General features: G+C 67.3%; 54 protein-coding genes, 1 tRNA gene and 1 pseudogene (2 of these 56 only partly in view). 29 read left to right on the top strand and 27 right to left on the bottom strand.

The window, feature by feature from the left end:
- The 5 genes and pseudogenes from ACWJI3_RS03975 to ACWJI3_RS03955 all read right to left on the bottom strand — a co-directional run.
- Window positions 1-51: the 5' portion of a PHP domain-containing protein gene (locus ACWJI3_RS03975; protein WP_369803023.1), read on the bottom strand. Its footprint begins 603 nt before the window's first position; only the first 51 of its 654 coding nucleotides appear in the window; the start codon lies at window positions 49-51; its stop codon lies off the left edge, out of view.
- Complete coding sequence (gene hemJ / locus ACWJI3_RS03970; protein ID WP_094512843.1) at window positions 41-631, bottom strand: protoporphyrinogen oxidase HemJ; 591 nt, start codon at window positions 629-631, stop codon at window positions 41-43. The genes ACWJI3_RS03975 and hemJ overlap by 11 nt, the downstream gene beginning before the upstream one ends.
- Before the next feature lie 27 nt (window positions 632-658).
- Window positions 659-2,242, bottom strand: coding sequence for a cryptochrome/photolyase family protein (locus ACWJI3_RS03965; RefSeq protein ID WP_480202933.1), 1,584 nt, complete (start codon window positions 2,240-2,242; stop codon window positions 659-661).
- A 155-nt stretch (window positions 2,243-2,397) separates the two neighbouring features.
- Window positions 2,398-4,395: pseudogene (gene uvrC, locus ACWJI3_RS03960) on the bottom strand (excinuclease ABC subunit UvrC); the annotation flags it as partial.
- The gene (locus ACWJI3_RS03955) at window positions 4,346-4,864 is read right to left on the bottom strand and encodes a flavin reductase family protein (RefSeq protein WP_480202932.1); all 519 of its coding nucleotides are present in this window, start codon (window positions 4,862-4,864) and stop codon (window positions 4,346-4,348) included. The pseudogene uvrC and the gene ACWJI3_RS03955, both read right to left, overlap by 50 nt.
- A gap of 130 nt (window positions 4,865-4,994) precedes the next feature.
- Between ACWJI3_RS03955 and coaD the strand changes: the two genes are divergently transcribed.
- Entirely contained in the window at window positions 4,995-5,486 is a 492-nt protein-coding gene (coaD, locus tag ACWJI3_RS03950; protein ID WP_480202931.1) for a pantetheine-phosphate adenylyltransferase, read from the top strand.
- Between the two features lies 1 nt (window position 5,487).
- A complete protein-coding gene (locus ACWJI3_RS03945; RefSeq protein WP_255100890.1) occupies window positions 5,488-6,441 on the top strand; it encodes a coiled-coil domain-containing protein in 954 nt (317 codons plus the stop codon).
- On the opposite strand, the gene ACWJI3_RS03940 is transcribed toward ACWJI3_RS03945, so the two are convergent.
- From ACWJI3_RS03940 to dapF, 4 genes are all read right to left on the bottom strand, one after another.
- Window positions 6,416-7,687, bottom strand: coding sequence for a D-alanyl-D-alanine carboxypeptidase/D-alanyl-D-alanine-endopeptidase (locus tag ACWJI3_RS03940; protein ID WP_094512837.1), 1,272 nt, complete (start codon window positions 7,685-7,687; stop codon window positions 6,416-6,418). The genes ACWJI3_RS03945 and ACWJI3_RS03940 overlap by 26 nt on opposite strands.
- Before the next feature lies 1 nt (window position 7,688).
- A complete protein-coding gene (locus tag ACWJI3_RS03935; protein WP_094512836.1) occupies window positions 7,689-8,216 on the bottom strand; it encodes a DUF4330 domain-containing protein in 528 nt (175 codons plus the stop codon).
- A gap of 96 nt (window positions 8,217-8,312) precedes the next feature.
- Window positions 8,313-9,131: a DUF1995 family protein gene (locus tag ACWJI3_RS03930; RefSeq protein WP_480202930.1), complete on the bottom strand. Its 819-nt coding sequence runs from the start codon at window positions 9,129-9,131 to the stop codon at window positions 8,313-8,315.
- A 40-nt stretch (window positions 9,132-9,171) separates the two neighbouring features.
- A complete protein-coding gene (gene dapF / locus ACWJI3_RS03925; protein ID WP_480202929.1) occupies window positions 9,172-10,374 on the bottom strand; it encodes a diaminopimelate epimerase in 1,203 nt (400 codons plus the stop codon).
- 32 nt (window positions 10,375-10,406) lie between these two features.
- Here dapF and ACWJI3_RS03920 point away from each other — a divergent pair, with 32 nt between their 5' ends.
- A complete protein-coding gene (locus ACWJI3_RS03920) occupies window positions 10,407-10,628 on the top strand; it encodes an Hfq-related RNA-binding protein (protein ID WP_094512834.1) in 222 nt (73 codons plus the stop codon).
- Window positions 10,629-10,805: 177 nt separating this feature from the next.
- A complete protein-coding gene (leuS, locus tag ACWJI3_RS03915) occupies window positions 10,806-13,436 on the top strand; it encodes a leucine--tRNA ligase (RefSeq protein ID WP_480202997.1) in 2,631 nt (876 codons plus the stop codon).
- 35 nt (window positions 13,437-13,471) lie between these two features.
- Here the strand turns inward: leuS and fghA are convergent, their stop codons facing one another.
- The 3 genes from fghA to ACWJI3_RS03900 form a co-directional block, all read right to left on the bottom strand.
- A complete protein-coding gene (fghA, locus tag ACWJI3_RS03910; RefSeq protein WP_480202928.1) occupies window positions 13,472-14,326 on the bottom strand; it encodes an S-formylglutathione hydrolase in 855 nt (284 codons plus the stop codon).
- Window positions 14,327-14,450: 124 nt separating this feature from the next.
- Window positions 14,451-15,566 carry an S-(hydroxymethyl)glutathione dehydrogenase/class III alcohol dehydrogenase gene (locus ACWJI3_RS03905; RefSeq protein ID WP_198948292.1) on the bottom strand — a complete coding sequence of 372 codons (1,116 nt, stop codon included), beginning with the start codon at window positions 15,564-15,566 and terminating at the stop codon, window positions 14,451-14,453.
- Window positions 15,567-15,616: 50 nt separating this feature from the next.
- Window positions 15,617-17,218 (bottom strand): glucose-6-phosphate isomerase, encoded by a 1,602-nt coding sequence (locus ACWJI3_RS03900; protein WP_255139719.1) that lies wholly within the window; start codon window positions 17,216-17,218, stop codon window positions 15,617-15,619.
- A 210-nt stretch (window positions 17,219-17,428) separates the two neighbouring features.
- Between ACWJI3_RS03900 and ACWJI3_RS03895 the strand changes: the two genes are divergently transcribed.
- Complete coding sequence (locus tag ACWJI3_RS03895; protein ID WP_233132965.1) at window positions 17,429-18,286, top strand: helicase DnaB; 858 nt, start codon at window positions 17,429-17,431, stop codon at window positions 18,284-18,286.
- Window positions 18,287-18,346: 60 nt separating this feature from the next.
- Here the strand turns inward: ACWJI3_RS03895 and ACWJI3_RS03890 are convergent, their stop codons facing one another.
- From ACWJI3_RS03890 to ACWJI3_RS03880, 3 genes are read right to left on the bottom strand one after another with little or no spacing between them, the layout of a single operon-like run.
- Window positions 18,347-19,282, bottom strand: coding sequence for an N-acetylmuramoyl-L-alanine amidase (locus tag ACWJI3_RS03890; RefSeq protein WP_255139718.1), 936 nt, complete (start codon window positions 19,280-19,282; stop codon window positions 18,347-18,349).
- Window positions 19,276-21,003, bottom strand: a complete 1,728-nt coding sequence (locus ACWJI3_RS03885) for a M61 family metallopeptidase (RefSeq protein WP_480202927.1) — start codon at window positions 21,001-21,003, stop codon at window positions 19,276-19,278. The genes ACWJI3_RS03890 and ACWJI3_RS03885 overlap by 7 nt, the downstream gene beginning before the upstream one ends.
- A 14-nt stretch (window positions 21,004-21,017) precedes the next feature.
- Entirely contained in the window at window positions 21,018-21,359 is a 342-nt protein-coding gene (locus ACWJI3_RS03880) for a DUF1257 domain-containing protein (protein ID WP_255100896.1), read from the bottom strand.
- Between the two features lie 7 nt (window positions 21,360-21,366).
- Between ACWJI3_RS03880 and purN the strand changes: the two genes are divergently transcribed.
- Entirely contained in the window at window positions 21,367-22,032 is a 666-nt protein-coding gene (gene purN / locus ACWJI3_RS03875; RefSeq protein WP_094513006.1) for a phosphoribosylglycinamide formyltransferase, read from the top strand.
- Here purN and argC read toward each other — a convergent pair.
- Complete coding sequence (gene argC / locus ACWJI3_RS03870) at window positions 22,023-23,099, bottom strand: N-acetyl-gamma-glutamyl-phosphate reductase (protein WP_094512828.1); 1,077 nt, start codon at window positions 23,097-23,099, stop codon at window positions 22,023-22,025. The genes purN and argC overlap by 10 nt on opposite strands.
- Before the next feature lie 247 nt (window positions 23,100-23,346).
- Between argC and ribBA the strand changes: the two genes are divergently transcribed.
- Complete coding sequence (gene ribBA, locus ACWJI3_RS03865; RefSeq protein WP_399220932.1) at window positions 23,347-24,939, top strand: bifunctional 3,4-dihydroxy-2-butanone-4-phosphate synthase/GTP cyclohydrolase II; 1,593 nt, start codon at window positions 23,347-23,349, stop codon at window positions 24,937-24,939.
- A 144-nt stretch (window positions 24,940-25,083) separates the two neighbouring features.
- Here the strand turns inward: ribBA and ACWJI3_RS03860 are convergent, their stop codons facing one another.
- The gene (locus tag ACWJI3_RS03860; RefSeq protein WP_255139715.1) at window positions 25,084-25,524 is read right to left on the bottom strand and encodes a peptidylprolyl isomerase; all 441 of its coding nucleotides are present in this window, start codon (window positions 25,522-25,524) and stop codon (window positions 25,084-25,086) included.
- An 89-nt stretch (window positions 25,525-25,613) separates the two neighbouring features.
- Here ACWJI3_RS03860 and ACWJI3_RS03855 point away from each other — a divergent pair, with 89 nt between their 5' ends.
- Complete coding sequence (locus tag ACWJI3_RS03855) at window positions 25,614-26,558, top strand: S-methyl-5'-thioadenosine phosphorylase (protein ID WP_094510478.1); 945 nt, start codon at window positions 25,614-25,616, stop codon at window positions 26,556-26,558.
- 33 nt (window positions 26,559-26,591) lie between these two features.
- Here ACWJI3_RS03855 and murQ read toward each other — a convergent pair whose 3' ends face one another.
- The 4 genes from murQ to dnaK form a co-directional block, all read right to left on the bottom strand.
- On the bottom strand, window positions 26,592-27,539 hold the full coding sequence (gene murQ / locus ACWJI3_RS03850) for an N-acetylmuramic acid 6-phosphate etherase (RefSeq protein WP_480202926.1): 948 nt from the start codon (window positions 27,537-27,539) through the stop codon (window positions 26,592-26,594).
- Window positions 27,536-28,000 carry a DUF3110 domain-containing protein gene (locus tag ACWJI3_RS03845; RefSeq protein ID WP_094510480.1) on the bottom strand — a complete coding sequence of 155 codons (465 nt, stop codon included), beginning with the start codon at window positions 27,998-28,000 and terminating at the stop codon, window positions 27,536-27,538. The genes murQ and ACWJI3_RS03845 overlap by 4 nt, the downstream gene beginning before the upstream one ends.
- A 63-nt stretch (window positions 28,001-28,063) precedes the next feature.
- Window positions 28,064-29,071: a DnaJ domain-containing protein gene (locus tag ACWJI3_RS03840; protein ID WP_480202925.1), complete on the bottom strand. Its 1,008-nt coding sequence runs from the start codon at window positions 29,069-29,071 to the stop codon at window positions 28,064-28,066.
- Between the two features lie 5 nt (window positions 29,072-29,076).
- Window positions 29,077-31,362 carry a molecular chaperone DnaK gene (gene dnaK, locus ACWJI3_RS03835; RefSeq protein ID WP_480202924.1) on the bottom strand — a complete coding sequence of 762 codons (2,286 nt, stop codon included), beginning with the start codon at window positions 31,360-31,362 and terminating at the stop codon, window positions 29,077-29,079.
- A gap of 257 nt (window positions 31,363-31,619) precedes the next feature.
- On the opposite strand from dnaK, the gene pstC reads away from it, so the two are divergent.
- The 3 genes from pstC to pstB are packed head-to-tail and all read left to right on the top strand — an operon-like array spanning window position 31,620 to window position 34,339.
- Entirely contained in the window at window positions 31,620-32,573 is a 954-nt protein-coding gene (gene pstC, locus ACWJI3_RS03830; protein ID WP_255139710.1) for a phosphate ABC transporter permease subunit PstC, read from the top strand.
- A gap of 5 nt (window positions 32,574-32,578) precedes the next feature.
- Window positions 32,579-33,469, top strand: coding sequence for a phosphate ABC transporter permease PstA (pstA, locus tag ACWJI3_RS03825; RefSeq protein WP_094510484.1), 891 nt, complete (start codon window positions 32,579-32,581; stop codon window positions 33,467-33,469).
- A 60-nt stretch (window positions 33,470-33,529) separates the two neighbouring features.
- Entirely contained in the window at window positions 33,530-34,339 is an 810-nt protein-coding gene (gene pstB / locus ACWJI3_RS03820) for a phosphate ABC transporter ATP-binding protein PstB (RefSeq protein WP_480202923.1), read from the top strand.
- Between the two features lie 211 nt (window positions 34,340-34,550).
- Here the strand turns inward: pstB and ACWJI3_RS03815 are convergent.
- Window positions 34,551-34,637 (bottom strand) — tRNA-Ser (locus tag ACWJI3_RS03815).
- 61 nt (window positions 34,638-34,698) lie between these two features.
- On the opposite strand from ACWJI3_RS03815, the gene ACWJI3_RS03810 reads away from it, so the two are divergent.
- The 10 genes from ACWJI3_RS03810 (at window position 34,699) to ACWJI3_RS03765 (ending at window position 43,395) form a co-directional block, all read left to right on the top strand.
- Complete coding sequence (locus ACWJI3_RS03810; RefSeq protein ID WP_094510486.1) at window positions 34,699-35,067, top strand: 2Fe-2S iron-sulfur cluster-binding protein; 369 nt, start codon at window positions 34,699-34,701, stop codon at window positions 35,065-35,067.
- A gap of 52 nt (window positions 35,068-35,119) precedes the next feature.
- The gene (locus ACWJI3_RS03805; RefSeq protein WP_480202922.1) at window positions 35,120-36,022 is read left to right on the top strand and encodes an inositol monophosphatase family protein; all 903 of its coding nucleotides are present in this window, start codon (window positions 35,120-35,122) and stop codon (window positions 36,020-36,022) included.
- Between the two features lie 60 nt (window positions 36,023-36,082).
- Complete coding sequence (locus ACWJI3_RS03800) at window positions 36,083-37,270, top strand: ATP phosphoribosyltransferase regulatory subunit (RefSeq protein WP_094510488.1); 1,188 nt, start codon at window positions 36,083-36,085, stop codon at window positions 37,268-37,270.
- A 57-nt stretch (window positions 37,271-37,327) separates the two neighbouring features.
- Window positions 37,328-37,552 (top strand): indolepyruvate ferredoxin oxidoreductase subunit alpha, encoded by a 225-nt coding sequence (locus ACWJI3_RS03795; protein WP_094510489.1) that lies wholly within the window; start codon window positions 37,328-37,330, stop codon window positions 37,550-37,552.
- A gap of 1 nt (window position 37,553) precedes the next feature.
- Window positions 37,554-38,150, top strand: coding sequence for a cytochrome b/b6 domain-containing protein (locus ACWJI3_RS03790; protein WP_480202921.1), 597 nt, complete (start codon window positions 37,554-37,556; stop codon window positions 38,148-38,150).
- A gap of 128 nt (window positions 38,151-38,278) precedes the next feature.
- Window positions 38,279-38,860, top strand: coding sequence for a molybdopterin-dependent oxidoreductase (locus ACWJI3_RS03785; RefSeq protein WP_480202920.1), 582 nt, complete (start codon window positions 38,279-38,281; stop codon window positions 38,858-38,860).
- 734 nt (window positions 38,861-39,594) lie between these two features.
- Window positions 39,595-41,484 carry a molecular chaperone HtpG gene (htpG, locus tag ACWJI3_RS03780; protein WP_480202919.1) on the top strand — a complete coding sequence of 630 codons (1,890 nt, stop codon included), beginning with the start codon at window positions 39,595-39,597 and terminating at the stop codon, window positions 41,482-41,484.
- 72 nt (window positions 41,485-41,556) lie between these two features.
- A complete protein-coding gene (gene rpmB / locus ACWJI3_RS03775) occupies window positions 41,557-41,793 on the top strand; it encodes a 50S ribosomal protein L28 (RefSeq protein WP_094510493.1) in 237 nt (78 codons plus the stop codon).
- 19 nt (window positions 41,794-41,812) lie between these two features.
- Window positions 41,813-42,385, top strand: coding sequence for a peroxiredoxin (locus tag ACWJI3_RS03770; protein ID WP_480202918.1), 573 nt, complete (start codon window positions 41,813-41,815; stop codon window positions 42,383-42,385).
- Between the two features lie 200 nt (window positions 42,386-42,585).
- Window positions 42,586-43,395 carry a mechanosensitive ion channel family protein gene (locus ACWJI3_RS03765; protein ID WP_094510495.1) on the top strand — a complete coding sequence of 270 codons (810 nt, stop codon included), beginning with the start codon at window positions 42,586-42,588 and terminating at the stop codon, window positions 43,393-43,395.
- Between the two features lie 331 nt (window positions 43,396-43,726).
- Here the strand turns inward: ACWJI3_RS03765 and csaB are convergent, their stop codons facing one another.
- Window positions 43,727-44,779, bottom strand: a complete 1,053-nt coding sequence (gene csaB / locus ACWJI3_RS03760) for a polysaccharide pyruvyl transferase CsaB (protein ID WP_480202917.1) — start codon at window positions 44,777-44,779, stop codon at window positions 43,727-43,729.
- Between the two features lie 137 nt (window positions 44,780-44,916).
- On the opposite strand from csaB, the gene ACWJI3_RS03755 reads away from it, so the two are divergent.
- The 3 genes from ACWJI3_RS03755 (at window position 44,917) to psaK (ending at window position 46,045) form a co-directional block, all read left to right on the top strand.
- Window positions 44,917-45,216: a DUF2499 domain-containing protein gene (locus ACWJI3_RS03755; protein WP_255100908.1), complete on the top strand. Its 300-nt coding sequence runs from the start codon at window positions 44,917-44,919 to the stop codon at window positions 45,214-45,216.
- A 104-nt stretch (window positions 45,217-45,320) separates the two neighbouring features.
- On the top strand, window positions 45,321-45,791 hold the full coding sequence (locus ACWJI3_RS03750; protein ID WP_094510752.1) for a DUF3593 domain-containing protein: 471 nt from the start codon (window positions 45,321-45,323) through the stop codon (window positions 45,789-45,791).
- On the top strand, window positions 45,788-46,045 hold the full coding sequence (gene psaK / locus ACWJI3_RS03745) for a photosystem I reaction center subunit PsaK (protein WP_094510498.1): 258 nt from the start codon (window positions 45,788-45,790) through the stop codon (window positions 46,043-46,045). Before ACWJI3_RS03750 ends, psaK begins: the two co-directional genes overlap by 4 nt.
- Window positions 46,046-46,070: 25 nt before the next feature.
- On the opposite strand, the gene ACWJI3_RS03740 is transcribed toward psaK, so the two are convergent.
- Together ACWJI3_RS03740 and dxs are read right to left on the bottom strand one after the other, a co-directional pair.
- Window positions 46,071-47,279, bottom strand: a complete 1,209-nt coding sequence (locus ACWJI3_RS03740; protein ID WP_480202916.1) for an NAD(P)/FAD-dependent oxidoreductase — start codon at window positions 47,277-47,279, stop codon at window positions 46,071-46,073.
- Window positions 47,280-47,287: 8 nt separating this feature from the next.
- Window positions 47,288-49,198: a 1-deoxy-D-xylulose-5-phosphate synthase gene (gene dxs, locus ACWJI3_RS03735; protein ID WP_094510499.1), complete on the bottom strand. Its 1,911-nt coding sequence runs from the start codon at window positions 49,196-49,198 to the stop codon at window positions 47,288-47,290.
- Between the two features lie 178 nt (window positions 49,199-49,376).
- On the opposite strand from dxs, the gene ilvA reads away from it, so the two are divergent.
- From ilvA to ACWJI3_RS03720, 3 genes are read left to right on the top strand one after another with little or no spacing between them, the layout of a single operon-like run.
- On the top strand, window positions 49,377-50,939 hold the full coding sequence (gene ilvA, locus ACWJI3_RS03730; RefSeq protein ID WP_094510500.1) for a threonine ammonia-lyase, biosynthetic: 1,563 nt from the start codon (window positions 49,377-49,379) through the stop codon (window positions 50,937-50,939).
- A 48-nt stretch (window positions 50,940-50,987) separates the two neighbouring features.
- A complete protein-coding gene (scpB, locus tag ACWJI3_RS03725; RefSeq protein WP_094510501.1) occupies window positions 50,988-51,575 on the top strand; it encodes an SMC-Scp complex subunit ScpB in 588 nt (195 codons plus the stop codon).
- 26 nt (window positions 51,576-51,601) lie between these two features.
- A complete protein-coding gene (locus tag ACWJI3_RS03720) occupies window positions 51,602-51,907 on the top strand; it encodes a YggT family protein (protein WP_255100911.1) in 306 nt (101 codons plus the stop codon).
- A 37-nt stretch (window positions 51,908-51,944) separates the two neighbouring features.
- Here the strand turns inward: ACWJI3_RS03720 and ACWJI3_RS03715 are convergent, their stop codons facing one another.
- Together ACWJI3_RS03715 and ACWJI3_RS03710 are read right to left on the bottom strand one after the other, a co-directional pair.
- Window positions 51,945-52,409, bottom strand: coding sequence for a hypothetical protein (locus ACWJI3_RS03715; RefSeq protein WP_261346484.1), 465 nt, complete (start codon window positions 52,407-52,409; stop codon window positions 51,945-51,947).
- Window positions 52,410-52,746: 337 nt separating this feature from the next.
- Window positions 52,747-53,076 (bottom strand): nucleoside triphosphate pyrophosphohydrolase family protein, encoded by a 330-nt coding sequence (locus ACWJI3_RS03710; protein WP_094510502.1) that lies wholly within the window; start codon window positions 53,074-53,076, stop codon window positions 52,747-52,749.
- Between the two features lie 66 nt (window positions 53,077-53,142).
- Here ACWJI3_RS03710 and pyk point away from each other — a divergent pair, with 66 nt between their 5' ends.
- The gene (gene pyk / locus ACWJI3_RS03705; protein WP_094510503.1) at window positions 53,143-54,930 is read left to right on the top strand and encodes a pyruvate kinase; all 1,788 of its coding nucleotides are present in this window, start codon (window positions 53,143-53,145) and stop codon (window positions 54,928-54,930) included.
- Window positions 54,931-54,984: 54 nt separating this feature from the next.
- Window positions 54,985-55,655, top strand: the 5' portion of a protein-coding gene (locus ACWJI3_RS03700; RefSeq protein ID WP_094510504.1) for an ABC transporter permease. It continues 559 nt past the right edge of the window; only the first 671 of its 1,230 coding nucleotides appear in the window; the start codon lies at window positions 54,985-54,987; its stop codon lies off the right edge, out of view.

Genomic DNA, 55,655 nt, shown 5'->3' with positions numbered 1-55,655 from the left:
CTGCGCGTCCACCGCCGCCAGCACCTCCACGAGTGGGTGGTCAGCCGGCACCTGCGATCGCCTCCCGTTCGGAACGCAGCCGCCGCCAGCGGGCATAGAACTGGATCGAGGCCGCCATCGCCACCACCAGGGCCACCAGGAACCAGGTGGCAGCTCCCGTGGGGAACTGGGCCTTGAACACCACCAGCATCACCACCAGCACCAGCATCAGGGTGGGCAGCTCATTGAGCGCCCGCAGCTGCCTGCCACTCCAGCGACAGGTGCCCGCCTTGAGCTGCCCCATCAGGCGATAGCAGAACCAGTGGTACACGAGCAGGGCCAGCACCACGGCCAGCTTGGCGTGCATCCAGCTCTGTTTCAGCCAGATCGGCTGCACCAGCAGCAACCCCACCGCCATCGTCACCGCCACCACCATGCCGGGCGTGGTGATGATGTTGGCCAGCCGGCGCTCCATCAGCTCGTACTGGCTGTGGAAAGCGGCGCGCAGGGGCTCGTCCAGCGCTTCGGCTTCCACGTGATAAATGAACAGGCGCACCAGATAGAAGAGTCCGGCGAACCACACCACCACGCCCACAATGTGGAGGGTCTTGAACCAGAGGTAGGCCTCGGGGGGCAGGGCCAGGGCCGGCATCGGCAGCGAAGGGATGGCCCGTTCAAGTTAGGCGGCACCGGTGGGGGCCGATCCGGCCGCCCGCTCCAGGTGGGCCGCAGCGGCGACGGCGACCGCTTGCCGCTCCTCGGCAGGGAGGCGATCGAGCTGGGCGATCACCAGGGCCATGCGGGGATTGCCGCGCAGCAGAGCTTCGTGGCGATCCAGAAAATGCCAGTAGAGGGTCGTGAAGGGGCAGGCTGACGGCCCGGTCCGCTGTGCCGGGTCGAAACGACAGCCTTTGCAGTAGTTGCTCATGCGGGCGATGTAGCGGCCGCTGGCGGCGTAGGGCTTGCTGGCCAGCAGGCCGCCGTCGGCAAAGACCCCCATGCCCAGCACGTTGGTCTGCATCACCCAGTCGTGGCCGTCGATGAACAGACGGTGGAACCAGGCGGTGAGGGCCTGGGGATCGAGCCCTGCCAGCAGGCCGTAGTTGGCCAGCACCATCAGCCGCTGGATGTGATGGGCGTAGCCGGTGCGATCCAGTTCGCCGAGCACCTGATCCAGGCAGGCCATGCCGCTGCCGCCCAGCTGCTCGAACCAGAGGGGCAGGGGCTGGGTGTGGCCGAAGTGGTTGCGGCCTGCATAACCCTCGCCGAACCAGTGGTAGAGGCCGTGCATGTATTCGCGCCAGCCGAGCAGCTGCCGGATCACCCCCTCCAGGCTGGCGAGCGGCACCGGTGGCTCCACGCCGCTCGCCGCGCTCGTACCTGCCGACTCCAGCCGGCGGATCACCTCCAGCGGTTCCAGCAGGCCCAGGTTCAGGTAGGGGCTGATCAGGGCATGCCAGAGCGTGGGCTGGCCGCTGACCATGGCGTCCTGGTAGGGGCCGAAACCAGCCAGGCGGGTGGCCACGAAGTGATCAAGCACCTGCAGCGCCTGCTGGCGGGTGACCGCCCAATGGAAAGGCTCCAGCGCACCGGGTAGCGGCGCTTCCCCGGCGGCGGCCCGCTCCGCATCGAGACGCCGCACTTTCTCGATCACGGCCCGCGTGATCGCATCGGGGCTGAACAGCAGCGGGGCCGGCCCTTCCATTCCCTGGCGCGGTGGCTTGCGGTTGTCCTTGTCGAAGTTCCACTGCTGGCCGCGCGGTTCGCCGTCCTCCATCAGCACGCCGAAGCGGCGGCGCCCCTCCCGGTAGAAGAGCTCCATGCGCAGCTGCTTGTAGCGGCCAGCCCAGGCCGCGAACGCCTCCCGGCTCCAGAGGAAGTGGTTGGAGGGCAGCCATTCGAGCTGCACGCCGGTGCGCCCGCCCAGATCAAGCCGTTCGATCGCCTGCCGGAAGGGGCGATCCGCCGGCTCCATCACGCGCAGGGTGCGGATGCCCTGCCTCTGGATCCAGTCGATCAAGGTGGTGCCGAATTCCGCCGCCTCCAACAGGTCCACCTGCCAGCCGAGCGCCTGCAGCTCGGCGCTGAAGTGCCGCATGGCGCTCCACACCAGCACCAGCTTCTGGCGGTGGTAGCGGCGGCGGGCCACCACACCACTGCTCTCGATCAGCACCACCCGCGCCTGGCCGGGGACGCTGCTGGCCAGAGCAGCTTGCTGCGCGTGCAGCTGGTCGCCCAGCACCCAGAGCCCGAGCCCCGCCATGGCTTGCCTCCTGCTCAGTGCACGAGGGCGGCGCCGGCGCCGCTGCCGATCCGGCCACCAGGCTCCTGCGCAACGCTTGGGGCTTCATGCCGCTCACAATCGGCGGCCGGCACCAGGTTGTCCGGATCGGGCCCGTCATGGTCAGCCGTGTCGTGGTCAGCCTCGGGGTGGAAGTAGCTCCAGATCTGCTGGGCCAGGGCGGGGCCCACGCCGGGCGCCGCAGCGATCTGGGCCGGGCTGGCCAGCTGGATCGCATCGATCGAGCGGAAGTGCCCCAGCAGCTCCTTCACCCGTTTGGGTCCCAGCCCGGGGATGTCGCTCAAGCGCGAACGTTTCATCCGCTCCCCCCGCTGCTGGCGGTGGAAGCTCACCGCGAAGCGGTGCGCTTCATCGCGCAGACGCCGCAGCAGCACGACGCCGAGCTGGTCGGGTTCGCTCTCCAGCGGCTGGCTGGTGCCGGGCAGGAACACTTCCTCCCGCTGCTTCGCCAGGGAGCACACCACCAGGTCTTCGTGCAGGTTCAGTTCCCGCAGCGCCTCCATCACCGCCGAGAGCTGTCCTTTGCCACCGTCGATCATCACCACATCGGGCCAGTCGTTGAGGCCGCCGGTGTGGAGTGCGGTGCCTGTGGCCTTGCGCAGTGCCACCAGATCGGCCCCCTCCGCCTTCGCCTGGGCCCAGCGACGGAAGCGGCGGCGCATGATCTCGGCCATGGCCATGAAGTCGTCGGAGTGGCCGGAGCGGATGCTGCTGCTCTGGATGCGGTACTTGCGGTAGTGCTGCTTGGCCGGCAGCCCATCCACGAACACCACCTGGGAGGCCACCGCGTCGCTGCCCTGGATGTGGCTGATGTCATAGCCCTCCACCCGACGCGGCGGCACGGGCAGATCCAGCAGTTGGGCCAGGTCTTCGGTGGCGAGCTGGTGCTGCTCGGCGCTGCGCTGGGCCCGGCCCAGCTCAAAGGCCGCATTGCGTTCCACCAGTTCGATCAGATCGGCCTTCTGCTGCCGCTGCGGGTGCTGCAGCCGCACCTTGCGGCCCCGGCGCTCACTCAGCCAGTCTTCCACCAGCGCCTGTTGCGGCAAGGGGTGCTGCACCAGCACCTCCGGTGGGATCTCCACCGGCTCCACCTGGCTGTAGTGCTCTTCCAGCACCCGTTGCAGGATCGCCCCGGGGCTGGCGACCGTGGCATCGGCGGTGTAGCCGAGCCGCCCCACCAGCTTGCCGGCCCGCATCTGAAACAGCTGCACGGCGGCCACGCGCGCATCGGCCGCCAGCGCCAGCACATCCCTCGACACGGAGGCATCGGGCAGGGCCATCTTCTGGTCGGCGGTGAGCTGCTCGAGCCCCTGCATCTGGTCGCGTACCCGGGCGGCCGCCTCGAAATCCTCCCGTTCGGCGTAGCGCTCCATCTGGGCGCGCAGCAGCACAAGCAGTTCGTCGCTGCGGCCCTGGAACACCATGGCCACCTTGCGCAAGGTGTGCTGGTAGGCCTCAGGGCTGATCTTTTCCTGGCACACGCCGGGGCAGCGGCCGATCGCGTGGTTCAAGCAGGTGCGATCCCTGTAGAGAGGCTGGGGGCGCTGACGCAGCGGAAACACCCGCTTGACCAGAAACAGGGTGCGGCGCAGCAGACCCACATCCACATAGGGCCCGTAGAAGCGATCGAGCGGGCTGCGCAGCCGGCGGCGACGGGTGATGAAGATGCGCGGGTAGGCCTCGCTCCAGGTGATGCAGAGATAGGGATATTTCTTGTCGTCCTTGAGCAGCACGTTGAAGTGCGGCTGGTGGTTCTTGATCAGGTTGGATTCCAGCGCCAGCGCCTCGGCTTCGCTGTCAGTGACGATGAACTCGATCTCCGCCACCTGACGCACCATCAGGCTGATGCGGGGGCTGAGATCGTGGGAATCACGGAAGTAGCTGCGCACGCGGCTGCGCAGGCTCTTCGATTTGCCGATGTAAAGGATGCGGTCGTCGAGATCGCGCAGCAGGTAGCAGCCCGGCTCGGCCGGCAGCTCCTTCAGCCGCTGGGCCAGGCGTGCCTGATCCATCAGCAGCGGTTGCAGCGTGGCCCCCATGTCCAATGCTCCCGCGAGAGGCGGCTCAGCCGCCGTACTGCCAGCCGGTGGCGGACAGCTCCAGTGCGGCGCCATCGCGGTGCAGCTGGGCCGACTTCACTTCCGCCACGAACACGGTGTGATCACCGTGGGCCACCTGGCCCACCACCGTGCATTCCACGGCGCCGAGTGCGTCGTCGAGCACAGGCAGGCCCAGGGGCCCGAGCGTGAAGGGAGCGGCATCGAAGCGGCCACCGATGCCTTGCTGGGGCTTGAAGAACACCGCCGCCAGGTCTTTCTGCTCGGCAGAGAGCACGTTGAGCGAGAAGCGGCCCGTGCGGCTGATGATGCCGTTGCTGGTGGAATCGGCGCGCACGGCCATCACCACGAGCGGCGGATCGAACGACCCCTGGGTGACCCAGCTGGCGGTGAAGCCGTTGACGTCATCGCCCTCGGCCACGCCACAGATGAACACGCCGTGGGGGATCTTGCGCAGCAGGGTTTTCTTCGCGGCGCTGTCGAGCACGGGGGTGGCGGCGCCATCGACGTTGAGATCCACAGCCATGGCCTGGTTCCTGGAGGTGATTCCAACCTTAGGCAAGCCGGAGGGGGGGACCGCTCGCGACCGCAGCCAGCAGCAGCCTCCATAGGATCCCCCCGCCGCTCCCGCCGCCGGGCCCCTCGCCCCCGCTCCCATGAAGGCCCTCTACCCCGGCAGCTTCGATCCGATCACCCTTGGCCACCTCGACCTGATCGAGCGCAGCAGTCGCCTGTTCGAGCAGGTGCTGGTGGCGGTGCTGCAGAACCCCTCCAAACAGCCCAGCTTTTCGCTTGACCAGAGGCTGGCGCAGATCCGCCGCGCCACCGTCCATCTCAGCAATGTGGAGGTGGGCAGCTTCGACGGCCTCACCGTGGAGTTCGCGCGCCGGACGGGTACGGGAGTGATCCTGCGGGGGCTGCGGGCGATGAGCGATTTTGAGTTCGAGCTGCAGATCGCCCACACCAATCTCAGCCTGGCGCCGGAGGTGGAAACGCTGTTCCTGGCCACCGCCGTGCCCCACAGCTTCCTCAGCAGCAGCGTGGTGAAGGAGGTGGCGCGCTTCGGCGGTGAGGTGCGCCACCTGGTGCCCGGCGGAGTGGCGGAGGAACTCGCCAGGCTCTTTAATCAGACATTCCCGCCCCGATGAGATGACCGAGACTCGGATCAGCGTGCTGGAACAGCTCGAACAGCTCGAAGAGATCGTGCTGGAGGGCTCGCGCATCCCCTTCAGCGGCGGCCGGCTGGTGAACGAGCAGGACGCCATCGAGGTGTTCGACACGATTCGCGAGAAGCTCCCGGCGGAGCTGCTTCAGGCGCAGGAGCTGCTGGCTCAGCGCGACACGTTCATCGCCAAGGCGCGGCAGCAGGCCGAAGAGATCATGGTGCAGGCCCGCCGCGAGCGGGAGCAGCTGATCAATGCCGCTTCGGTGCGGCAGGAAGCGGAACAGCAGGGGGCGCAGATCCGGGAGCACACCCGCCAGCAGTGCGAGCAGATGCAGCTGGCCACCCGTCAGCAGGTGGCCCAGGCAGAGCAGGAGCACCAGACCCGTCAGGCCCAGATGGAGCAGCAGTTCGGTGCGCGCCGCCAGCAACTGGAGCAGGAGGCGATCCAGCGCCGCCAGCAGCTCGACGCCGAGTACACCGAGCTCAAGCGTCAGCTGGGCGACCAGCATGAACGCAGTCGTCAGCAGAGCCTGCAGGAGATCGAGCAGATCCGCCAGGAAGGCTTGCGCATTCAGCGCGAGAGCCAGGCGGAGGCCGAACGCCTGCACAGCGACGCCCTGCAGTTCCGCCAGCAGACCCAGCAGCAGTGCGAACAGCTGATCACCCGCACGCGGCAGGAGGCGGGAGCGGTGCAGGAAGGCGCCAACCGTTATGCCGAGCAGGTGCTGACGGAGCTGGAAACGCGGCTCGGTGAACTCAACAAGGTGGTGCATGCCGGGCGGCGTGAGCTGGGGCGGCTGCAGACCAGCGAGACCCCTCCGGCCAGTGATCGTGCCGTCCTCCAACCCGCCGCTGAGGCTGAAGCCAAGGAGGCTCCCCTCACCAGCCGCGCCCGCCGCGCCGCCTCACGCCTCAGGCAGGTGGCTGGCAGAGGCTGACGATCTGCACGTCGCGGAGCACTCGGCCGATCGTGGTGTTCGGTGAACCGGCTCCATTGGAGATCAGGCTCACGTAGCGGGGGCCATCCGTGGTGTCGAGCACGCCGCTGATCGAACGCACGCCGGTGAGCGTCCCGGTTTTGGCGTGCAGCCGTCCGTCGAGGCTGGTGCCCTTGTAGAGGTTGCGCAGGGTGCCGCGCCGCCCGGCCACGGCCATCGAGGCGATGTAGTTGGAGCCGAAGGGGTGCTGGGCCATGCGCAGAAGCAGGCCGGCGAGCAGGCGGGAGGTTAGCCGGTCGCCGCGGTCGAGGCCGCTTCCGCCCATCACCACCACACCTTCGGTGGGCAACCCCTGGGCCCGCAGCCACTGCAGGGCAGCCTGCCGGCTCTGGGGCAGCGACCAGGTGCCGCTTGCCTGCCGCAGCAACACCTCAGCGGTGAAGTTGTGGCTTTCGGAATTCGCCAGGCTGAGCAGGTTGTGCATCGGTGCTGAGGGTTCCTCGTGCAGCAGCACGGATCCTTCCGGCAGCGGCGCAAGGGACGACACCATGGCCAGCTGCACGTTCCGCCCTCCCTGGCTGGTCAGTGTGCGGGTGAGCAGGCGCTGCAGACGACCGGGTGGATTGGCCACAGCCATGTCGATCGCGTTGCTGGTGATGGCCAGCCGGGTGATCGGCGCCCCATAGGCGTAGGCGCGATCCTCCGGATGCCAGCCCTGGGGCCACCAGGCCTGGGGCGGTTCTTCGGCCAGCTCCAGGCGCACGTTGGCACCCGGCAGGCCTGGCCCACCTCCTGAACCAAGGGCCAGCTGGGCGAAGCGCTGCAGCTGGGGCAGATCGAGATCGGGATCCCCCTCGCCTGTGAGGCGCAGGGTGCCATCAGGCAGACGCCAGAGCCGGGTGGTGAGGCGGTAGTCGGGGCCCAGCCGGTCGAGGGCGAAGGCGGAACTGACCAGCTTCTGGTTCGAGGCCGGCACGCGTGGACGCAGGCCGTTCACATCGGCCAGCAGCCGGCCGTTGCCATCGGCCACGGTGACACTCCACACACCGATTTCGGGGCCGAGGTGGGCGCGCACCCGTTGCTGCAGGGCCGGGCAGCTGACCTGGTTCTGCAACTGGGGCAACCCGACGGCCGGTGGCGCCGCCGGCAGGCTCGCCATCGGCATGGCCATGGCCGGAGCGCAGGTGGCCAGCGCCAGCCCGAGGCTGAGGCCGAGGCGGCTGAGCTTCTGAGCGGAACGTGTCATGTCAGCTGACTCCGAGTTTCAGACCCGACACCGTGCCGCCGATGCGGAAGTCACGGCCTTCAAGCTCCACAGGGGCGCCGATCTTGAGGTTCTGGTTGCCGAACACCACGCCACCGCTGGTCTTGCGCCCTTTTCCCTCTAGGACGAAGCGGGCATCAAGCGAACCGAACACGGCCTGGTTGGGGTCGATGGCGGTCACCACCCGTCCGTCGGGCTGGACCGCCACGAGGCGGCGCTGCAGCGGCACCAGCTCCTGCAGCTTCACCGTGCCGTGGGGTTGGTTGCGGATCACGATGCTCACCTCCCCGTCGTTGCGGATCGAGCGGATCAGGGCCTGGGGATCCGCTACCGAGGCTCCTCGCACATCCACCATCACCGTGACCGGCTGCATGGCGCCGGTGGCTTCCGCCACCGCACCGCTGAGCTTCGGGCTCCAGATCACCCCGGCCAGGGCCATCAGCACGGCGGCGGCTGCTCCGACGTCCACCAGACTCCAGGAGCGGCGGGTGGTTTGGGGCTCGGCGGCCATGGCGCAACGTTCAGACACGCAAGCTTAAGGAGCCTGGCCAGGTGCCACCAGGGGGGTGGAGCTCCTGAATTCGCACATCGGTGCGGCCGCAGGCCGTCAGTTCCTCAGACTGCCGAGAAAGCGATCGAGGGCCTGCAAACCGCCCGCCACTGTGGCCGCCTGTCCGGGGCTGAGCGTTTCCGCCACCTGCTCCGCATCGGGCTTCTGCTCGAAGGTCTCCACCAGGCGGTGGCCATCGGGGTCGTTGCGGTACAGCTCCCACGGGCCGGGGAAGCAGCGGCGCAGGGCGCCCTCGGGCAGGGGTAGCAGGGCATAGGCACTGCGCCAGGTGGAGAGGAAGCCTCGCCGCCGCTCCCGCGCCACGCTGCCGATCCCAACGGCCGCATCCTCGAGGCTGCCGTTGAGCAGCACCACCCCGCCGCGATGGTTCAGGCAGAGGCGCTCGACCGCGTCGTAGTCCGACGGGCCTGGCGCCACCAGCAGCAGCAGGGTGTCGCCTGGGGCGGCATCGCTCTGTGCGTCGCCGGCAGGGCCCTGAGGGGCGCTGGAATCCCCAGCCTCTGCGCTGGCGACGTCTGAATCCAAAGGCTCTGCTGCAGCCCCAGCTCCAGCAGCAGCCACAGGATCAGCGACGGCGGCGTTCAACCGCTCCTGGTCCTTCAGGCTGCCGGTGCGGGCGGCCAGGTCAGGGGCGTCGCGCTGGGCCAGGGCAGTGGCACCCGCATCGGGGAACACCAGGCGGAACTGCCGTTCCTGCGCCTGCAGGGCCTGGCCGAGCCGCAGCACCAGTGGCAGCAGACGCAACCCTTCAAAGCGGAACTCCAGGGTCCAGCGGCCGGTGGCGCTTTCCGCCAGGGCGGCCTTCAATCCCTCCATGGCCTGGGCTTCGGCGCTGAGCAGATCGGGAGGAAGCACGCTGAATCGGTGGCGGGCGCGCCGACCCTACTCAGGCTGCTCAGCCCTCCCGTTCCAGCCGTTGCCGCGTGCGCGCCTCCCGGGAGTTGCTGGCCAGGGTCACCAGATCATCAAGCGAGCGGCTGTTGAGCAAGGCTTCCACCCGGGCCCTTGCCGCCGCATTGGGGCAGTCGTCTGGTCGCTGACAGCCCCTGGTGCATTCCACCGCGCAGTTGACGGCTGGATCCGCAGGGGCCGCCTCGGGCAGGTCCGCTGGTGCGCCCAACGGGCTGGTGCCGGCAACGCCCGCGAGGCCGCCGCTCGGCGCGGAGGGGGCAGTGCCTTCGAGGCCATCGCTCTCCTCTGCCCGCTCAGCAGCTGCGGGCGCATCGGGCGGCAGCTCACCGAACAGCTCCGGCGCCAGCACCCCGTCGAACACGGGCTCTGCCGGCCCGCTCATGAACAGGTGGTCCGAGCTGGTGTCCCAGTCGATCCAGAGGGTGCCGCCGGGCAGATCGACGCGGGCCGAGCGTTCGCACAGGCCGAGGCGATGACTGGCCACGAGGGTGGCGCAGGCGCCCGTGCCGCAGGCGAGGGTGGGCCCGGCCCCCCGCTCCCAGACCCGCATCACCAGATGGCTGGGGCTGATCGCTTCCACGAAGTGCACGTTGGTGCGGGCGGGGAAGGCCGGGTGGCACTCCAGCAGCGGGCCGAGCCGTTCCAGATCCACCGCTGCCACCGCCTCCACCGGCAGCACCACGTGCGGGTTGCCCATGCCGGCGGCGGCCACCGCGAAGCTCTCGCCCGCCACGCTCAGTTCCCCCTGGGGCAGGCCGGCCGAACCGATCGCCAGGGTGGTGGGCACCTGCTCAGGCACCAGGAACGGCGTGCCCATGTCGACGCGCACGGAGCCATCGGCCAGCAGCTCCGGCACGATCAGGCCGGCCAGGGTTTCCACCACCCAGCGGCGGCCCGGTGCATCGCCGTCGCTGTCGGCCAGGAAGCGGGCCAGGCAACGGATGCCATTGCCGCACATCTCAGGCTCGGTGCCGTCCGCGTTGAAGATGCGCATGCGCAGTTCTCCATCGTTCTCGGGGGGGAGCGCCAGGATCACCCCGTCGCCGCCCACACCGAAGCGGCGGTCGCAGAGCAGGCTCACCCGTTCTGGGGTGAGATCAAAACAGAAATCAACGGTGGTGGCGTTGCGACCGTCGAGCAACAGAAAATCGTTGCCCAATCCCTGATACTTGCTGAACGCCAGCATCCCGTTCTCCCAGCAGGCCTGGGTCCGATCTTATGGAGATCACCGCCCTTGATTCGAGCCTCCCGGGCGTACGCCAGCTTCAGCACTGGATCCGGGGCCGCAACCAGCTGGAACTGCTGCTGGTGGATTCCGTGCAGGTCACCGGCTCATTGCTCTGGCAAGACCCCGAATTCCTGGCTTTGCGCGGTGAACACGAGGGCGACCCGGTTCTGATCAATCGCCGCATGGTGGTGTCGATCCGCTCCACGCCCTGAGCCGGGGGCGTCGGAAACGGCTGTGGCACGATCGGGCGTGAGAGTGAACGGCTGATCCCTGCGGCCGCCGCCAAGTCCGTCGTGCCCGAGAAGCTCGTGTCCGAGAAGGTCATCGCCGAGACCGGCCCCACCGATACGTCCCCTTTAGCCGAGAGCGGCCGCGCCACCGCTCCAGAGGTGGGTCGCTACCAGCCCGCGACGATCGAGAGCCGCTGGCAGGCCCGCTGGCAGGCCGAGGGGCTGGATGCCACGCCAGACCCCGGCCCGTCGTCTGCCGACGCCCCCGCGGCGACGGAGCAGACCTTCTACGCCCTTTCGATGTTCCCCTACCCCTCGGGGAATCTGCACATGGGCCATGTGCGCAACTACGTCATCACCGATGTGATCGCCCGCGTGCAGCGCCAGCGGGGGCGCAGGGTGCTGCATCCGATGGGCTGGGATGCCTTCGGTCTGCCGGCTGAGAACGCCGCGATTGAACGGGGCATCGACCCCGGTGACTGGACCGATCGCAACATCGCCCAGATGCGTCAGCAGTTGCAGCGCCTCGGTCTGTCGATCGACTGGAGCCGTGAGCTGGCCACCTGCCACACCGACTACTACCGCTGGACCCAGTGGTTGTTCCTGCAGTTTCTCGATGCCGGCCTGGCCTACCGCAAGGAGGCCACCGTCAACTGGGATCCGGTCGATCAGACCGTGCTCGCCAATGAGCAGGTGGATGGGGACGGCCGCTCCTGGCGATCCGGCGCGCGGGTGGAAAGGCGGCAATTGCGGCAGTGGTTCCTGCGCATCACTGCCTACGCCGATGCCCTGCTCGACGACCTGCCCCAGCTGCAGGGCTGGCCGGAGCGGGTGCGCACGATGCAGGCCAACTGGATCGGCCGCTCTGTGGGGGCAGAGCTGGAGTTTCCCGTGCTGGCGCCGGACGGCACCACCCAGGACACCACCATCACCGTGTTCACCACCCGTCCGGACACGGTCTACGGGGTGAGCTATCTGGTGCTGGCGCCCGAGCATCCGCTGGTGGCCACGCTCACCGCGCCCGAGCAGGAGGACGCGGTGCGTGTGTTCTGCGAGCGGGTGGGGCTGCAGAGCGAGCAAGAGCGGCTGGCCGACGACCGACCCAAGCGGGGCGTGCCGCTCGGCCGTTCGGTGCGCCACCCGTTCACGGGGGAGGCGATTCCGCTCTGGATCGCCGATTACGTGCTGGCCGATTACGGCACCGGTGCCGTGATGGGCGTACCGGCCCACGACCCGCGTGATTTCGTCTTCGCCCGCCAGTACGAACTTCCCGTGCGGCGGGTGATCGTGCCGGAGGGAGCCGATGAACACGACTGGGACGGCACCGCCTGGACCGAGCCCGGTGTGCTGATCCATTCCGGGCCGTTCGACGGGCAGCCATCGGGGCAGGCGAAGGCCGCGATCGTGGCCCATGCGGAAGCACAGGGCTGGGGCCGCGCCCGGGTGCAGTTCCGCCTGCGCGACTGGCTGATCTCCCGCCAGCGCTACTGGGGCTGCCCCATTCCGGTGGTGCACTGCGACCATTGCGGCGTGGTGCCGGTGCCGGCCGAGCAGTTGCCGGTGGAGCTGCCCCGCGGTGTCGCCTTCGGTGGCAAGGGAGCCTCACCGCTCGCCCAGTTGCACGACTGGGTCAACGTGCCGTGCCCCAGCTGCGGCCGTCCTGCCCGGCGCGAAACCGACACGATGGACACCTTCATGTGTTCCTCGTGGTATTACCTCCGCTTCAGTGATCCTCACAACGAATCACTACCGTTCGCCAAGGCGACCGCCGATCAGTGGCTGCCGGTGAACCAGTACGTGGGCGGGATCGAGCACGCGATCCTGCATCTTCTCTATTCCCGATTCTTCACCAAGGTGCTGCGCGACCGCGGCCTGCTCAGCTTCGATGAACCCTTCCAGCGTCTGCTCACCCAGGGCATGGTGCAGAGCCTCACCTATAAGAATCCGCACACCGGCAAATACATTGCTCCGGCCGATGTGGCCGATCCCAATGATCCCCGCGATCCGATCAACGGCGATCGGCTGGAGGTTTTCTTCGAGAAGATGTCGAAGTCGAAGCACAACGGCGTGGATCCCGCGGCCGTGATCGATCGCTACGGCGCCGACACCGCCCGCATGTTCATCCTGTTCAAAGCCCCGCCGGAAAAGGATCTGGAATGGGATGACGCCGACGTGGAGGGCCAGTTCCGTTTCCTGCAGCGGGTGTGGCGGCAGGTTCAGGGCGCCCGCAGCCGTGGCGTGTCGATGGCGGCCACGGTCACTGCCAGCGCCGATCCTGGCGCCGCGGCTGATGCGTCCGAGAGCGACCGGGAGCTGCGCCGTTGCGTACATGCGGCGATCGCTGCGATCAGCGATGACCTGGCCGACGGGCGCTATCAGTTCAACACCGCCGTGTCGGAGCTGATGAAGCTCAGCAATGCCATGGGCACTCACCTGGAGGCTGTCTCGGCACCGGTGGCCGAGGAGGCGGTGCGCACCCTGCTGGTGCTGCTCGCGCCCTTCGCCCCTCACCTGGCCGCGGAGCTGTGGGAGCAGCTGGGCGGGGCCGGCAGCGTGCACCGGCAGGGTTGGCCCGAGCTGGATCCCGCTGCCCTGGTGCAGGACACCATCGCCCTGGTGATCCAGGTGAAAGGCAAGGTGCGGGGCAGCCTCGATGTGCCCGCCGATGCCGATGCCGCCACCCTCGAGCGCCTGGCCCTCGACAGCGACATCGCCCGCAAGTGGCTGGACGGCCAACCGCCACGCCGCGTGATCGTGGTGCCCGGCAAGCTCGTGAACCTGGTGCCCTGAACCTTGCTCCCCTGCGCCCTTGCCCCATGGCCGGTTCAGGCCAGCAGGGCGGCGGCGTGGTGGCGCAGGTGGTCGTCGATGAAGCTGGCGATGAAGAAGTAGCTGTGGTCGTAGCCGGGCTGTAGCCGCAGCTCCAGTGGGTGGCCGGCGGCGGCAGCGGCGCTGCGCAGCTGATCGGGCTTCAGCTGCTGGTGGAGAAACGGGTCGGCGCTGCCCTGATCCACCAGCAGCGGCAAGCGCTCGCTGGCCTGGGCGATCAGGCTGCAGGCCTCCCAGGCGGCCCAGCTGCCACGCTCAGGGCCCAGGTAGCGGCTGAAGGCTTTCTCCCCCCAGGGGCAGGTGCTGGGCTGGGCGATCGGCGCGAACGCCGACACCGAGCGATAGCGGCCCGGGTTGCGCAGGGCACAGATCAGGGCCCCGTGGCCGCCCATCGAATGGCCGCTCACTCCGCGCCGCTCGTTGAGCGGCAAGGCACTCTCCAGCAGGGCAGGCAGCTCCGCCACCACGTAGTCGTGCATGCGGTAGTGGGTGGCCCACGGGGCTTCGCTGGCATTCAGGTAGAAGCCTGCCCCCAGGCCGAAATCCCAGGCGCCGTCGGGGTCATCGGGCACGCCCTCCCCCCGGGGGCTGGTGTCCGGGGCCACCAGGGCCAGGCCAAGGGCGGCTGCCAGCCGCTGCGCGCCCGCCTTCTGCACCATGGTCTCGTCGGTGCAGGTGAGCCCCGAGAGCCAGTAGAGGGCCGGCACCCGGGCGCCGGCGAGCGCCTGCGGGGGCAGAAACACCGACACATGCATGCTGCACCCCAGCACGCTGGAGCGATGGCGGTAGCGGCGTTGTGCGCCACCGAAGCACCGGCTTTCACTGATGGCTTCGAGAAGGGAGTCGCTCATGGACGAAAACGCCGCAGAAGGGGACGGATCGGTGCTGGGCTGCCGATGGCCAGTGACGATGCCGGAACGCCTGTGCTGAGGCCAGAGCGGCCGTCGATCGGGGTGGCGCGGTGTGCCCCCAGCTTCAACCGGCGAAATCAATCACCGTGCGGATGCTGGCTCCGGCGTGCATCAGATCGAAGGCTTCGTTGATGCGATCCAGCCCCATGGTGTGGGTGATGAAGGTGTCAAGCGGGATCTCGCCCCTCTGGTAGCGCTCCACGTAGCCGGGCAATTCCGTGCGGCCGCGCACGCCGCCGAAGGCCGACCCCCGCCATACCCTGCCGGTCACCAGCTGGAACGGACGGGTGGAGATCTCCTGGCCGGCGCCGGCCACACCGATGATCGTGGATTCACCCCAGCCCTTGTGGCAGCACTCAAGGGCGGCGCGCATCACCGCCACGTTGCCGATGCACTCGAAGGAATAATCCACGCCTCCATCGGTGCGCTCGATCACCACCTGCTCGATCGGGGTGGTGCTGTCTTTCGGATTGATGCACTCGGTGGCACCGAGCTGGCGGGCGATCGCGAACTTGTCGGGATTGGTGTCGATGCCGATGATCCGCGCCGCTCCGGCCATCACCGCGCCGATCACCACCGCCAGACCGATGCCACCGAGGCCGAACACGGCCACCGTGCTGCCCGCCTCCACCTTGGCGGTGTTCAGCACTGCGCCGATGCCGGTGGTGACGCCGCAGCCCAGCAGGCACACCTTGTCGAGCGGGGCGTCGCGGTTGATTGTCGCCAGGGCGATTTCCGGCACCACCGTGTATTCCGAGAACGTGGAGGTGCCCATGTAGTGATGAATGGTCTGGCCGTCCTTGGAGAAGCGGCTGGTGCCATCGGGCATCAGGCCCCGTCCCTGGGTGCCGCGGATCGCCTGGCAGAGGTTGGTCTTGCCGGACAGGCAGAAGCTGCAGCTGCGGCATTCCGGCGTATAAAGCGGAATCACGTGATCCCCCACCGCCAGAGAGCTCACCTCCGGCCCCACGGCCTCCACCACACCGGCGCCTTCGTGGCCAAGCACTGCGGGAAAAATCCCTTCCGGATCGCTGCCGGAGAGGGTGAAGGCATCGGTGTGGCACACGCCTGTCGCCACGATCCGGACCAGCACCTCTCCCGCTCGTGGCGGTGCCACGTCGATCGTGGTGATCTCCAGGGGCTGACCGGCCGCCCAGGCCACCGCCGCACGTGAACGGATCATGGACTGCCCCCCGAAACCAGCCCCATCCTGCCCCCAGGGGCTCCGGCTCAGGAGCGGCGAAACACCAGGGAGGAGGGCGTGCCCCAATCGCCGCTGGCCACATAGCCGCGGGGATTGCCGCAGAGGTGGCGCAGGATCCAGAACAGGGGCTCGGGGCTGTCGATGCTGAGCTGCCCCTGAAGGCTGGCCAGATCGTGGGGTTCGCCATCGGCCAGTAGTGCTTCCAGCCGGCTCTGCAGATCCAGGATCACGGCGGCCGCCTTCTTGCCCGCCTCCACGCCCGGCTGGTCGTAGGCGTTGATGTTCACAAGCTCCGCGTAGAGCCCCACAGCGCGTTCGAACAGCGCCACCAGGGCGCCCAGCAGGCGGGCATCGAAGCGCCGCATGCTGAGCGTGATGCTCTGCCGCCCGCCTTCAGACAGGGCAGCGCGGGTGCCCTGCAGGAAGCCGTCCAGGTAGTCACCGGGATGTTCCCCGTGCAACGGCGGCACATCGGTGGGATCTTCCAGCACCTCGATGAAGGTGACGAAGAAGTTGTCGATGCCGTCGCGGAGCTGCTGGACGTAGGCGTGCTGGTCGGTGGATCCCTTGTTGCCGTACACGGCGATGCCCTGGTAGGCGGGTTCACCGTTGCGGTCGAGCCGTTTCCCCAGCGACTCCATCACCAGCTGCTGCAGGTAGCGGCTGAACACCTCGAGGCGGTCGCGGTAGGGCAGCACCACCATGTCGCGGTGGCCCTTGCCGTTGCCCGCCACATACCAGGCCGCAGCCATCAATGCTGCCGGGTTGGCGGTGAGCTCGGGCACCCGGGTGGCCTCATCCATCTCAGCGGCACCGGCCAGGAAGCCGCGCAGATCTGCCTGGATCAATGCGGCCGGGAGCAAGCCCACGGCGCTGGTGATGCTGGTGCGGCCGCCCACCCAATCGAACATGTCGAAACGGCGGAGCCAGCGCTCCTCCACTGCCAGCCGGTCGAGCTGGCTGCCCGCCATCGTGACCGCCACCGCCTGATCGGCCCAGCTGCCGCCCAGCGCTTCCAGCCGGGCCCGCGCCTGCTCCATGCCAAGCCGCGGCTCCGGCGTGCCGCCCGATTTACTCACCACCACCATCAAGGTGGTGCGCAGCCGCTCGCCGAGGCCGGCCAGGGTGCGGCTGAATCCCTGCGGATCGACGTTGTCGAAGAAGTGAAAGGGCAGGCCCTGACCCTGCTGCTGCAACGCCCGCAGGATCAGCAGCGGGCCGAGGCCGGAACCGCCGATGCCGATCCACAGCACATCGGTGAAGGGCGCCAGGCCCGGCGGCTGGATCTCACCGGAGAGCACCTGCTGGGCGAAGGCTTCAATGCCGTCGATCTCCTGGCGGACGTGGGCGCCGATTCCTGGCTCGGGCGCCAGCTGCGGCGCCCGCAGCCAGTAGTGACCCACCTGGCGTCCTTCATCCGGGTTCGCGATGGCTCCGGCCTCCAGCGCGGCCATGGCCGCGAACGCGGAGGTGAAGGCGGGGGCCAGCTCCTCGAAATGTTGAGCCCCCACTGCCATACGGCTCACATCCAGCCACATCCCCAGCCCTTCGTGGTGCCAGAGCAGCGAACAGAACCGTTGCCACTGTTCCGCCGAAGGCTGCGGCTTGAAGTCTGGAAACGTGGTCATGCGCCCTGGTGGAAGTGACAGGTTCTGGCGATGAACCTATCGGTGGAATCGCCCTCTGAACCGTGACACAGCCCATCGCCGTGAGCCGGAACACGCAAGCGGCGTAATTGTATGGACGGCCACACAAACGGCCCAAGGTGCGGGAGCAGCCAGTGGACGACGGTAGAGTTTATTTAACAATTGACTCCAAAACCCGGTTTGAAGGCTGCCTTGAAGCTACGCATTCCGCTTGGCTCCCTTCGCACACCGGCGTTGCTGCGAGCCTCCAGCTGGGTCCTCGCCCTCGGCCTGATCAATGCGCAGGTGGCCACCGTTCGCCACCCCGATGCTGCCTCGTTGCTCAAGCTGCACGAAGCTGCCCTCAGCACCAGTCTCAATGCCCGCAGCGGCAAACCCGCCAAGCTGGCGATGCAGGGTCTGCGGGCGAATCCGGTCGATTTCACCCCGGAAGAGCTGCGTGAGCTGCAGCGCCGTTTCGGCGTGCATGGTCCCCAGCCGAAGCTGGCCCAGTTGCTCACCCACGGCCTGGATCAGCTCACCCCGCTGCGTGCCCACACGGTCAGCCGCATTGAGGAGCTGAGGCCGGTGATCGTGAGCGAGTCACGTCGGCTCGGTGTGAACCCGATGCTCGTTGCCGCCGTGCTTTTCGACGAGATTCAGCGGGCGAAACCCGGTGAAGATCTGCCGATGGCGGCCGATTCCGGCCTCTTCAAGACCCACGGGCCTGCCCAGCTGGGGGTCGATGAGTTCGTGCATCAGGGCTTGCTGCCTGCCGATGCCAGCCCCGAAGAACGGGCTGCCGCCCGGCGTGAGCTGCTGGTCCCCGAGCGGAATGTGCAGCTGCTGGTGGGCAAGTTTCACCGCCTCTCCACCCTGCTGGGATTCCCCACCGACCGCCTCCTGCAAGCCAGCGCTGGTCCCCGCGATGCCAAGGCTCTCGCCACCCTGGCCTACCTCCACAACGGCAAGCTGGATTACCCCGCCCGCATCCTGAGCTACATGCAGGATCCCGCTCTCCACGCGCTCATCTACGGCGAGCGCAAACCACAGTTTTCTCCGCTGATTTGAGGCGCAGACGCCATTGGAGCGTCGGTCCCAGAGCTGTTCGTAACGCCAGGTAGGAATCCGTCAGCCGGACTTGCAAAGCATGCCGAGGGCTGCGAGACGCGTCTGCAGTTCCGACCATCTGAAGCTGCGGGGATCTGCCCGTTCACCCCCCAGATCCACATACCGGTGGGTGGTGATGTTCTGGGGAGCGATGCCGAAACGGCGCATCCAGTCGGTCAGCACCACCGCCAAGGCGTCGTACTGGGCGTTGCTGTAGCCACTGTGCTCCGCGTCGGCATCCTCACCATCAAGCGGTGTTTCCAGGCTCAGGTGCAGGGCGAAGTTGTTCACCGACCCCCCAACATCCGGGTTGGTCATCACCCACTGGCCGTTGAAGGCGGAGTTGCCAGCGCCGAAAGCACGATAAGCAGGATCGAGCGCCTGCACCACCTGCCCGTTCTCCCCGATCATCAGGTGGTAGCTCACCTGGTCTTCGTCGCGGGGGTGGGGGGTAAGGAAGGTCTGCACCGCCGATTGCATGCCGTAGACCGTTTCGTGCAGCACCACCACGCGAGGTGTGGGGTCCACCGGATTGCCGAACGCATCGCTGCGGAAGCGGCTGCCGTAGTTGGTGGGATCGATGGTGAGGCGCTCCATCTCCAGCGGCAGTGCGGCCACCTTCGCCTCCAGGCGACGGCTCAGCGCCGGATCGGCCGTGCATTGGCGCTTCAGAGGGCTCACCCAGCGGTCGTGGGCCGGTGGCGTGGGGGCTGGGCGGGCATTGAGCGACGGTGCGGCGACCGGGGCCGAGGACCCGGAACGGGGGGCCCCTACCTGCTCGAGCAGCTCCAGCAGGGAGGGGCTGGCGTCGGAGGGGTTGCTGGCGGAGATCTCGCGCCCCAGCCAGCCCAGGCCACCGAGGCCCAGCACGGCTACAGCAGCCAGCGCCACCGCCCCGCCCCGCTCGGGCGCCAGTTGGCGGGCGCGCACCACCAATCCGCGGACGTGGTTCAGCATGGAACCAACTGCAACCATTGCGTGCGCAGGGCCAAGGCCGCCGCTGGGCCGTCGGGATCCGGCTGCAGTCTCCAACTCTGAACCGCCGGCGCTGCGGGCTGCAGAGAAAGACAACGCAGCCTGCCGTGCCGCCCGATCGTGAGGCTGTGGCTGCGGCCTTCCTGCCACCGGTGCGTGAGATCGCTGGGCGTGTGCAGCCGCCAGCCATCCAGGGCTATCAGCTCGTCCGCCACGCACAGGCCCGCCGCTTCCGCCGGGCTGTGGCGCGCCACCTTCTGAACGCTCAGGCTCGAATTGGACGTGCTGCACACCAGGCCGGTGAAGGGAGCGGTGTCCTTGTGCGGCACCAGCACCAGGCCCACGCTGTGCAGCGCCTCGTGCAGGGGCGGGTCCTCCTGCCCCTCCAGCCAGGCCGGCAGTTGCTTGCGCAGTTCGGGCAGCTGGGCGGCAAAAGCCTCGATCAGATCGGCTTCGCTGTAGCCCCGCCGCCAGCGGCCGTGCGTCTGCCAGAGCGCGCGCAGCACGGCGGCCAGGGACGAACCGGCCCGGCGCAGCTGCAGATCCAGCACCAGGGCCACGACGGCACCTTTGAGGTAGTAACTGATCTGATTGTCTCCGCTGTAGGCGTCCTGCCGGTAGAGCTTCACCCAGGCTTCCTGGCTGCTTTGGCGCAGGGTCTGGCCGAGCAGGCGGCCGGGAGTGAGCAGGTAGCGGCTGAGCTCAGCGCCCAGGTCGTCCCACAGGTCGGCGTCGGTGCCGATGCCGGCAAGCCGCGGCAGAAACTGGTCGTAGTAGCTGGTCACCCCCTCGGCGAACCAGAGGGTGGGCACGACCATCGGGCGGTCGTAGTCGATCGGGGTGAGCTCCGCGGGCCGCAGTCGCCGCACGTTCCATTGGTGCAGGTATTCATGGCCCACCAGTTGGAGAAACCTGCGGTAGCCGCCGGGCTTGGCCAGCTCCTCCAGGCCGTACTGCAGCACGGTGGCGTTGTCGTGCTCGAGGCCGCCGAAGCCCCGCTCCAGCAGGTGCAGCACAAACAGGTAGTCAGCAGCGGCCGGAGCCGGTTCACCCATCAGCCGGCAGCAGGCGGAGCACACCCCCGCCACGTCGTCGAGCAGTTGTGGGTAGCGCTCCAGCAGCGGATTGGGGTCTCCCCCCACCGCCGACCAGCACACCCAGCGGTGCGGCACCCCGTGCACTTCGAACCCATGCCATCGGTGCGGGCCTGCCTCCACCGGGGTGTCCACCAGCTGGTCGAAGCTGGCTGCGATCCAGCGGTGTTCGCTCGGTCCGTCCAGACAGGGCAGCGGCACGAACGGCTCCCAGCCCTCTGGCAGCAGCAGGTGCAGGTGGTGCGGCGTCCAGCGTGCGCCGTTCACCTGCAGGGCCAGGGCGGCCAGAGTCAGGCAGGCGTGGTCGTCGTCGAGGTGGCAGGTGCGCACCGTGAGTTCGGTGGCCATGGCGCCGTAGTTCACCTCCACCGGAAGGAGCGGTTTGAGCTGGGCGGTCCACACCGACGGCTCGCGCCGCACCAGCGGCACCACGGCTCCCGCTTGTACCAGCTCCAGGTTCTGCAGCTGGCGCACGTAATCGCGCTGCAGGTAGGAGCCCGGGGTCCACACCGGCAGGTGCAGCTCCAGGGCCTGGTGGATGGGGGTGAAGCGAAGCCGACAGCGGATCAGATGCTGGCGAGACGCCGTCAGATCCAGCGTGAGCTCCACCGGATCCAAGGGCGTCAGGCAGCGAGATGGACGTGAGCCTGGGGCAGCTCGCGCATCGCCTGGGCCAGGGCGACGCGGGCGGCGTAGCTGCGGGTGACCGCCGCCAGGAAACGCTGCACATCAAGGGAGCGGCTCAGCCGTTGCAGATCCCCCACCACGGCCAGGGAGCCGTCACGCTGGCGCTGCCAGCCGAGTGCAGCGCCATCCAGACGCACCTTCACAGCCACTGGCACCTGCTCGTCGTTGAAGCCCTGCAGCACACCATCGATTTGAGGGCTCGCACCGAGTTCCTCAAGGGTGGCGACCAAGTGATCGAGATCGCTCACGACCGTTGGCAGGATGGAAAGGTGGGACATGAACCCGATGCCTGCTGCGGCAGACCATAGCGACGTGAATGCCGGCATCCAGTGGCCGTTGTCACAGCCCTGGCCGGCGGCGCATCCTCCGCTGCGGCTGGGAGTGATGGCCTCAGGCCACGGCTCGAACTTCGAGGCGCTGGTGGCCAGTGGCCGCCACGGCGACCTCAACGCCAGCGTGGAGTTGCTGGTGGTGAACCAGCCGGGCTGTGGGGCCATCGAGCGGGCCGAGCGGCTGGGCATTTCCTGGCGTCTGCTCGATCACCGTCGCTTCAGCAGTCGCGAGGCGCTCGATGGCGCCCTGATCGAAGCCTTTGGGCAGGCACAGGTGGATCTGGTGGTGATGGCCGGCTGGATGCGGATCGTCACCCCCGTGCTGATCGAGGCCTTTCCGCAGCGCCTGGTGAACATCCACCCGTCCTTGCTGCCCAGTTTCCGCGGTGTCGACGCGATCGGCCAGGCGCTGGCCGCAGGGGTGACCCTGGCGGGCTGCAGCGCCCACCTGGTGACCGCCGAAGTGGATGGGGGTCCGATCCTGGCCCAGGCTGCCGTGCCGGTGTGCCCCGGCGATGACCATGCCCGCCTGGCGGCCCGCATCCAGCAGCAGGAGCATCGGATCCTGCCGCTGGCGGTGGCACTGGCCGCCGAGCGGCTGGCGCAGGCTCAGGGGTAGAAGGGCAGCAGCGGCAGGCCGGTGCAGGCGGGCAGCCCCGCCAGCAGGTTGAGGCACTGAACGCCCTGTCCGGCCTGGCCCTTCACCAGGTTGTCGATGGCGCACATCACGATCAGCTGGCTGGTGCGCGCATCCACCTGCACCGACAGCAGGGCCCGGTTGGTCTGCCGCACCCACTTGGTGGAGGGGTAGGTGCCCACCGGCAGCACCTCCACGCAGGGGCTCTGGCGGTAGGCGGCCTGCAGCAGGGTGGTGCAGTCGGCGGCGGTGAGGCCGGGATCCCGCAGGCGGCCGTAGACGGTGGCCAGCAGCCCGCGCACCATCGGCATCAGGTGGGGGGTGAACTGCAGCCGGATCGGTAGACCGGCCGCGCGGCTGGCTGATTCCTCGATCTCACTGGTGTGGCGATGGCCCACCACGCCGTAGGGCGCCACCGCCTCGCCGGCCTCGGCCAGCAGCAGGTTCTCCTTGGCGGCTCTGCCACCACCGGAGGTGCCGGTCTTGGCGTCGATGATGATCCCGCTGGTTTCAATCAGGCCCTGGCTGAGAAACGGCATCAGCGCCAGCAGGCTGGCCGTGGGGAAACAGCCGGGGGCCGCCACCAGCCGGGCAGCGGCGATCGCCTCCCGCTCCCACTCCACCAGGCCGTACACCGCTTCTTCGCACAGGGCGTCGTCGTGGCGGGGATGCTCCTGGGCTTCCGCTGCATACACACTTTTCCACTGGTTCAACGAGCGGTAGCGGTAGTCAGCGGAGAGATCCACCACCTTCACCCCGCGCGCCAGCAGATCGGGCACAAGGCGCGAGGCCAGGCCGTTCGGCAGGCTGAGCACCGCCAGGTCGGCCTCCGCGGCGATGGCGTCGGGTTCAGGCACGCGCACCACCAGATCCCTGGCCAGCGGCAGAAACGGCGTGATCGCATTCCAGCGCTTGCCGGCACTGCGTTCTCCACCCAGAAAGGTCACCTCCAGGTGGGGATGGTCATGCAGCAGCCGCAGGCTCTGCAGACCGCCATAGCCACTGGCGCCGATCACGGCCACGCGCCGGGCTGGTTCTGTAGGAGCCATGCGGTAGCAATTGGGAGGGGAAAGCGTACTGGTCGTCCAGCGATCTCTTCACGGTGCGCAGGTGTGCTGGTGGAGAATGAAGGTTGATGGTCCACGTCCCCTGGCTCTCCGTTCCGACCCACTCCATGATCGCGGCAGCGTTGAGGCGTCATCGCCAGCGGCGCAGGTGGGAGGCGGCGATGCTGCAGAAGCGGCCATCCGGTTTGATCCCGTAGCGGATGCCTTGGCGGCCATTCGCAACGGCGAGATGGTGGTGGTAGTGGATGACGAAAACCGTGAAAACGAAGGCGATCTGATCTGCGCGGCCCAGTTCGCCACGCCGGAACAGATCAACTTCATGGCCACCGAAGCCCGGGGCCTGATCTGCCTGGCGATGGAAGGGGAGCGCCTCGATGCGCTGGAACTGCCGCTGATGGTGGATCGCAACACCGACAGCAATCAGACCGCCTTCACCGTGAGCGTGGACGCGGGCCCCGAGAACGGCGTGTCCACCGGCATCTCTGCCGACGATCGGGCCCGCACCATCCAGGTGGCGATCCATCCCCAGAGCCGTCCCCACGATCTGCGCCGGCCCGGCCATATCTTTCCGCTGCGGGCCAAGCGTGGCGGCGTGCTCAAGCGTGCCGGCCACACCGAGGCGGCGGTGGATCTTTCACGTCTGGCTGGGCTGTATCCCGCCGGCGTGATCTGTGAGATTCAGAATCCCGACGGCTCGATGGCCCGGCTGCCGCAACTGCAGACGTATGCCCGCCAGCACGGATTGCGGCTGATCAGCATCGCCGATCTGATCAGCTATCGCCTCACCACCGAACGGTTCGTGCGGCGTCAGGCGGAAGCCATGATGCCCAGCGCCTTCGGTACCTTCCGCGCGATCGGCTATCGCAACGAACACGACGGCAGTGAACACGTGGCGATCGTGAAGGGACACCCGGAACGGACCACCGGGTCGGTGCTGGTGCGGGTGCACTCGGAATGCCTCACCGGGGATGCCTTCGGTTCCCTGCGCTGTGATTGCCGCCCCCAGCTGGAAGCCGCTCTGCGCATGATCGAAGAGGCCGGCGAAGGCATCGTGGTGTATCTGCGCCAGGAAGGGCGCGGCATCGGCCTGATCAACAAGCTCAAGGCCTACAGCCTGCAGGATGGCGGCCTCGACACCGTGGAGGCCAACGAGCGCCTGGGTTTCCCCGCCGATCTGCGCAATTACGGCGTAGGCGCCCAGATCCTCAGCGATCTGGGGGTGAAGCGGCTGCGGCTGATCACCAACAACCCCCGCAAGATCGCCGGGCTGGGAGGCTATGGCCTCCAGGTCGACGACCGCGTGCCGCTGGAGATGGACGCGGGCCTGCACAACGCCGCCTACCTGAGCACCAAGCGCCTGAAGCTGGGGCATCTGCTGATGCAGCCCCCCGGCTTGGAGCCCCCCCAGCCCACCAGCCTCGGCCTCACCGCGGTGCTGGCCTGGCAAGGCAGCGGCAACGATCCCGCCCGCACCGAAGCGGAGCACTGGCCCCAGCTGCGTGCCTGGGCCCAGCAGCGCAGCCTCGATCTGCGGCGGGAGGAGCATCCCCGGCTGCTGGCTCTGCTCCAGCAACCGGAGCTCGCGCTGCTGCTGGCTTCCACCGACGGCCACGCCCTCGGTCGCGGCGATCTCACGGCCTTGCTCGGCCTGCTGGCGGAATGGCCTGGCTGCAGGGCGATCACCCTGCTGCTCACCCCCGATGCCCAGCGGAGCAGCCACCCCAGCGCCACGCTGGAGCCGGAGCTGCGGCCGCTGCTGGAGTTGCGCCAGGACGGGCCCACCCTGCCCCGCCAGCCCGGCTCGCTGCTGCGCTGGCAGTGAGCTGGGCTGGCGGGGCCGCACCGACCGGCGCTTGGCACTGATCGGCGCTATCTACTGATCGGAGCTTGCTACTGATCGCCGGTTGGAACCGCCCAATCCGTCCAGGTCGTTGGCCGGCGGACGGGCCGATCCGGCCACAGGCGTTCAGGCCAGGATCGTCACCTTGTTGATCTTGGTGCCCTTGCGGATGGCGAGCACCACATCCAGATTCGCTGCCTGGCCAAACACGGTGTGAACCCCGTCGAGGTGCGGCTGGGCGTCGTGGCACAGGAAAAACTGGCTGCCGCCGGTGTTCTTGCCGGCGTGGGCCATCGAAAGGGTGCCGGCCTGGTGCTTGCGGCTGTTGATCTCACAGGGGATCTTGTAGCCAGGGCCACCGGTGCCCGCGGCGCCGGCTGCGCCGGGCCGGGTGTTGGGGCAGCCGCCCTGAGCCATGAAGCCATCGATGACGCGATGGAAGGCCAGGCCGTCATAGAAACCAGCTTCGGCCAGCTTCACGAAGTTGGCCACCGTTGCGGGGGCATCGGCGTCGAACAGCTCGAGTTCCACGATGCCGGCATCGGTCTCCATCTGGGCTTTGGTCACGGCAGGCTCGGGAAAAACGGACTTTATCCACTCTCAGGTAGAACAGTGCCCCACCCTCCGCTCGGGGATTCCCCCTCACCCCTGACGTCATGAGTGCCACCGCTCCCGCTCCCAACGGCTCCGGTCACGACCTGGGCGGTGCCCGGCTCGGCATCCTCGGCGGCAGTGGCCTCTACGCCATGGAGGGCCTGGAGGATGTGCGGGAACTCTCGCTCGACACCCCATTCGGAGCCCCTTCCGACAGCCTGCGGCTGGGCCGGCTCGGCGGCCTCGAGGTGGTGTTCCTGGCGCGCCACGGTCGCCATCACAGCCTCACCCCCACCGAGGTGCCCTACCGGGCCAACATCTGGGCCCTGCGTTCGCTCGGCGTGCGCTGGATTCTCTCCTGCTCGGCTGTCGGGTCACTGCAGGAGCCGCTGCGCCCGCTCGACATGCTGGTGCCGGATCAGTTCATCGATCGCACCCACCAACGACCGCTGAGCTTCTTCGGCAACGGCGCCGTGGCCCACGTGGGCATCGCCGATCCCTTCTGCCCCAGCCTCAGCCGCCTGCTGGCCGATGTGGCCGACAGCCTCATGCCGGCCGGCCGCCAGTTGCACCGCAGCGGCACCTACCTCTGCATGGAAGGCCCCGCCTTCTCCACCCGCGCTGAATCCAACCTCTACCGCAGCTGGGGCTGCTCGGTGATTGGCATGACGAACCACAGCGAGGCCCGCCTGGCGCGGGAGGCGGAGATCGCCTACGCCACCCTGGCCATGGTCACCGATTACGACTGCTGGCACAGCGACCATGCCTCGGTGAGCGTGGAGCTGGTGATCCAGAACCTGCACGCCAATGCACAGCTGGCGCAGCAGGTGGTGAAGGTGGCGGCCGAGCGCATCGCCGCACAACGGCCCGCCAGCAGCGCCCACAGCGCCCTGCGCAATGCCCTGATGACGCCGAAGGAGCGGGTGCCGGCCGAAACGCGCGAAAAGCTTGACCTGTTCACCGCTCCCTACTGGGGCCCCTTCGTGCCTGACGAAGCTGCCGCCTAGATCAGCCTGCCCTCCAAGGGGCGCCCCGGGCACTCAGTGGCTGAGCTGGGCGCCGAGGGCGGCCAGAGCAGGCCGCAGGTGACCGCCGGCCGCATCGAGCGCCGCCGCCGCCGCTGCGGCATCCAGATCGGTGACCGCCATCAGCAGGGCCCGCTTAACGGATCCGCCCGCTGCCTCGAGCAACTGGATGCCGCGCGGTCGCTCAACCCCGGCCAGATCCCGCAGGATGCGCAGGGCCCGGTCTTCCAGCTTGCTGTTGGTGACCGCCACATCCACCATGCGGTTGCCGTGCACCTTGCCCAGCTTCACCATCACGCCGGTGGAGAGGATGTTGAGGGCCATCTTGGTGGCGGTGCCGGCCTTGAGCCGGGTGGAGCCGGTCACCAGTTCAGGGCCGGTGAGCAGGCGGATGTCGATGTCGCAGGGCATCGGCGCCTGGGAGGTGGGCACACAGGCCATGCCGATCGTGAGGGCGCCGAGACGGCGCGCATGCAGGAGAGCGCCATGCACGTAGGGGGTGGTGCCCCCCGCGGCGATTCCCACAAGCGCGTCGTCGCTGCAGAAACCGCGGACTTCCAGGTCGGTCTGCCCGGCTTCGGCGCGGTCTTCAAGTCCTTCGGAGCTGCGCAGCAGGGCCGGCGCCCCCCCGGCGAGCACCCCTTGCACGAGCTCGGGCGGGCTGCAGAAGGTGGGAGGGCACTCGGCGGCATCCAGCACACCCAGGCGGCCGGAGGTGCCGGCACCGAGGTAGAAGAGCCTGCCACCTGCGCGCAGCCGGGCCACGATCGCGTCAACGGCGGCACTGAGCGCCGGTGCCGCTGCGGCCACCGCCAGCTGGGAGCAGCGCTCCTCTTCGCAGAACAGTTCAACAATGGCGCGGGTTTCCAGCTGATCCAGCGCGCTGCTGGCGGGATTCGGCTGTTCGGTGAGCAGGTGACCGCGGTCACCGGCGGCCACGCCGAAGGCTGAGGACTGGCTCATAGCAAGCCTTCAAGCCGGCGCCGAAAGGCTTCCAGTTCATCGCTGGCCGCTGAGGCCTCGGCTTCGGGCACGCCGTCGTCGGTGGAGACCAGGCCGGCGGTGGTTTCTGCCGCACCGCTTGCTGCAGTGCTGGTCCCGCTGGCCTCCTCGTTCCAGTTGCTCACATCCATGTTGCGTTCCGGGGGCGAGATCCACAGCCGCTCCTCCGGCGACTGGGGCAGGAAGCCCGTGGGCACGAAGCGTGCCTCGTAGCCAGCCTGGGCGCAGAACAGCTCCATCTCCTCCCGCTCCAGCGCCTCTACCGAGGGCAGCGGGAAATCCTGGGCTTCCAGCAAGCCCGCGTAGCGTTCGGCGTCGTCGGGGTCTTCGAACAGCAGCACCACCGTGTGGCCGCCGAGTTCAAGCGAATGGATGCCTTCGTTGTCTGTGCCGGCGTCAAACAGCAACACATGGACCGTCATGGAGCGCTCCAACGCCATGGGGTCAGTGTCTCACCCCGCGCCAGTGGTCAGCTCAGGCACCGGTCAGCCGGCTTCTGCTTCCGCTTCGGCCTGCTCGGCCAGTTGCTCCAATCGCCGGTAGAGCGCTGCCTCGGCGTCATTGAGCTGCTCCGGCACGACGATCCGAATCTCCACCAGCTGGTCGCCACGCTGGCCACGGTGGGCGAGCCCCCTGCCCCGCAGCCGCAGCAGACGTCCGCTGGAGGATCCAGGCGGCACGGTGAGCTGCACATCGCCCTGCAGGGTGGGCACCACGGCGCGGCAGCCGAGCGCGGCGGCGGGAGGGAAGAGGTCCAGGGTGTAGAGCACGCGCAGGCCATCGATGCGCAGACCCTCAGGCGTGCATACCCGCAGTTGGATGAAATGGTCGGCCCCTCCGGGCGCCACCCCGGCCAGCCGCAGGCGCCAGCCGTCCCCGGCCAGCGGCGGGGTCCAGAGCTCCACAACGGTGCCGTCGGGCAGGGACAGTTCCAGTCGTTCCCCGGCCAGTGACTGCTCCGGGGTGAGCTCCACGGTGGTTTCCAGATCAGCGCTGGCCTGCACCGGCGGCGGAGACGCAGGCGCCTGGGTCACTCGCCCCTCGCCATGTTCGCGGCTGCGCCCGGCCGGCGCTGAAGCAGGCGCCGCGCTCGGTTCCGGCGGCTCCTCGTCAGCGAGGTCGGTCGGGCCGTCCTCAGGCTCGTCGTCGTCGTCGCTGGCAGCCGTTGTGGTGCGACCGAACAGGGCCTCCAGGTACTCCTCGAATGCTGGGAAGCCACTGGCGAAGCGATCACGGCTGCCGCTCTGCGCCCCGCCGGCTTCCTGCCCCCGTTCCCAGGCCTGGCGACGCTTGGGGTCACTGAGCACCGCGTAGGCCTCATTGACTCGCTTGAAGCGTTCCTCGGCTACGGGATCGTTGCCATTGAGGTCGGGGTGCCAGCGGCGCGCCTGCTGGCGGAACGCCCGCTTGAGGGCAGCGGCGTCCGCACCGGGTTCAAGCCCCAGGGTCGCCCAGTAATCAATGGCCGCCGGGGGGGAGGCGCTGCGGGTCACCGAGGTCAGTCCTCCGACCAGGGGTCATCGGCGGCCGCTCTGACGCGGCGGGGCGGCGGTGCCGACGGCTCCTCATCGCCGGAGGGGCGGTAGCGGTTGTCATCGGCGAAGCTCTGGCGACCGCGACTGGAGAGGTTGCGAGGGCTGGCGTCGTCAGCTGCTTCGCCATCCACGTTGCTGTAGCGGGGAGTGCCGTAGCTGGTGGTGGGATAAGCGGAGGTGCCATAGCTGGGGGGGCTGTAGCTCGGCGGCTTGTAGGTCGGCGAGCCGTAGCTGGGCGGCCCATAGTCAGTTGGGCCATAGGCCGCCGGAGCGTCGTAGGCGCTGCGGTTCAGCGGTGCGGAGTCCCAGGCCTCACGGCGCGGGCGATCGCGGCCGCCCGGGCGGTCCCAGTCGTCATCGTCGTCGGCGAACAGATCATCCTTGAGGGAGCCGAGCGTGTTCTTGAGGCCTTGCAGCGGCCCGGCCTCGCTCTTGCGTTCACTCACCAGCCGCCGGTTGAGCCCATAGAGGGCCTCCTGCAGCTGGCTCACGGCCAGATCCAGTTCCACCGGATCGTCGCCACCCACCAGCATCTGCACATCGCGGAGCGCCATCTCCACCGATCGCTGCTGCCGCTCCGCCCCATAGGGCCCCAGCTCCAGCGACGCATCGCGCAGCCGGCGCTCGGCCTGGGCCACCAGCGTCTGGGCGCGGTTGCGGCGGTCCACCTCGGCCCGCTTGCGCCGGTCTTCCACCGCCTTGCGTTCCGCCTCCTCCAGCAGGGCGTTGATCTCGTCCTCGCTGAGGTTCGAGCCCCCCTGGATGCTGACGCTCTGCTGCCGGCCGGTGGTGCGGTCGGTGGCCGACACCTGCAGCAGCCCGTTGGCATCGATGTCGAAGGACACCTGCACCTGAGGCACACCACGGGGAGCGGGGGGGATGCCGGAGAGGCGGAAGCGGCCCAGTGATTTGTTGTCGGCCGCCATCTGCCTCTCGCCCTGCACCACGTGCACCTCCACCGCCGACTGGTTGGCCTCCGACGTGCTGAACACGTCGGAGCGGCGCACCGGGATCGCGGTGTTGCGCGGAATCAGCACCTTCATCACACCGCCGATCGTTTCCAGTCCCAGCGAGAGGGGGGTGACGTCGTTGAGCATCAGGTCGCGCAGTTCACCGGTGAGGATGCCGGCCTGCACAGCCGCACCGATGGCGACCACCTCATCGGGATTCACCGACTGGCAGGGCTCGCGCGGGATGAGGGTGCGCACCATGTCCTGCACCATCGGCATGCGGGTGGAGCCGCCCACCAGCACCACATCGTCGATCTCTTCGGCGGCCATGCCCGCATCCCGCAGGGCGCGCTGCACCGGCCGCAGCAGTCGGTCGAGCAGATCGGGGCAAAGCGCTTCGAACTGACGGCGCTCCAGCACCACCTCGATGTGCAGTGGTCCTTCCGGACCGGTGGCGATGAACGGCAGGGACACCGGGGTGCTCGCCACCCCGGAGAGCTCCTGCTTGGCCTTCTCGGCCGCCTCGGTGAGGCGCTGCAGTGCCTGTCTGTCGCGGCGCAGGTCGATGCCGTTGCTGCTCAGGAAGCCGTCGGCGAGCCAGTCGACGATGCGGCGGTCCCAGTCGTTGCCCCCCAACTGGGTGTCGCCGCTGGTGGATTTGACGTCGAAGACCCCATTGGCGATGCGCAGCAGTGAGACGTCAAAGGTTCCGCCGCCGAGGTCGAACACCAGCACCCGCTTCACCAGGCTGCGATCGAAGCCATAGGCCAGGGCCGCCGCCGTGGGCTCATTGAGAATGCGCTCCACCGTGAGCCCCGCCAGGCGGCCGGCGTCGCGGGTGGCCTGCCGCTGGGCATCGTTGAAATAAGCAGGAACGGTGATCACCGCCGCTTCCACCGGTTCGCCGAGATAGGTGGCGGCATCGTCCACCAGCTTGCGCAGGATGCAGGCCAGCAGCTCTTCGGGCGCGTATTCCCGCTCGGTGGCAGGGCAGACAGCCCGCACGTTGCCCTGGTCGTTGGCACGCACGGTGTAGGGCACGGCCAGGCTGTCGTCGTCGAGCTCGTCCCAGCTGCGGCCCACGAAACGCTTCAGGTTGGCGAAGGTGTTGCGGGGATTCAGCACCAGCTGGCGCCGGGCCGGTTGGCCCACCAGCAGCTCCTGGTCACGGTTGAAGCCCACCACCGATGGGGTGGTGCGTGTGCCCTCGGCATTGGCGATCACCTGGGGACGGCCGCCCTCCAGAACCGCCACCACCGAGTTGGTGGTGCCCAGATCGATGCCGACGATCCGACCCATTGAGCCTCAAACTGAAGGACCAAACTACCGGCTTCCCTGTCGGGCGGCCGCTGCAACGCCTCCCGCTGGCCAGGTTCAAGAGTGGGTCTCAGCCCAGGACCCCGAACCTCTCCAACCCCGCTGAAGGCCCACGGCCAGGCCCATCTGGGGTTGTCGTTAACGCCCTCTTAGTGGAATTCAAGCAGTGGTCGGCACTAGTTTTTGAGTGGACGCTGAACCATTGAGTTGAACCGACCGTCCTCCCGCGCCCACGATCAATGACATCTGCGCCCCACAAAGATCAATTCACGTTGCGGCGCAGGCCAGCGTCAGATCGCCTGATCGACAGTGGTTTTCGCAACCTCACGATCGTACTTGCCTCCTTTGTTGCGATTACCCTGCTGGCGATTTTCGTCACTGTTTTCCAGGGTGCTAGGGAGGCGATGCATGAGTTTGGCCTCTCTTTCCTGACCACCTCCAGCTGGAACCCCGTTGACAACGAATATGGGGCGTTCACGGCCATTTATGGCACTTTGGTGTCTTCGATCATGGCGCTGGTGATTGCCGTCCCGCTCGGGGTCGGTACCGCCATCTTCATCACTGAAAATCTCATTCCCCTGCGCTGGCGCGAGGTGATCGGGGTGATGGTGGAGCTGCTCGCCGCCATTCCCTCGGTGGTGCTGGGCTTGTGGGCCATCTTCGTGATGGAGCCGTTCGTGCGGCCCTTTCTGCAATTCATTTACGACACGCTGGGCTGGCTGCCGATCTTCAACTCTCCGCCCCAGGGGCCGGGCATGGCGCCGGCGATCATCATTCTGGTGGTGATGATTCTGCCGATCATCACGTCGATTTCACGGGACGCCCTCAACCAGGTTCCCACGGAACTGCGCCAGGGAGCCTATGGGGTGGGCAGCACAAGGTGGGTGGCGATTCTCAACGTCATCCTTCCGGCCGCAGTGTCTTCGATCATGGGCGGGATCATGCTCGCGCTCGGACGGGCCATGGGCGAAACCATGGCCGTCACCATGATCATCGGTAACTCGAACAATTTCAGTTTTTCCTTGCTGGCACCTGGCAACACCATCGCTTCGATGCTGGCCAACCAGTTTGGCGAAGCCGATGGGGTGCAGGTTTCGGCGCTTCTCTACGCCGCTTTGATTCTGATGGTGCTCACCTTGACGGTCAACATCATTGCGCAGTGGATCATCAAGAAACTCAGCCTTAAATACTGAATCCCATGACCACCGCCTTTCCTGCCGCTTCAAAGTCGCTTCGCTTCAACCCCTCCCTGAAGCGCAACCGGCTGGATCAATCTTTGACAGCCCTGGCTGGCTTGTTCAGCACCATTGCGGTGCTGCCCTTGGTGCTCGTTCTCCTCTATGTGTTGCTTCAGGGTGGACGCCTGATCAGCATCAGCCTGTTCACCCAGTTGCCGCCGGCACCGGGTCTGGAAGGAGGCGGCATCGGTAACGCCCTGATCGGCACCGTCACGGTGACGTTCATTGCCTCGCTGATCGCCATCCCGGTGGGTGTGGGTGGAGGGGTGTTCCTGGCCGAATACTCCAAGGGAGGCTGGTTTGCGCAGTTCATTCGCGTCGGCAACGACATTCTTGCCGGTGTTCCTTCGATCATCGCTGGTGTGTTCGTGTATGGCGCGATCGTGGCAACGCGGATCTTCTTCGGTCAGTCGTATTCAGCGGCGGCCGGCGGTATCGCTCTGGCGGTGCTGATGTTGCCGACGGTGATCAAAACCACCGATGAGGGTCTCAAGCTGGTTCCTCGCGAGCTCACCTGGGGGGCCATCGGCGTGGGCGCCTCCAAGTTCGTGACCGTCACCCGCATCACGCTGCCCAGTGCCTTCACGCCGATTGCCACCGGGGTGGTTCTGGCAATCGCCAGGGCGGCCGGTGAAACCGCACCGCTGATCTTCACAGCCCTCTTCTCTCCCTTCTGGCCGGAGGGCCTCTTCAACCCGATCGCCACCATGTCGGTGTTGATCTTCAACTTTGCGATCATGCCGTTCGAGGCTCAGAACGAACTGGCCTGGGCCGCTTCGTTCGTGCTTGTGGTGATGATCCTCGCGGCGAATCTCTTTGCCCGCTGGCTGCGCCGCTTCGCTTCCAAGTAAGCCGGCAGCGGCCCTTCCCTCCACCTCTCTTCGCCTTCGATCCCACCCCTCCTTGATCCCATGACCTCGACCCTGCAAGCGAAACCGGCTCCCAGCACCTGTCTGGCCCTTGAGGACGTCACGATCAGCTACGGCAGCTTCGAGGCGGTGCGGAACGTTCACATGGAGATTCCCGCTGGCAAGGTCACGGCCTTCATCGGACCCTCGGGTTGCGGCAAGTCCACCGTGTTGCGAGCCCTCAACCGCATGAACGATCTGATCGAGGGCTGTACGTTAAAGGGACGGGTGGTGTTCGACTCCCAGGACATCTATGCCAAGGAGGTGGATCCGGTGGAAGTGAGGCGGCGCATCGGCATGGTGTTCCAGAAGCCGAACCCCTTCCCCAAATCGATCTACGAAAACATCGCCTTCGGTGCCCGGATTAATGGCTACAAGGGCGACATGGATGAGCTGGTGGAGCGCTCCCTGCGCAAGGCCTTCATCTGGGATGAAACCAAGGACAAGCTCAAGGAGAGCGGCAATGCCCTTTCCGGCGGTCAGCAGCAGCGCCTGTGTATCGCGCGCGCAATTGCGGTGGAGCCTGAGGTGATCCTGATGGACGAACCCTGCTCAGCGCTTGACCCGATCTCCACTTTGAAGATCGAGGAGTTGATGCACGAGCTCAAAAAGTCCTTCTCGATCGTGATCGTCACCCACAACATGCAGCAGGCGGTTCGGGTCTCTGATCAGACCGCCTTCTTCAACGCTGAAGCCGTGGAAGGCGGCAGCGGCAAGGTGGGCTATCTGGTGGAGTTCAACGACACCGAGCGCATCTTCAACGCTCCGGTGCAACAGGCCACCCAGGACTATGTGACCGGCCGTTTCGGCTGATCAACACGCGGCTTCACTCCCTTGGTCTGCTGCCTGTACAGGCAGATTCACTCCCTTGGTTCGCGGCCTAGCCGGTCGCGAACTGATCGGTGATTTTCATGTGAAATGAATGGTCTGGTTCAAGCAGCGCCTGATCAGTTGTGCGCCGCTGGGCCTCTCCCCGCAGCTACAAAAAAAGACCGGCGCTAAGGCCGGTCTTGGTGAATCTGGACGGAGAGGGAGGGATTCGAACCCTCGATAGAGTTGCCCCTATACAGCATTTCCAGTGCTGCGCCTTCGACCACTCGGCCACCTCTCCAGCGGCTGTCATGGGGCAGGTGGCAATGTAGCAGCAGGCCGTTTGTGGTTCACGTCAGGCGATGACCAAGCGTTTTCCGATCACGGTGCACTGGCGCCAGCAGAACAGGGTGATCCGGCTGGATGTACCGGAGGGGGAGTACGTGCTGCGCAGCTTTGAGCAGCAGGGCCAGCCGCTCCCGTTCAGCTGCCGCAATGGCTGCTGCACGGCCTGCGCCGTGCGCGTGCTCTCGGGTGAGATCGATCAGCGCGAAGCGCTCGGCCTCTCGCAGGAGCTGCGCAAGCGCGGTTATGGCCTGCTCTGCGTGGCCCGCGCCATCGGCCCCCTGGAGGTGGAAACCCAGGATGAGGATGAGGTCTACGACCTGCAGTTCGGCCGCCACTTCGGACGTGGCCGCATTCGCCCCGGCCTGCCGATCGAAGAGGAGTGAGCCCCCAGCCATGCCCCTTCAGCCATAAACGCCCAGCCATGACTCCCCAGCCATGACCATCAGCCTCCAGCCACCGGCCGCCGGCCATCCCTGTCTTTCCCAGCAGGCTCTGCAGGCCTCTGGCCTCAGCGCTGGGGACCTGGAGCGTCTGGCCGGGGTGGCCCGCCGGGCTGCCGCCGCCGGTGGCGCCGAGCTCACGCGTCATTTCGGCAAGCTGCGCCAGATCCGGGAGAAGGGCCGAGCCGGGGATCTGGTCACCGAGGCCGACCTGGCGGCTGAGCAGGCGGTGCTCGCTGTGCTCGCCGCTGAGAGTGCCGGTGTGGCCGTGCTTGCGGAAGAGAGCGGCCACAGTGCCACCCGCTCCGACCTGGAGTGGTGCGTGGACCCGCTCGATGGCACCACCAACTTCGCCCACTCCTTCCCGCTGTTCGCCACCTCGGTGGGTCTCACCTTGCGGGGCACGCCGCTGCTGGGGGCAATCGAAGTGCCGGCCCTGGCGGAGCACTACTGGGCGGCGCCTGGCCTGGGCGCCTGGTGCAACGACCAGCCGATCCAGGTGAGCGGCTGCACCGAGCTCTCCGCCTCACTGCTGGTCACTGGTTTCGCCTACGACCGCACCACCCAGCCCGACACCAACTACACCGAGTTCTGCTGGTTCACCCACCGCAGCCATGGGGTGCGCCGCGGCGGGGCTGCCGCCGTGGATCTGGCCTTCGTGGCGGCCGGCCGACTTGATGGTTACTGGGAGCGCGGCCTTTCCCCGTGGGATCTGGCCGCCGGCGTGGTGCTGGTGGAGCAGGCGGGAGGCATCGTCAGTGCCTACGACGGCACGCCGTTGGTGCTGGCCGACGGGCGGCTGATCGCCACCACCCCCGGCCTGCATCGCGCCCTGATGGATGGGTTGGCCCAGTGCCGGCCGTTGCCAGGCGCGTTGTTCGGCGCTCCCGAGCTCTGAGCGGGCCCCACACCGCTCCATAGGATCCAGCCGCTCCCCTTCACTTTCCTCTGATTTCCCATGGCCCTGCAACCCGCCGCCGGCGCCAGGGATCTCAATCCCGTCCAGGTGGGCGGCAACCGGCGCCTGCGCGAGCGTCTGGCGGAGGTTTATCGGCTCTGGGGTTACCAGGAGGTGGCGCCCCCGTCGGTGGAACGGCTCGACACGCTGCAGGCCGGTGGCGGCATCGCTGAGCAGGACGTGGTGCGCCTCGCGGCGGAAGAACCGCTGGGCCTGCGGCCTGAGTTCACGGCCTCAATCGCCCGGGCGGCCTCCACCCGCATGGCTGCGCGCCCACGGCCGCTGCGCCTCTGGGCGGAAGGGCCCACCTTCCGCGCCCTCGTGGGTGATGCGGGCGGGCAACGCATCAGTGAGCAACTGCAGAGCGGTGTGGAGCTGCTCGGGGTGCCCACGGCCTCCGCCGATGTGGAGCTGATCCGCCTGCTGCTGGCCTGCACCGAAACGATCGGGTTGGAGCCCAGCCATGAACCCCAGCTGCTGGTGGGCCACCACGGGCTGCTCAGCACCTTGCTCGAACGCTTGCCTTCCCAGCACCGCACTGCCTGTCGCCGTGCCCTCACGGGCTTCGATCCGCTGGCCCTGGCTGCCATTCCGCTGGAGCCTGCGGAACAGGCGCAGCTGCAGGCCCTGCTGCGCCTGCGCGGCGAACCGGCCTGGGTGCTGAAGGAACTGGAGCGGCACCTGGGGTCCAGCCCCCTGCTGACGGAGCTGGCCACCACGCTGGAGCTGGTGCGCCCAGCGGCCGAGCGCCTTGGGGTGCAACTGCAGCTGGATCCCAGCTTCCAGCCCCACTTCGATCTCTACGACGGCATCGTGCTCAAGCTGGTGTGTCGCGGTGCGGCGGCACCGGTGGATGTGGCCAGCGGCGGCCGCTACGACGCCCTGGTGGGTCGCTTCTGTGCCGATGCGGCCCTGGCCGCCGGTGTGGGTTTCGCCTTTTCGATCGAAGACATCCGCGAGCTGCTCAACGGCACCCCCGGCAACAAGGAAGCGACCAGGCTGGCGGAGCGCCCGCTGCTGGTGGCCTACAGCCACCCCGACGGACTCGCTTCTGCCCTGGAACGGCTCGATCAGCTCCATGCTCAGGGCCGCGCTGCCGAGCTGCTGCCGGAGCCGCTCGGCTCGCACGCTGAGGCGGAGGCGGTCGCCTTCAGCCGCGACAGCCAAGGGCTGGAGTGGCTTGGCTGAGCCGGAGCAGAGCCCGGCGGATTTCTAGGATCGCGCCACGCTTGCGCCCGCCCCGTTATGGCCCACACGATCCTCACCGATGTCTGCGAGGGCGTGGCCGATTGCGTGGATGCCTGTCCCGTGGCCTGCATCAAGCCGGGCTCGGGAGCCAACAGCAAAGGCACCCCCTTTTACTGGATCGAATTCGACACCTGCATCGACTGCGGCATCTGCCTGCAGGTGTGCCCGGTGGAGGGGGCGATCGTGCCGGAGGAGCGGCCGGCCGAGCAGCGTCGCAGCTGAGATGTCACCCTCCCGCCATCGGCATCCGCTCTGGACGCGGGCCTTCCACGGGTTCAACCTGGTGGTGTTTCTGGTGATGGCTGCCAGCGGTCTGCAGATTTACAACGCCCATCCCGTGTTCGGTGGTCGTGGCGGCGCCACCGTGCCGGAGCTGTTCACCCTGGGCGGTTGGCTGGCCGGTGGCCGCGACTGGCACTTCGGCTTCATGGGCCTCTGCGCCTTGAACCTTGGACTCTGGATCGCCCTGCTGATCCAGCGGCGCCGCGACCGGCTGGCGCAGAGCAGCGATCTGGCCACGCTGAACGCGAGTTCGAATCTGGCCAGGCGACGCCTGGCGGCGCATCGCCTGATCTACACCTTGATGCTTGTTCTGCTGGCCTTTGCGCTGATGACGGGCCTGGCGATGTACAAGCCGGCTCAGTTCTGGTGGCTGTCGTGCCTGTTCAGCTTCGGGGAACTGTTCGGTGCCACCAGCTGGCACACCTTGCGTGTGGCTCACCTGGCCACGATTCCCGCCATCGCTATCCTCACCCTGGCCCATGCCACCCTCTCCTGGCGCGTCGGAGGATGGCGGCTCTGGCGCTCCATGCTCACTTGACACCGCAGAGCCCCTGGCTGACCCGCCGGCAATTGCTAGGCCTGGGTTACAGCGGTGGGGCCCCTTTGCTGCTGGGCGGGTGCGCTCTCAATCGCTTCAGCGAGCAGGTGGGGAAGGCTACGCAGCCGTTGAACGAGCGTCTTGAAGCGTGGCTGCAGGGGAAGGGCAAGGTGCCCGAGTTTCGCCGGGATCAGGTGGATCCGGCGGCGCTGCTGGTGAACAGCTTCAACGGTGTGCCGCGGCTGGATCCTGCGCGCTACCGGTTGCGCGTGGATGGGCTGGTGCGCCAGCCGCTGCAGTTGAATCTGGCCGATCTGGCCGCTCTGCCCCAGCACGAGATCATCATCCGCCATGTGTGCGTGGAGGGTTGGGCGGCGATCGTGTGCTGGTCGGGGGTGCGCCTCGCCGATGTGCTGGCACTGGCTGGATTTTCCAGCCTGGGCGGTTACGTGGCGATCGAATCCGCCGATCAGTTCTTCACCACCTGGGACATCGCTTCCGCGCTGCATCCCCAGACCCTGCTGGCCACCGGCATGAACGGTGCGCCGCTGCCGGTGGCCAATGGTGCCCCCCTGCGCCTCGCCTCGCCGATCAAGCTGGGTTACAAACTCAGTAAATGGGTGACGGGGCTGGAGGTGATCAGCTCACTCGACCCGTTGCGGCGCGGCACCTGGGAAGACAACGGCTACGAGTGGTTTGCCGGGCTTTGAGCGGAATTGAGCAACGAACTCCGCCCTCATGCGCCGAGGTGTGTATTCCCACCAGGGCATTCAGCATCCGCTCAGAGCCATGCCTGAGCTGCTGAGTGGGCTGTTGCTGTTGAGTGCGTGGCCACAACGTGCGGTTGGAGCTAAAGACGGCTGATGCACCAACGACTGGCACTGGACCGGATCCGTCGGCAGCGAAAGAGTCTTCATCAGCTTGCCATCTGTCCGGACCATCCATGCTCCTATCCGCAGGGATGTTGCTCTGTATCCCCCCAGATGGCTCGATGCTCCGCGTAAGGCTCCCGCTCATCCCATGCCAGGCAAGAAGGAATCAGATCCCCGTTGGCTTGTGGCCGGTGAAAGCAATCTCAGCGCTGAGGACTATCCCCCCCTTGCAAGGTCCATCCGGCTGCCCACTTCATCCGTTCAGATGGCCATCGCTGGCGGCTGACCATCCCTGCTCCAAGGCGTCGCCTGGTGCTGCTGGGCTCCGCATGGCAGCGCAACCGGCACCCCGCCACAGCGTGCCCAAGGGGTAGGCGCAAGCACCGATGCAAGGCGCGGCAAGGACCTGGTCCTGCACTGGTGGCTCCCCTCCATGCGCTTGGCACGCGTCAATGGCGTCCGCGCCGCCCGCGATGCCCTTGCCACCACACCAGGGGTTCGGAGACCCCTCCCTGCCACGGCTTGAGCCCGTCCAGGGGGATCCCTAAGGTCGCGTCAGTGACTCAACTGCCATGACGGTGCTGGAACAGGGCCAGATTCAGATCCACACCGAGAACATCTTCCCGATCATCAAGAAGGCCGTGTATTCCGGCCATGAGGTGTTCCTGCGGGAGCTGGTGAGCAATGGGGTGGATGCCATCAGCAAGCGCCGCATGGCAGCGATGGCTGGAGATTGCGGCGAGGGTGAGGAAGGACGGATTCAGATCCGCATTGATCGCGAAGCCAAGACCCTCACCATCAGCGACAACGGCATCGGCATGACGGCCGATGAGGTGAAGCGCTACATCAACCAGGTGGCCTTCTCCAGCGCCGAGGAGTTCCTGGAGAAATACAAACGGGAAGACGACGCCATCATCGGCCATTTTGGCCTTGGCTTCTACTCCAGCTTCATGGTGGCGGCAAAGGTGGAGCTGGTGAGCCTGAGCGCACGCCCCGAATCCGAGGCTGTGCGCTGGAGCTGCGACGGCTCCCCCAACTTCAGCCTCGAATCGGGCGAGCGCAGCGAGCCTGGCACCGATGTGATCCTGCACCTGCAGGAGGAGGAGATGGAATACATCGAGCCGTCCCGCATCCGTTCGCTGATCACCACCTACTGCGATTTCCTGCCGGTGGAAGTGCAGCTGGAAGGTGAAACGGTCAACAAGCGGCTGGCACCGTGGCGCCAGAGCGCCCGTGACCTCACCGACAACGACTACATCGAGCTCTACCGCTACCTCTACCCCTTCCAGGGTGATCCGCTGCTCTGGGTGCACCTCAACACCGACTACCCCTACAACCTGCAGGGCATCCTCTACTTCCCCAAGCTCACGGGCCGTGGCGATTGGGAAAAAGGGGAAATTCGCCTCTACTGCAACCAGGTGTTCGTCAGCGATTCGATCAAAGAGGTGGTGCCGCGCTACCTGCTGCCTCTGCGCGGTGTGATCGACTCCCCCGACATCCCCCTCAACGTCAGCCGCTCCGCTCTGCAGACCGACCGGCGCGTGCGCTCGATCGGTGGCTTCGTGGCCAAAAAGGTGGGGGATCGGCTCAAGCAGCTCCAGAAGGACGAACCCACCCGCTACGCGGAAATCTGGGAGGGCATCGCTCCCTTCATCAAGATCGGCGCCATGGAAGACGACAAGTTCGCCGAGCAGGTGGCAGATCTCGTGCTGTTCGGCACCACTGCCGATGCCGCCGACCCCGAGCCGATCGCCGTTGGCGGCAAGGCGTTCACCACCCTCGCCGCCTACCGCAGCCGTCTGTCGCCTGAGAACGACAAGCGCATTCTCTATTGCACCGATGAGGCCGGCCAGGCCGGTGCCCTGGCGCTCTGGCAGGGCCAGGGGGCCGAGGTGCTTCTGGCTGATGCCCTGATCGATGCCCAGTTCATCCCCTGGCTGGAGGCACGCCACGAGGAGCTCACCTTCCGCCGCGTTGACGCCGAACTCGACGACAGCCTGCAGGAGAAAGAGAGCGAGCTCACCGATTCCCAGGGGAAGGACAGCTCCGAGCAGCTGCGCAGTCTGTTCAAGCAGGCCCTCGCCAACGACAAGGTGACCATCCAGGTGCAGGCCCTCAAGGGGGACAACGCCCCAGCCGCCTTGATCCTGTTGCCGGAGCAGATGCGGCGCATCAATGACATGGGCGCCTTCATGGAGCAACGTCTGCCCGGCCTGCCCGACCACCACGTGCTGCTGATCAACCGCCGCCATGCCCTGGTGGAGGGGCTGCTGAAGCTGTCCGCCGGCGCCGTGATCACCGGTGGCGGGAGCTCCCCCAGCCAGCAGCTCGCCGACGACCTCAGCCGTCACATCTACGAGCTGGCCCGCCTTTCGGTGGGAGGCCTTGAACCCAACGAGCTGGCGGGCTTCCAGCAGCGCAGCTCCAACCTGATGGGTCGCCTCATGGAGCGGGGCCTCTGAGGCCTCGCCTCCCCTTTGCTAGATTCGCCCCTTCGGGCCTGGCCCGTTTGTCATTTTCAGCAGCTGAACGTCATGTCCCGGGTTTGCCAACTCACCGGTAAGCGTGCCAACAACGGCATGGCGGTCAGCCATTCCCACGTGCGCACCAAGAAGCTCCAGCAGGTGAATCTGCAGGAGCGTCGCCTGTGGTGGGCTGAAGGCAACCGATGGGTGAAGCTGCGCGTGGCCACCCGCACCCTTCGCACCATCCAGAAGAAGGGTCTGGGCGCCTACGCCCGCGAACTGGGCATCAACCTGGCCAAAATCTGAGCCGGTACGTTCCGGTTCGGTGAAGCGTCGACGACTCCTGCAGGGTTCCGTCCTGTTTGTTTCCGCATGGCTGGCCCGACCGCGTGCGGCCACAGCGATGGGTGGAACCCTTCCGGAGCTCGACCGTCCAGCTCCTTCATTTCGTTTGCCGGCCTTCACGGCCGATCGGCTGGAACCCACCACCCTCGGGCTTGAAGATTTCCGCGGCCGCTGGCTCGCGCTCTACTTCTATCCCAAGGATTTCACCGGCGGTTGCACGCTGGAAGCGAGAGGCTTTCAGAACGATCTGGCCCGCTTCCACAGCCTTCAGGCTGAGGTGGTGGGCATCAGCGCCGATGCACTCGATGATCACGCCGCCTTCTGCGACAGCGAGGGACTGGACTTTCCGCTGCTTTCCGACCCCGGCGGCAAGGTGAGCCAGCGTTACGGCTCCTGGCTGCCGCCCTTTTCCCAGCGTCACACGTTCCTGATCGATCCTGAAGGGATACTGCGGACCCGCTGGGTGGCCGTGCGGCCCAGCGGCCACAGCAAGGAAGTGCTTGATGAACTCGAGCGCCTTCGCGGGCTATCCAGCGGTTCGCTTACCACCTGATGGCGGGGTGGACCTGCCGAACTTGCGGCAGCGAGCATGGGGTGAGCGTTCTGCTGCGTGCATCTGGTGAGAGGGACGCAGAGTGCCTCTGCTGCACCCTGCACGTCGTACGTGCCATCCCGCCGTGCCAAGACCTCAACATTCGGTTGACGTGAGGCTCAGGAAACAGCAGCGTTCTGCTGCACCCCGATTCTCTCTCCGTGCCTGAGAGCCTCGCCCTGATCACTGCGATCGTCGTTCCGTTCATCTTCAAGCTGGTGGGCGCTGTTGCCCTCTGGATTGCCGGCGGCTGGCTCATCACCCTGGCCGTGCGCCTGTTGCGCAGCTCTCTGCGCCACAGCAGCCTCGACGCGACGGTGGTGTCTTACCTGCTCAACATCCTCGCGGCAGTGCTGCGGGTGATCCTGGTGGTGGCCATCCTTGGCTTCTTCGGCATTGAAACGGCCAGCTTCGCTGCCCTGCTGGCCGGTGCAGGCGTGGCCATCGGCGCGGCCTGGAGCGGCATGCTTGGCAATTTCGCCGCCGGGGTGTTCCTGCAGGTCTTCCGCCCCTTCAGCGTGGGCGATTTCATCACTGCCGCCGGCGTCACCGGCACCGTGGAGGAAATCGGCATGTTCGTGAGCTCGGTGCTCTCTCCCGATAATGTCCGCAATATCATTCCCAACGGCAAGCTCTTCAGCGACAACATCCAGAACTATTCCGTGCATCCGTTCCGGCGGGTGGAACTGGTGGCCCAGCTCGACAACAGCGCCGATGTGGCCCGTGCCGTGGCCCTGCTCAAGGAGGGCATCAAGAGCGTTCCTAACCAGTACGACGGCATGCCGGCAGATGTGGAGGTGCTGGAGTTCACCGAGCGCGGCCCGAAACTTGCCGTTCGCCCTTACACCCATACGGACAACTACTGGCAGGTCTACTTCGACACCAACCGCATGATCGTGGATGTGCTGGGCAGCAATGGCTTCCCGGTGCCCCGCATCCCGCTGGCGATGGCCGCTCCTGCCAGCAACTAGAAGGCTGCGGTCACTGGCCGCTGACCACCGTCCGCGGCCAGGTTCACGGCTGGTCGAAGAAGCCGAGCGTGCTCAGCCAGTAGGCCATCGCCCCCAGCGGGATCAGCACGCTGAGCAGGATCTGCAGTTTCACGCGGTCCATCGGAGAGGGGCAAAGGTCACCGGCTTGCCAGTCAAACCACCCGCCAAGCCGGCCGCGAGCCACAGACGGCAAACAGCTGTGCTTCGAGCCGGATCCTGCCAACAATTCCGTTGCCAGCCGGATATGTCAGCACTTCTGATGCGTGCCGCGGGGCCGTCGTCCTTCGGTTCTGCGAGCCGAAGCCGGTAGTCAGCCCAGCTGCTGATGCAGCAACGCAGCGTGAACTGCCGTTTGCTGGCGCAACTGCTCAATGGTGGCTCCTGCCGGGGGAATCTCGGCAGCGCTCAGCCAGCTCTGCGCCAGGGGTCCTGCCTGGTGAGCCGCCAGGGCCGTTGCTTCCAGATCGAAGCAGGGGCAGGCGAGAGCATCAGCGGCCCTCCTCACCTTGGGGTCGTAGCTGAGTGCTGCGCAGGGGGCTCCTGCCAGGGCCGCCAGGATCAGGCCATGCAGCCGCATCGACACCACCAGCGCGGCCCCATGGAACTGCTCGCAGGCCTCCTCTGGAGTCTTCACCTGCAGCTCCCGGCTGCGGGCCTCAAGCCCCTGCGGCAAGAGACCCCTCTCCTTCAACTCCTGCAGCAAGCCCGTGTCCTGCTCCCGGTGGAAGGGCAGCCAGTGCACCGGCCGGTCCAGGCGGCGCGCCACCTGGTCAAGGGCCTGCAGCAGCACGGCCCAGCCGCTGTCATTGAGCAGCCTGGTGGGGCGCCAGCAGAGCACGATCGGTCCGCCCGGCCCCTGCCAGCACTGAGCCGGCAACGACCACACCGGATCACTGCCCACTGGCGCCTGCACGCCCCACTCAGCAGCCAGGGCTGCTGAACCGGCATCCCGCCAGGTGATCCCCTGCACCAGAGGCAGCAGGCGCTGCACCAGCAGGCGGCTGCGGCGGCGGCGCAGTGGGCCCAGCCCCTGTCCCCAAAGCAGCACCGGCAGGCCAGCCAGGCGCGCCCGCAGGATCAGTCCCGTGTAATAGATCAGGCTGCCGAAGCTGGTGACGTCCTGCAGCAGGCTGCCGCCACCCAGCACCAGCGCATCGCAGCCACCCAGGGCCTGCAACACCGACGCCAGGCGCCGACGGTCCACGGTGCGCACCCCGAAGCAGCGCTCCACCTCCTCGCGATCGAATGCGGTCACGAGTGGATCGCATCCCGCTGGCAGCTGCGCCAGCAAGGCGGTGAGCAGGGCGTCGTCGCCGAGGTTGTGCTCGCCGTAGTAGCCGCAGAGCAGGGGACGGTTCGGCATCAGGGGGTCGGCATCAGTCGGGCTGCCAGTGACGTGGGGGGCAGGGGCGCGGCAGGCAGGGGCGAGATCGAAACTGCCAACGCTGGCATGGTCGCAGCGGGCTCCTTCATGATGAGGCCACTCAAGCGGACGCTCCGATGCACGCGCTCTCGCTGCCCACCTGGTGGATCCACATCGCCTCGGTGCTGGAGTGGATGCTCGCCATCGCAGCGATCGTGCGCTGGGGGGAACGGCGCCATGAACCGCAGTGGCGCTGGCTGGCCCTGGCCATGCTGCCTGCACTTGTGAGCGCCATGGCGGCCTGCACCTGGCACCTGTTCGACAACACCGAAGCTCTGCGTGGCCTGGTGGTGTTTCAGGCCTTCACCACCTTGGTCGGCAACATCGCACTGGCGGTAGCTGGCTGGCAGTTGCTGCCGTCTCCGCGTCAGGCCTGACGGAGATCATGCCGCTTCTTGTCATTCCGTTGTCTGTCATCGCTCTGCTCACTGCCCCCCTCCACTCCATCAATCAGCTTGCTGCCCCTTTCCATGCGTTCGTCATGGCCAGCAGCGCTGCAGGCAGCTCCGGTCTGAGCGGGGCCGTTGGCGCTGTTCAGGATGGATGGCGCCACGGCCTCTGGTTGCTGCAACCGCTGGCAGCTGTGGATCCTGCGCCCCTGTTCGTGCTCTCTTTGCTGCCCTACCTGGCCTTCCTGCGCTGGGCCGGGCGCAGCGGCCGCTTCCCGCCGCTGGCCTTGCGAGGCTTTCAGTTCACGCTGGTGTTCGTGGCCGTCACGATCGTGGCCGCCGTGGTGGCAGAACTCCGTTTTGGCCAGCAGCTGGCGGATGTGGACCCCTTGCATGGCGCTGCCGAGGCCTTCCTCACCGTGGCCAATCTGATGGTGTTGCTGGGTTTCAGCACCGCCTCCGCGGACGGCCCACCGCCTCAGGGCCATGAACAAGTTTTACGCCCGGGTGAGGATGGAGTGGTTCACCCGGAAGATGGGGCGTCGGTTTCAGATCCAAGATGATCGCTCCGCTCCTCGCGCTTGCCCCCGCTTCGATTTCCTGGTCACCGAAAGTGGCTCTGGTGATGATTGTCTGCAATGTGATTGCCATCGGCATCGGCAAGGCCACCATCAAGTACCCCTCCGAAGGCGCCCAGCTGCCCAGCCCGCAGTTCTTCGGCGGCCTGAGCCATGCCTCCCTGCTGGCCACCACCAGCCTGGGCCACATCTTCGGCATCGGCGCCATTCAGGGCCTGGCCTCCCGGGGTGTGCTCTGAGTTCAAGGGCCGTGTGGGTGGCGCTTCAGCGCCACCCCAGCAGGTAGGGGAGCATCCGCCCCCCGTAACGCTCGAAGCGGTAGTGGAACAACAGCGCGGAGAGATCGCCGGCGGCGGCGGTCTGCTCCAGGCCGTGCAGCAGAGCTGAAAGTCTGCGGTCTCCCCGCTCGTCCACCAGGCCAAGCCAGGTGCGTTGGGCCAACCTGCCGCTCAGGCTCCAACGCCAGCCGAGCATGCGCTTGAGTTGGCCTGGGTAGCGGTCAAGCGGCCGTTCGTTGCCGGCCAACGCCTCCACCAGCGCCGGTACCAGCAGGCGGCCACTTGCCATGGCGTGGCGAATCCCCTCACCGCCCAGCAGGTTGGCGGTGCTGATGGCATCGCCCAGGCCCAGCAACCTGCCGCGGCGGTGGGGTTCCCGGCGACGTACCGAGCTGCGGATCACACCGCCGTGCCGATCCACCACCTCTGCCTCCTGTAGCAGCCAGCGGCGCTGCAACTGCTGCAGGCAGGTGCCAAGGGCCGGTTGAGTTCCCTGGCGGCGAGGATCTTCCAGGCGGCACACACCCAGTTTCAACAGGCCGGGCTGCATGGGAAACACCCAGCCGTAGCCCTGGGGCATCCACTGGGAGCCGAGGCAGAAGCTGAGCCGGTTGCTCCAGCGGCGCCAGAGCGGCTCCGGCACCTGTAGCAGCCATTCCACCCCCACGCCACGCACCAGCGGATCGCGGCTGGGGGGAGGGTCACCGATCAAGGCTCGCCCCTGGCCACTGGCGTCCACCACCCAGTCGCTCTCCACCTCCACCAGAGCACCTGACGCCCCGACCAACGAAGTGCGCAGGCGATCGCCCACAGCCTCGCAGCGCTTCGCCCGCAGGCCCAACGCAAGGCGAGCTCCCCAGCCACTGGCCTGCAGCCCCAGCCAGTGGCGCAGGGCCCCGAAGTCGAGCACGGCCCCAAGCGGTTGCTCCTGGCTCCAATGGCGCTGGTCGTCGCCGGGGCCGAACAGCTGCCAACCGCTCCAGCGGCTGGCCACCACCTCCGGCGGCAGACCGAAGCGTTCGATCGCCTGCAGCGGTAGCGCGGCGCTGCTGAAGGCACGCGTCCGTAGATCTGGCAGGGCATCCACCACCAGCACATCCACGCCGCTGCGGGCCAGGCCCCGGGCCAACTCTCCACCCGCCGGTCCGCAGCCCACGACCAGCACCTGGCAGCGCAGCCGTTCGCTTGAGCTCAAGGCGCGATTCAGACCGTGAGTGGCTGGCGCAGCACGCCGAGTTGAAAGCGCTGCAGGATGCGGGTGGCCATCTGCGGCGGGGTGAGCCCCAGCGCCTGCTTGCTCTGGTCGGGGCTGGCGTGATCCACCAGCACATCTGGAATGCCGATGCGCAGCACAGGCACCAGCACGTCGTTGTCGTTGAGGGCTTCCACCACGGCAGCGCCGAAGCCACCGGGCAGAGCGCCTTCTTCCATGGTGACCACGCGGCCGATGCGCTGGGCCAGGGGCACGATCAGGGAGTCGTCGAGAGGGCGCAGGAAGCGGGCATTGACGACGGCCGCCCGCACACCCTGCTCCTGCAGCAGCCCTGCGGTGGCCATGGCCGGGTAGACCATGGCGCCATAAGCCACGATCAGCAGGTCGTCGCCATCGGCGAGCTGTTCGCCACGGCCGATGGCGATCGGCTCCCAGCCTTCCTCCACCAGCGGCACCCCTTCGCCTTCGCCCCGGGGGAATCGGATCGCGGTAGGGCCGGTATGGGCGATCGCCGTCACCAGCATGCGCTGGAGCTCGGCTTCATCCTTTGGCGCCATCACCGTGAAGTTGGGTACGGCGCGCAGGTAGCTGATGTCGTACTGGCCCTGGTGGGTGGGGCCGTCGGCACCGACGATGCCGGCGCGGTCGAGCACGAAGGTGACCGGCAGGTTCTGGATGCCGACATCGTGGATGAGCTGGTCGTAGGCGCGCTGCAGGAAGGTGCTGTAGATCGCCACCACAGGCTTGACGCCGTTGCAGGCCATGCCTGCCGCCATGGTGACGGCGTGCTGCTCGGCGATTCCGACGTCGAAGTACTGATCGGGGAGTGCCTTTTCGAGCAGATCGAGGCCGGTGCCGGTGGCCATGGCGGCCGTGATGCCCACCACGGTGGGGTCGAGCTCGCAGATCTTCACCAGCGTCTGGCCGAACACCTTGCTGTAGCTGGGTGGCTTCGGCTTGCTGGAGGGGTAGGCCTTGCCGGTTTTGAGATCGAAAGCCGACTGGGCGTGATAGGCCACCTGATCGGCCTCGGCGTAGGGGTACCCCTTGCCCTTGGTGGTGACCACATGCACGAGCACCGGGCCTTCGCAGCGGTGTGCCGCCTGGAAGGTGCGCATCATCCCGGCGATGTCGTGGCCGTCGACCGGGCCCATGTAGGTGAAGCCCAGCTCTTCGAACACCGCGCCCACCTTGGGCACCGAGAGCCGCTTCATGCTCTCTTTGAGGGTCTTGAGCTCAGGCGGCAGCTCGCCGTGCATGAAGGGCAGGTGCTTCACCGCCTCTTCAGCGCTGCCGGAGAGAAACTGCAGCGGCGGGCTCAGCCGCATGCGGTTGAGGTATGTGGAGAGCGCACCTACTGGTGGTGAGATCGACATGTCGTTGTCGTTCAGCACCACCAGCAGCCGGGTGTGCGGCAGGTGGCCGGCATGGTTGATCGCCTCCAGCGCCATGCCGCCGGTGAGGGCGCCATCGCCGATCACCGCCACGCACTTGAAATCCTCGCCGCGCCGATCGCGGGCCAGGGCCATGCCCAGGGCTGCCGAGATGCTGGTGGAGGCATGGCCGGCGCCGAAGGCATCGAAACGGCTCTCGCTGCGCTTCAGATAGCCGGCCACGCCACCCTGCTGACGCAGGGTGTTGAAGCGGAGGTAGCGGCCGGTGACCAGCTTGTGGGGATAGGCCTGGTGGCCCACGTCCCACACCACTTTGTCGTGGTCGAGATCCAGGGTTTGGTAGAGGGCGAGGGTGAGTTCGACCACCCCCAGGCCGGGGCCCAGGTGGCCGCCGCTGCTGGAGACCACCTCCAGGTGGCGCTCTCTGATCTGCCTCGCGATGCCTTCCAGCTCGGCGACGCTGAGCCCATGCAACTGATTGGGATGGCTCAGCTCGCTGAGATGCATGCCCCGGCCTGTTCAGTACAGGTCAATCTACGTTCCCCCTCCCGCCGGTTGGCGGCAATGGTCACCAATGGGCAGGGGAAGGCGAGTGCTGAGGGAGTGAGCCGCCTGTGAACGGCCTCCAGATCGAGGTTGAGCGGTCTGCAGCCAGCCACCGGCCGGCCCTTGTCACACTGGGTCAATGAGCGATTACCTCCAGCGGATCCTGCGTGCCCGCGTCTACGACGTGGCGATCGAGTCGCCGCTCGACCCGGCGCCCAATCTCTCGCGCCGCATCGGCAACCACGTGCTGCTCAAACGGGAGGACCTCCAGCCGGTGTTCTCGTTCAAGCTGCGCGGTGCTTACAACCGCATGACCCACCTCACCGCCGAGGAGCTGGAACGGGGGGTGATCGCCGCCAGTGCGGGCAACCACGCGCAGGGTGTGGCGCTGGCGGCGGGTCGCCTCGGCTGCCGGGCCGTGATCGTGATGCCGCTCACCACCCCGGAGATGAAGGTGCGCGCTGTTGCCGCGCTCGGGGCCGCGGTGGTGCTCCACGGCGACACCTATGACGAGGCCTGCCTGGAAGCCCGGCGCCGCGCGCGGGAGGCGGGCCTCACCTTCATCCACCCTTTCGACGACCCTGAGGTGATCGCCGGCCAGGGAACGATCGGCCTGGAGATCCTGCGCCAGTGCTCCTCACCCCCCGATGCGATCTACGTGGCGGTGGGCGGCGGCGGCCTCATCGCCGGCATCGCCGCCTATGTGAAAAGTGTGTGGCCGGAGGTGGAGGTGATCGGTGTGGAGCCGGTGGATGCTGACGCCATGGCCCGCTCCCTGGCGGCCGGCCGACGCATCCGCCTGGAGACGGTGGGCCTGTTCGCCGATGGGGTTGCGGTGCGGGAGGTGGGTGAACACACCTTCGCTCTTGCCCAGCAGCACGTGGATGCCATGGTGACGGTGACGACCGACGAGATCTGCGCAGCGATCAAGGACGTCTTCGAAGACACCCGCTCGATTCTGGAGCCGGCCGGCGCCCTGGCGATCGCCGGCATGAAGGCAGACGTGCAGCGCCGCCAGCTGCAGGGACGCACCTTGGTGGCGGTGGCCTGCGGCGCCAACATGAACTTCGACCGCCTGCGTTTCGTGGCCGAGCGGGCCGAGCTGGGCGAGGCGCGCGAAGCGATGGTGGCCGTGGAGATCCCGGAGCGGGCCGGCAGCCTGCGGCAGCTGTGCGAGCTGCTGGGTTCCCGCAGCCTCACGGAATTCAGCTACCGGATGGCAGACCCGAAGCTGGCGCACATCTTCCTGGGGGTTCAGATCAGCGGCGCCGACGACACGGCCGGCCTGATCGCCCAGCTGCAGGCGAGTGGCTTCCCCTGCCTCGATCTCAGCGGCAACGAGCTGGCGAAGCTGCATCTGCGCCACATGGTGGGGGGCCGCCGTCCCCAGGGCTTCAGCGGCGAGGGGCAGGAACTGCGCCAGGAACTGCTCTACCGCTTCGAGTTCCCGGAACGGCCGGGCGCCTTGATGGCGTTTGTCAACGCCTTGCACCCCAACTGGTCGATCAGCATCTTCCACTACCGCAACCAGGGCGCCGACGTGGGGCGGATCGTGGTGGGGGTGCAGGTGGAGCCGGAAGACAATGCCGCCTGGCACACCTTTCTCGAAGGGCTGGGCTACCGCTACTGGGACGAGACCGACAACCCCGCCTACCGCCTTTTCCTCGGACCCGTCCTGCCGCCGATCCCTGCCCTGGCCTGAGCCTGAACGGCTGCGGTACGTTCGGCCCAGACTCTGCTGGTCGGCTCCATGTCCAGCGACGACACGACGGGCCTCACCGGAGGCTCCCTGGGTGCGGCGGCCACGGGCGCGGCTTCCCTGTCGCTGGCGGCGCGCATCGAGGCGATCCTCTATCTCAAGGGACGGCCCCTGGATCTGGCCGAGCTGGCCCGGCTTGCCAGCCTGGAGCCTGGCGTGGCGCTGGTCCCCGAAGCGGTTGAGCTGGCCCTGATCACGCTGATGGCCGACTACGCCCATCGGGACACGGCTCTGGAGATTCGCCAGGAGGGGCGCCAGTACAGCCTCCAGCTCCGCGAGAGCCTCAGCGGCCTGGTGCAGAACCTGCTGCCGGTGGAGCTCTCCACCGCCACCCTGCGCACGCTGGCCACCATCGCCCTGAAGAAACGCATCCTTCAGTCAGATCTTGTGGAACTGCGCGGTTCCGGGGCCTACGACCACATCAAGGAATTGCTGGCCCAGAACTTCATCGAACGTCGCCGGCAGAGCGACGGCCGTTCCTATTGGCTCAGCCTCAGTGAGAAGTTCCACCGCACGTTCGCCGTGCGTGGTGAGGCGGAACTCCCTGGCGGCCGCACGCCACCGCGCACCTCCCCATAAAGTCGAAGCACGAGCCGATGGCGCCCATGTCCCTGACGATCCTGAGCCAGTTGTTTGCGGTGCTGGCCCAGACCCTCAGCATCTACAGCCTGGTGCTGCTGGTGCGGGTGCTGCTGAGCTGGTTCCCCAATCTCGACTGGAGCAACCCGGTGCTCTCCACCGTGAGCTCGATCACCGATCCCTATCTCAACGCCTTTCGGGGGCTGATTCCGCCCATTGGCGGCCTTGACCTTTCTGCCCTGATCGCCTTCCTGGCGCTCAGCCTGGGCCAGAGCCTGCTGGGTGCAGCGAGTGGCTCGCTGATGGGCGCCGGCTCCGGCTTCGGTTACTGACTCCCCCCGCTGATCACGGCGGCTGAGGCCTGCGCGATCAGCTCAGTTCCTGCTCCTGCACCGCCTCCTCCAGTGGCAGCAATTCATCGCCTTCCGCCGCGCGTGTGCGCACGGGGGCGCTGAAGCCATGGGCACGGGCCTTGCGCACCTGCAAGGGTTCTGGCGTGCCGGCGGGAACGGCCAGGCGCAGAGCGAAGTCGGAGCGGCCGGGCGGCACATCACCGATCGAGCCCACCCGGCTGCGGTTCTGCAGCACCGGCTCGCCGCTGGCATCCACGATCACGGCGAACACATCAGTGTCGACAACGGGCTTGCGGCCCGGGTTCTCCACCACGCCCCGCAGGGCATAGCAGCTGGCTTCGGCGGCACGGCGCAGGAGGGGTTGGGCGCCCGCATCAGCGGCCGGGCAGGCCTCCAGGGACACGTCACTCACCACCAGATCGGCGGCCCAGCCCGGCGGCACAGGGCCGAGGAGCACGAAGGCCACCAGCAGGGAAGCCAGTATCACAGGGGGCAGGAGGGGCCCCAGCAGGCGCTGAGGACGGCGAGCCAGGCAGGCTTTCAGGGCGCGGGCAGACCTCCGGTTCAAAGCTAGTGACGCGTCCTGGATCGGTGCGGAGAATCGCCCCCAGCACATGGCATGAACAAGGCGATCTCGCAGGTTCTGCATGGCACTCCAGGAACGCAGGGCATCGGAAAACAATGGCGAAAGACGGGCTCAGGCGTACCAACAGAGCGACAGGGGGCTGGTCATGCCCTGCAGTTGCGAGTGGGCCCGGGTGAGGCCAGGTGCCCGGGGTACGAGCGCGTGCCGGCCCCGTCGGATGCTGCCGCTGGGTTCAGCGCTGATCGCCGCTGCCACCGATGACATTGCGGCATTGGCGGTCGGCAAGCTTGGCGAGGTTGGCGGCTGCCACGGTGTTGAGATCGAAACCGAGCTCGCTTGACAGCTGAGCCACATACCAGAGCACGTCTCCCAACTCCAGCATGATCGCGCTTCGCACGTCCGCGTCGAAGCTCCCGTCCCCGTCGCGCAGCACCTTCTTGACCTTGTCTGCCACTTCGCCGGCCTCTCCGCAGAGCCCCAGGGTGGGGTAGATGGGATTGCTTCCCACCGAGGGGTAGCGGGCGGTGGAGCGCGCTTCCTGCTGGTAGTGGTTGAGCTCCATGGCGACGGGCGCGGCGGGTGCCTGGTGGTTTCGGATGGTAGTTTCCGCTCACCGTCCGGCGCTCCGATGGCTGCTCCCGATCTTTCGCGTCGCACCAAGATCGTGGCGACCATCGGTCCGGCCACCGAAAGCCCCGAGCGCCTGCGTGAACTCATTCACGCCGGTGCCACCACCTTTCGCCTGAATTTCTCGCACGGCGATCATTCCGAGCACGCCCTGCGTATCGCCACCATCCGTCAGGTGGCCCATGAGCTGGGCATCCACGTAGGCATCCTGCTCGACCTTCAGGGGCCGAAGATCCGGCTCGGTCGCTTCGAGCAGGGGCCGATCACCCTCGCCAACGGCGATCCCTTTGCGCTCACCTCCAGGGAGGTGCCCTGCACCCAGTCGGTGGCCACGATCACGTACGACAAGCTGGCCGATGAGGTGCCCGCCGGCAGCCGCATCCTGCTGGATGACGGCCGGGTGGAGATGGTGGTCGACGCGGTGGATCAGACGGGTCGCACACTCCACTGCACGGTGGTGGTGGGCGGCGTGCTCTCCAACAACAAAGGGGTGAACTTCCCCGATGTGCAGCTCTCGATCCGGGCTCTCACCACCAAAGACCGCCAGGACCTCGCCTTCGGTCTGCAACAGGGGGTCGATTGGGTGGCGCTCAGCTTCGTGCGCAACCCCTCCGACATGCAGGAGATCCGCGAGCTGATTGCCACGCTGGGACACAGCACTCCGGTGATCGCCAAGATTGAGAAGTTCGAGGCGATCGATCAGATCGACGCGATCCTGCCCCTCTGCGACGGGGTGATGGTGGCCCGCGGAGACCTGGGCGTGGAGATGCCTGCCGAGGAAGTGCCGCTGCTGCAGAAGGACCTGATCCGCAAGGCCAACATGCTCGGGATCCCGATCATCACGGCCACGCAGATGCTTGACAGCATGGCCAGCTGTCCGCGGCCCACCCGCGCCGAAGTGAGCGACGTGGCAAACGCCATCCTGGATGGCACCGATGCGGTGATGCTGTCCAACGAAACCGCCGTGGGTGACTATCCCGTGGAGGCGGTGGCCACCATGGCCCGCATCGCCTTGAGGATCGAGCGCGACTACCCCACCCGGCACGTCGATTCGCATATGGCGAGCACGATCCCCAATTCCATCAGCCAGGCGGTGAGCACGATTGCGCGCCAGCTCCAGGCGGCGGCGATCCTGCCGCTCACCAAAACCGGTGCCACCGCCCGGAACGTCAGCAAGTTCCGCCCCTCCACCACGATTCTGGCGATCACCAACGATGTGAACGTGGCCCGCCAGCTGCAGCTCGTGTGGGGGGTGAACCCCCTGCTGATCAGCAACCAGGACTCCACCACCAGCACCTTCACCCTGGCGATGGGGGTGGCTCAGGAGCAGGGCCTGCTCAAGGACGGCGACCTGGTGGTGCAGACCGCCGGCACCCTGGCGGGTGTCAGCGGCTCCACCGATCTGGTGAAAGTGGGCATTGTTTCGGCCGTGCTCGGTCGCGGTCTGGGCATCGGCGATGGCTCCGTCAGTGGCCGGGTGCACGTGGCCAACAGCCCTGAAGACGCAGCGCGGCTGGAGGCAGGTGAAATCCTGGTGGTGCGTGAAACCACCGTGGCCTACGTGGAGGCGATCCGCAAATCGCGGGGCGTGATCGCCGAAACGGATGGCAGTGACAGCCATGCCGCCGTTATCGCTCAGCGCCTAGGCGTACCGGTGATCGTGGGCGTGGCCAATGCCACCACCGATCTCCGCCACGGCGAGTTCGTCACGCTCGAGCTGCGCGAGGGCCTCGTGCACCGCGGCGCACGCAACCACACCCAGGGCGGCCGCCAGACCCCAGAGATCTGACACGCCCGGGCGCCGTTCGGGCTGGCCATGATGAGCCCTGAACCCGTTTCAGGCATGGCGTCGAAGCTGCCCATTGGCGAAACCATCCGGATGTCGCTCTCCACGCTGGGGGCCAACCGCATGCGCAGCCTGCTGACCATGCTCGGCATCGTGATCGGCAATGCCTCGGTGATCACCCTGGTGGGGGTGGGCAAGGGGGCCCAGAACCTGGCGGAAGGGCAGCTCAGCACCCTGGGCGCCAACGTGCTCTTTGTGGTGCCCGGCAACAACGACACCCGCCGCCAGGGGCTCCAGAACCCCCGCACTCTTGTGTTGGAAGATGCGGAAGCGATCGCCTCCCAGGTGCCTTCTGTGCGGCGGGTGGCCCCCCAGATCACCATGAATCTGGTGGTGCAGGCAGGCGCGCGCAGCTCCAGCGCGTCCGTGTCGGGCATCACGCCTGAATTCCTGCCAGTGCGCCGCTTCGAGATCGCCCAGGGCCGCTTCTTCAGCGAAGAAGATCTCAGCTCCGCCCGCAACGTGGTGGTGATCGGCCCGGATCTGCGCAACAAGCTGCTGCCTGGCGATTCCCCGATCGGCAAGATCCTGCGCATCCGCGACCAATCCTTTGAGGTGATCGGCGTGACGGCCGCGAAGGGGGCGGTGTTCGGCAACAACCAGGACGAGGCTGCTTACATCCCGCTCACCACCATGGTGAGCAAACTGAGCGGCCGCGATCCAACGTA

The organism is Marcopretia estuarina LEGE 06307 (assembly GCF_056633115.1).
This window is presented reverse-complemented; position numbering and strand designations above follow the sequence as displayed.

Coding starts and splice junctions, on each gene's coding strand:
- coaD (WP_480202931.1), top strand. CDS start 4,995: ATGAAGGCCCTCTACCCCGGCAGCTTCGATCCGATCACCCTTGGCCAC.
- ACWJI3_RS03855 (WP_094510478.1), top strand. CDS start 25,614: ATGAGTGCCACCGCTCCCGCTCCCAACGGCTCCGGTCACGACCTGGGC.
- ACWJI3_RS03880 (WP_255100896.1), bottom strand. CDS start 21,359: ATGTCCCACCTTTCCATCCTGCCAACGGTCGTGAGCGATCTCGATCAC.
- ribBA (WP_399220932.1), top strand. CDS start 23,347: ATGGTGGTGGTAGTGGATGACGAAAACCGTGAAAACGAAGGCGATCTG.
- ACWJI3_RS03955 (WP_480202932.1), bottom strand. CDS start 4,864: ATGGCTGTGGATCTCAACGTCGATGGCGCCGCCACCCCCGTGCTCGAC.
- purN (WP_094513006.1), top strand. CDS start 21,367: ATGCCTGCTGCGGCAGACCATAGCGACGTGAATGCCGGCATCCAGTGG.
- ACWJI3_RS03810 (WP_094510486.1), top strand. CDS start 34,699: ATGACCAAGCGTTTTCCGATCACGGTGCACTGGCGCCAGCAGAACAGG.
- ACWJI3_RS03900 (WP_255139719.1), bottom strand. CDS start 17,218: ATGACCACGTTTCCAGACTTCAAGCCGCAGCCTTCGGCGGAACAGTGG.
- ACWJI3_RS03965 (WP_480202933.1), bottom strand. CDS start 2,242: ATGGCGGGGCTCGGGCTCTGGGTGCTGGGCGACCAGCTGCACGCGCAG.
- htpG (WP_480202919.1), top strand. CDS start 39,595: ATGACGGTGCTGGAACAGGGCCAGATTCAGATCCACACCGAGAACATC.
- ilvA (WP_094510500.1), top strand. CDS start 49,377: ATGAGCGATTACCTCCAGCGGATCCTGCGTGCCCGCGTCTACGACGTG.
- ACWJI3_RS03755 (WP_255100908.1), top strand. CDS start 44,917: ATGCACGCGCTCTCGCTGCCCACCTGGTGGATCCACATCGCCTCGGTG.
- pstA (WP_094510484.1), top strand. CDS start 32,579: ATGACCACCGCCTTTCCTGCCGCTTCAAAGTCGCTTCGCTTCAACCCC.
- rpmB (WP_094510493.1), top strand. CDS start 41,557: ATGTCCCGGGTTTGCCAACTCACCGGTAAGCGTGCCAACAACGGCATG.
- dnaK (WP_480202924.1), bottom strand. CDS start 31,362: ATGGGTCGGATCGTCGGCATCGATCTGGGCACCACCAACTCGGTGGTG.
- murQ (WP_480202926.1), bottom strand. CDS start 27,539: ATGAGCCAGTCCTCAGCCTTCGGCGTGGCCGCCGGTGACCGCGGTCAC.
- ACWJI3_RS03790 (WP_480202921.1), top strand. CDS start 37,554: ATGTCACCCTCCCGCCATCGGCATCCGCTCTGGACGCGGGCCTTCCAC.
- fghA (WP_480202928.1), bottom strand. CDS start 14,326: ATGAGCGACTCCCTTCTCGAAGCCATCAGTGAAAGCCGGTGCTTCGGT.
- ACWJI3_RS03920 (WP_094512834.1), top strand. CDS start 10,407: ATGGAGATCACCGCCCTTGATTCGAGCCTCCCGGGCGTACGCCAGCTT.
- csaB (WP_480202917.1), bottom strand. CDS start 44,779: ATGCCGAACCGTCCCCTGCTCTGCGGCTACTACGGCGAGCACAACCTC.
- ACWJI3_RS03750 (WP_094510752.1), top strand. CDS start 45,321: ATGGCCAGCAGCGCTGCAGGCAGCTCCGGTCTGAGCGGGGCCGTTGGC.
- scpB (WP_094510501.1), top strand. CDS start 50,988: ATGTCCAGCGACGACACGACGGGCCTCACCGGAGGCTCCCTGGGTGCG.
- pstB (WP_480202923.1), top strand. CDS start 33,530: ATGACCTCGACCCTGCAAGCGAAACCGGCTCCCAGCACCTGTCTGGCC.
- ACWJI3_RS03845 (WP_094510480.1), bottom strand. CDS start 28,000: ATGACGGTCCATGTGTTGCTGTTTGACGCCGGCACAGACAACGAAGGC.
- ACWJI3_RS03720 (WP_255100911.1), top strand. CDS start 51,602: ATGTCCCTGACGATCCTGAGCCAGTTGTTTGCGGTGCTGGCCCAGACC.
- ACWJI3_RS03805 (WP_480202922.1), top strand. CDS start 35,120: ATGACCATCAGCCTCCAGCCACCGGCCGCCGGCCATCCCTGTCTTTCC.
- ACWJI3_RS03795 (WP_094510489.1), top strand. CDS start 37,328: ATGGCCCACACGATCCTCACCGATGTCTGCGAGGGCGTGGCCGATTGC.
- ACWJI3_RS03800 (WP_094510488.1), top strand. CDS start 36,083: ATGGCCCTGCAACCCGCCGCCGGCGCCAGGGATCTCAATCCCGTCCAG.
- argC (WP_094512828.1), bottom strand. CDS start 23,099: ATGGCTCCTACAGAACCAGCCCGGCGCGTGGCCGTGATCGGCGCCAGT.
- hemJ (WP_094512843.1), bottom strand. CDS start 631: ATGCCGGCCCTGGCCCTGCCCCCCGAGGCCTACCTCTGGTTCAAGACC.
- pyk (WP_094510503.1), top strand. CDS start 53,143: ATGGCTGCTCCCGATCTTTCGCGTCGCACCAAGATCGTGGCGACCATC.
- ACWJI3_RS03935 (WP_094512836.1), bottom strand. CDS start 8,216: ATGGCCGCCGAGCCCCAAACCACCCGCCGCTCCTGGAGTCTGGTGGAC.
- dxs (WP_094510499.1), bottom strand. CDS start 49,198: ATGCATCTCAGCGAGCTGAGCCATCCCAATCAGTTGCATGGGCTCAGC.
- ACWJI3_RS03940 (WP_094512837.1), bottom strand. CDS start 7,687: ATGACACGTTCCGCTCAGAAGCTCAGCCGCCTCGGCCTCAGCCTCGGG.
- dapF (WP_480202929.1), bottom strand. CDS start 10,374: ATGCTGGCGTTCAGCAAGTATCAGGGATTGGGCAACGATTTTCTGTTG.
- psaK (WP_094510498.1), top strand. CDS start 45,788: ATGATCGCTCCGCTCCTCGCGCTTGCCCCCGCTTCGATTTCCTGGTCA.
- ACWJI3_RS03710 (WP_094510502.1), bottom strand. CDS start 53,076: ATGGAGCTCAACCACTACCAGCAGGAAGCGCGCTCCACCGCCCGCTAC.
- ACWJI3_RS03945 (WP_255100890.1), top strand. CDS start 5,488: ATGACCGAGACTCGGATCAGCGTGCTGGAACAGCTCGAACAGCTCGAA.
- pstC (WP_255139710.1), top strand. CDS start 31,620: ATGACATCTGCGCCCCACAAAGATCAATTCACGTTGCGGCGCAGGCCA.
- ACWJI3_RS03890 (WP_255139718.1), bottom strand. CDS start 19,282: ATGCTGAACCACGTCCGCGGATTGGTGGTGCGCGCCCGCCAACTGGCG.